Here is a 55,555-nt window from a genome sequence, read left to right as displayed (position 1 = left end):
GTCAGTGTCTCCAAAAATAATCTCCACAACCCTCATGTCGGGGGCATTCAATCATTGGAGACAACATCATGGCAACTGCAGCCGCCCCCAGGCCGATGAGCGCCGAGGAGAAGAAAGTCATCTTCGCTTCGTCACTCGGTACTGTTTTCGAGTGGTATGACTTTTACCTCTACGGTTCACTGGCAGCCATCATTGCCAAGCAGTTCTTCAGCGGACTCGATGAGGGATCGGCCTTCATTTTTGCCCTGCTCGCGTTTGCTGCCGGTTTCATCGTGCGTCCATTCGGCGCGCTGGTGTTCGGGCGTCTCGGCGACATGATTGGTCGCAAATACACCTTTCTGATCACTATCCTGATCATGGGCCTGTCGACCTTCATCGTCGGCCTTCTGCCCAACTACGCAACCATCGGCGTCGCGGCGCCCGTGATCCTGATTGCGTTGCGCATGCTGCAGGGCCTGGCGCTTGGCGGTGAATACGGCGGTGCCGCCGTGTATGTGGCGGAACACTCGCCGCACGGCAAGCGCGGCGCCTATACCTCGTGGATCCAGACCACGGCCACGCTGGGCCTGTTCCTGTCGTTGATGGTGATTCTCGGCACGCGTACATTGCTCGGCGAGGCGACCTTTGCCGACTGGGGCTGGCGCGTTCCTTTCCTGGTGTCCATCCTGCTGCTGGGTGTTTCCGTCTGGATTCGCCTGAGCATGAACGAGTCGCCGGCCTTCACCAAAATGAAGGCCGAGGGCAAGACCTCCAAGGCACCCCTGTCGGAATCTTTCGGCCAGTGGAAAAACCTGAAGATCGTCATCCTGGCGCTGATCGGTCTGACCGCCGGCCAGGCGGTGGTCTGGTATTCGGGCCAGTTCTATGCGCTGTTTTTCCTGACGCAATCGCTCAAGGTGGACGGCGCCACGGCCAACATTTTTGTCGCTGTTTCGCTGCTGATCGGTACGCCTTTCTTCGTCGTTTTCGGCACGCTGTCGGACAAGATCGGCCGCAAGCCCATCATCATGGCCGGCTGCCTGCTGGCTGCGCTGACCTACTTCCCGGTGTTCACCGCGCTGACCAAGGCCGCCAACCCTGAGCTTGCTGCCGCGCAGGCCAAGAACAAGGTCGTGGTGACCGCTGACGCCAGCGAATGTTCGTTCCAGTTCAACCCGACCGGCACGGCGAAGTTCACCAGCTCCTGCGACATCGCCAAGCAGGTCCTCGCCGGGGCATCGGTAAGTTATGAGAACGCACCTGGTACCGCTGGCGTACCCGCCACCATCAAGATTGGCGAAACGGTCATCTCCAGCTATTCCTCCAAAGGCCTGCCGGCGGACGAAGCCAAGAAAAAGGACGCGGCTTTCAAGAAGCTGGTTGCCGACGACCTGAAGGCTGCCGGTTACCCGACCAAGGCCGATCCGGCCAAGGTGGACAAGTTCATGGTGATCGCCATCCTGACTTACCTGGTGTTGCTGGTGACCATGGTTTATGGCCCGATCGCTGCCATGCTGGTGGAACTGTTCCCCACGCGCATCCGCTATACCTCCATGAGTCTGCCGTACCACATTGGCAACGGCTGGTTTGGCGGCTTGCTGCCCACCACGGCCTTCGCCATCGTGGCGCAGACCGGCAACATGTACAACGGCTTGTGGTATCCAATCATCATTGCCGGCATGACCGTCGTGATTGGCACCTTGTTCATCAAGGAAACCAAGGACGTCGATATCTACGCTGACGACTGATCCCCGGTAACAACAGCCTTGAGGTTCTGTCCGGTGACCGGGCAGAACCACTGAACAAGTTTTTTAAAACCCCCCGCATCGCCGGGGGTTTTTTCTGGAGAAATGACATGTGGAAAATCGCACTCGCCTTCGTGGCCTTTGCCGGGCTGGCCATCTTCATCCTGAGCAGGGGCGGAGACATTGACATGGGAGGCGAAAAGCATGGCTCCGAGGCCGCGCAGGAAGCCCCGCCGCCGGCATCGGCGGCTTCAGCCGCCGCATCTGCTGCATCCGCCCCTGCACGGTAGCCCGCCCTCCGCACCGGAGCAGCGCCATGATTTATGCCAAGACCGAGGCCGGGCAGCAGGCCTTCAAAGACCGGTCCTTGCTCACGCCGAGACAGCGCTCGGCCTTCATCCTGTTTGACGGCAAACGGTCCCTCCCGCAGGTGCTGGAGGCGACCGCAGGCCTGGGTGTCACATCGACGGAGCTGGTCCAGCTTGTGGAGCTGGGTTTTCTCGCGCCCAGCCAGCAGTCAGTCGAAGAGGCCGCAGCAGCGACCGCGCATGCGGCCGCCCTCGTGACCCGCCAGGAGGCCAGCGATGCCGGCAATGACCGCTACAAGAAGGCCTACCCACTCGCAGCGCAGTTGACGGGTGCGCTGGGGCTCAGGGGGTTCAGGTTGAACCTGGCCGTCGAAGCTGCGGCAGATGTCGAGGCCCTCGTCGCGTTGCTTCCCAAAATCAGGGAAACCGTCGGGGCCGGCAAGTGCCGTGAGCTGGAACAGGCCCTCAAGGGCTGAGGGCCCAGGGAGCTTCTAGCGCCTGAATTTCCCGTCTGTGCCGATGATGGACAGATCGGCGAAATCGAGTCCGGTGTGGTCCTCGGTGGAGTAGTTCACTTCCAGCCCGCCGATATCGAACTTGCGTATTCCTTCGAGGGCGGTCTGGATTTTTTCGCGCGTGGGCTTGGCGCCGGCGCGTCGCAAGCCTTCGACAAGAACCTTGGCAGCCGCAAAGCCTTCGAGCATGGCCGGACTGATATCGCCCGCCCCCTTGGCCTTGGCCATCTCCTGGGCTTCCTTGACCATGCCGTAGGCGATGGAGCGTTCATAAGGAAAGACCTGGGTCACGATCACGCCGCGCGCATTGTCGCCCAGGCTTTTGATGAAGCCGCTCGATGCATTGTTGGACAGTGTCACGATCTGCGCGGCCGAGCCGGCAGCGCGAAAAGCCTTCATGCCGTCGACCACCGCCTGGCCGGACGCCACCATGATGATGGCCTGCGCATTGGACTGGACAAGCTTGGGCACGATAGGCCCGAAGTCGGGCTTGCCGCGGTTGAATTTTTCCAGCAGCGCCGGCTGCAGTTTGGCGGCAGCGAAGCCTTTTTGCGCCCCCGCCACGCCGTCGGCGCCGAAGCTGTCGTCGGCATAAACCACGCCGATGCGCGTGATGCCCATCGAGTTCAGGTGGCTGACCGCTTTTTCGGCTTCACGCTGGTAGGTAGCGCGCACGTTGAACACATGTTTCTTGACTGGCTGGTGCAGCACCATCGCGCCGGTGGACGGGCCGATCAGCGGTACGCCGTATTTGTCGAGCAGGGGAAGCATGGCTTCCGTGTGCGGCGTGCCACGGGTCAGGAACAGCGCCAGGACATTGTTTTCTTCAATCAGCTTGCGGGCGTTTTCGCCGGCCAGCTTGGGATCGAACTTGTCGTCGAGCGAGATGAGTTCGATCTTCTGTCCGTTGACACCCCCCTTGGCGTTGACGGCATCAATATAAAGTTTGGCACCTTCGGTGGTTTCCTTCACGCCAGCACCCACGGGGCCGGTAAAGCCTGCGGTTTGCCCGATCAGGATTTGTGCCTGGCTGGCGTGGCTCACGGCCGCGAGCAAAAGGGCGGCGCACCAGAAATTCAGCTTTGTCATGTCATATCTCCTTGGGCGACCGAGTTTACGCTGTCGAGGTGATGATTCCGTGTGGAAACTACGGGCGGGATAACCAGAAGACGGGCGGTCGCACTGGGCCGGCGGGCGGCATAACCCTACGCTGCCGATTCGCGCGGGCGCTGCCTAGAATGTTCGACTTACAAGGAAAGCCCCCACCCATGACCCAGGGAACCATCCGCATTCGCGGCGCGCGACAGCACAACCTCAAAAACATTGATCTGGATATCCGCACGGGGGAAATGACGGTGGTCACCGGGCCCAGCGGGTCCGGCAAGTCCTCGCTGGTGTTTGACACGCTGTTTGCCGAAGGCCAGCGCCGTTATGTGGAAACTTTTTCGGCCTATGCACGGCAGTTCCTGGACCGCATGGACAAACCGGCGGTGGACAAGGTGGAAGGGGTGCCACCGGCGATTGCCATCGACCAGACCAACCCGGTGCGCAGTTCGCGCTCCACCGTGGGCACGATGACCGAACTCAACGATCATTTAAAACTTTTGTATGCGCGCGCGGCGCAGCTATTCGACAAAAAGACCGCGCAGGCGGTGCGCCACGACACGCCGGAGTCGATTTATGCGGAACTGATGGGGCGCACGGCAGCAGGTGACCCCAGGGTGGTGATGACTTTCCCGGTGGAACTGCCCGGCAATACCAGCGCCGAGGAAGTGTCGCAGTGGCTGTCGGCCAGCGGTTTCACGCGTGTGCATGCAGAACGCGACGTGGCGACGCCCGCCGGTCCGCACAAACTGCTGGATGTGGTGGCTGACCGGTTCAGGCTGCATGCCGCTGAAAAGTCGCGTGTGGTGGAAGCCATCGAGCTGGCACTCAAACGCGGCGGCCGCCTCAATGTGTATGTTCAAGCGGCAGAGGAAGGCGGCGCCGAGCAGATGTGGCGGTTTTCCACCGGCCTGCATTGCCCCGACAGTGACCTGCGCTACAGCGAGCCGACCCCTTCGCTGTTCTCCTTCAACTCGGCCATGGGCGCCTGCGAGACCTGCCGCGGTTTCGGCCGCGTGATCGGTGTCGACTATGGCCTGGTGATTCCGAACGACAAGCTGACGCTGCGCTCGGGCGCCATCAAGACCCTGCAGACGCCGGCCTGGAAAGAAGCCCAGGACGACCTGATGCGTCACGCGGAGACGGCCGGCATTCCACGTGACACGCCCTGGTACAAACTCACGCCCGAGCAGCAGGCCTGGGTCATCAACGGCTCGCCGAACTGGAACGGGAAGTGGAACCAGCACTGGTTCGGCATCAAGCGCTTTTTTGCCTACCTGGAAAGCAAGGCCTACAAGATGCACATCCGGGTGCTGCTGTCCAAGTACCGAAGCTACACGCCCTGCGAAACCTGCGGCGGCGCACGGCTGAAGCTCGAGGCGCTGCTCTGGCGCCTGGGCTCCAGGGCGGATGCCGATGCGGCGCTGCCGCCGGCCAAACGTTTCATGCCGGTCGGTGTGGACTGGACCCGCGCGCAGCTCGAGGCCCTGCCCGGCCTGAGCCTGCATGACCTGATGCAGTTGCCGATCGACCGGTTGCGGGAATTTTTCAACGGGCTGGCCCCGGCCGCGCTGCAGGACGGCAGCGCACCCGATGCCGAGTTCAAGGCGCTCAAATCGCTGTTCGAGGAAATCCACACCCGGCTCAAATACCTCAGTGATGTGGGCATCGGTTACCTGACGCTGGACCGGCAAAGCCGCACCCTGTCGGGCGGCGAGGTGCAGCGCATCAACCTGACGACGGCGCTGGGCACCTCGCTGGTCAACACCCTGTTTGTGCTGGACGAGCCGTCGATTGGCCTGCACCCGCGCGACATGAACCGCATCACCCAGGCCATGCACCGTCTGCGCGATGCCGGCAACACGCTGGTGGTGGTCGAGCATGACCCGGCCGTGATGATGGCGGCCGACCGCATGATCGACATGGGGCCCGGTCCGGGCGAGAAGGGCGGCCAGATCGTGTTCGACGGCACGCCGGAAGACCTCAAACACGCTGACACCCTGACCGGCGCCTACCTCGGTTCGCGCAAGCAGGTCGGCATGGGTTTCAAGCGGCCGGTGCTAGATGCCACGCCGCGCCTGATTCTGGAGGGTGCACGCGACCACAACCTGAAAAACCTCACGGTGGAATTCCCGCTGCAGCGCCTTGTCTGCGTGACCGGCGTCAGCGGCTCGGGCAAATCGACCTTGATGCAGGACATCCTGGCGCCGGCGCTGCTGCGCCAGTTCGGCAAGGCGACGGAAACGCCCGGCCAACACGACCGGCTGATGGGCGCCGACTACCTGACCGATGTGGTGTTTGTCGACCAGTCGCCCATCGGCAAGACCGCGCGTTCCAACCCCGCCAGTTATGTTGGCGCCTGGGACGCGGTGCGCGAACTGTTTGCGCAGGCGCCGCTGGCGCGGCAGCGCAGCTACACCGCCTCCAAGTTCAGCTTCAACAACGGCGACGGGCGTTGTCCGACCTGCGGCGGCTCGGGGTTTGAACATGTGGAGATGCAGTTCCTGAGCGACGTCTATTTGCGCTGCCCCGATTGCGACGGCAAGCGTTACCGGGCCGAGATCCTGGAAGTGACGATTGAACGCCAGGCGATTGGCGACGTGCGCGCACGCCTGATGAATGTGTCCGATGTGCTGGACCTGACGGTCAGCGAAGCCTGCGCGCTGTTTGCGCAGGATCGCGAGGTGATACGCGCGCTGCAGCCGATTGTCGATGTGGGCCTGGAATACGTGAAACTGGGCCAGCCAGTGCCGACACTGTCGGGCGGCGAGGCGCAGCGCCTCAAGCTGGCCGGTTTCCTGGCTGGCGCGTCGAAAACGGCGAGCGTCAGCCGGCAACCTCTGGCGCTGAAGAACATCAACCGCGGCACACTCTTCCTGTTCGACGAGCCGACCACCGGCCTGCACTTCGACGACATTGCCAAACTCATGCGTGCGCTGCGCAAGCTGCTGGACGTGGGCCATTCGCTGATCATCATCGAGCACAACCTCGACGTGATCCGCTCGGCCGACTGGCTGATCGACCTCGGTCCCGAGGGCGGCGAGGCCGGCGGCCTGCTGGTGGCTCAGGGCACGCCCGAGGAGGTGCGCCAGCACCCGACGTCGCACACCGCGCTGGCGCTGCGTGAGTACGAAGCGGCCATGGGCAAGGTCCATGGCGTCGAAGAAGCCCGCGCCAAGGCCTGGACGACAAAACCGGCGTTTTCCAATCTGATCCAGATCGTCAATGCCAGGGAACACAACCTCAAGAGCCTGTCGGTGGACATTCCGCGCGGCCAGTTCAATGTGGTCACCGGCGTGTCGGGCTCCGGCAAGTCCACGCTGGCGTTCGACATTTTGTTCAACGAGGGCCAGCGGCGTTACCTGGAGTCGCTCAACGCCTACGCGCGCAGCATCGTGCAACCGGCGGGCCGGCCCGAGGTCGATGCGGTCTATGGCATTCCGCCTACCGTGGCGATCGAGCAGCGGCTGTCTCGCGGCGGGCGCAAGTCCACCGTGGGCACGACCACCGAGGTGTGGCACTTCCTGCGCCTGCTCTACGTGAAGCTCGGCATCCAGCACTGCACCAAAGACGGTGCGGCGGTGATGCCGCAAAGCGCCGAAAGTATTGCCGCGCAACTCCTCAAGGCACACCGCGGCCAGCACATCGGGCTGCTGGCGCCGCTGGTGATCAACCGCAAGGGCGTCTACACCGAACTCGCCGACTGGGCGCGGCCGCGCGGCTACACCCATTTGCGCGTGGACGGCGAATTTCTGCCGACCACCGGTTTTCCGCGCATCGACCGCTTCAAGGAACACACGGTGGAGCTGCCGATTGCCGACATCCACGTGACTCCCGCCAACGAGGCCGCCTTGCGTCAGGCGCTGGCCACGGCGCTGGAGCACGGCAAGGGCGTGGTGCATGTGCTGGCGCCGCTGGACGGACTGCGCGGCGCGATGATGGCCGGCACATCGACCCGGCAGATCGGCACGCTGCAGGCTTCGTCCACCAAGCGGGCCTGCCCGGTCTGCGCCACCTCGTATCCGGAGCTGGACCCGCGCCTGTTCAGCTACAACAGCAAACACGGCTGGTGTCCGGACTGCGTCGGCACCGGCGTCAGGTTGACCAGGGAGCAACGCAAGGTCTTTGACGATTCGGTGCGGGACGATGACAACAAGGGCCGCGAGCAGAGTTTTGTCGAAGCGGATGTGGATGAGGTGCTCGACGCCGTCTGCCCGACCTGCGCCGGCTCGCGGCTGAATGCGCAGGCGCGCGCGGTGAAGTTTGCGGGCGTGGGCATTGCCGACATCGCCGCGCTGTCGGTCACGGATGTGCGCGCCTGGGTCGACAAGCTGGCCCTGCTTGGCCGCGAAGCCGGCATTGCCCGCGACCTGATCCCCGAGATCAAGAGCCGGCTCGAATTCCTCGAAGACGTGGGCCTGGGTTATCTGACGCTGGACCGCGGCGCCCCCACGCTGTCAGGTGGCGAGGCCCAGCGTATCCGGCTGGCCGCGCAGCTGGGTTCCAACCTGCAGGGCGTCTGTTATGTGCTGGACGAGCCGACGATTGGCCTGCACCCGCGCGACAACCAGATCTTGCTGCGCGCTTTGGGCAAACTCAGCCAACGCGGCAACACCCTGGTGGTGGTGGAGCATGACGAAGACACGATTCGCCGCGCTGACAACATCATCGACATCGGGCCCGGCGCCGGCAAGCGCGGCGGACAGCTCGTGGGCCAAGGCACGGCGGCGCACCTGGCGACCTTGCCGGATTCGCTGACCGGGCGTTACCTGGCCAATCCGCTGATTCACCCGCTGCAGACACGGCGCGAGACGCGCAGCGGCGCTGCACCCGCCGAGGTGTTGGCCCTGCCCGTCGCTGCCGGCGCCAAACCGGTCAGCAAGCAGAAGGCCGCGACGCTGAAGGCCAAGGCGCTGAAAGCCGCGGCGGCCAGCGCCAGCGCGCTGCACAATGCCGCACCGGCGGCAGCCAGTCCTTTCACTTCCTGGCTCACCGTGGTCGGGGCCGACCTGCACAACCTCAAGAATGTCTCGGTCAAGGTCCCGCTGTACCGGCTGGTGGCGGTGACCGGGGTCTCGGGTTCGGGCAAATCGACCTTGGCGCGTGATGTGTTGCTGGCCAATGTGCAGGCCGGCGTGGCGCTACGTTCGACCCGCGCCGGACGTGAAGCCGACGATGCCGGCAAACACCCCGCCTGGACCGGCTGCGAAGCCATCGAGGGGTATGCCTCGGTGGACCGCGTGCTGGAAGTTGACCAGACGCCGATCGGCAAGACGCCGCGCTCCTGCCCGGCCACCTACATCGGCTTCTGGGACACGGTGCGCAAGCTGTTCGCCGACACGCTGGAAGCCAGGGCGCGCGGTTACGGCGCCGGGCGTTTCAGTTTCAACACCGGCGAAGGCCGCTGCCCGACCTGCGAAGGTGCCGGCGTGCGCACCATCGGCATGAGTTTTCTGCCCGACGTGAAGGTGCTCTGCGAGACCTGCCACGGCGCCCGTTTCAACCCCGAAACCCAGGCCGTGACCTGGCGCGGCAAAAACATCGGCGACGTGCTGACCATGGAGGTCGATGAAGCCGTGACATTTTTTGCCTCCATGCCGGCCATCGCCCACCCCCTGCAACTGCTGAAAGACGTGGGCCTGGGTTACCTGACGCTGGGACAACCGTCGCCAACGCTGTCCGGTGGCGAGGCGCAGCGTATCAAGCTGGTGACCGAGTTGTCCCGGGTGCGCGACGACATCACGCGGCGCGGCCAGAAGGCGCCGCACACGCTGTACGTGCTGGATGAACCGACCGTGGGCCTGCACATGGCCGATGTGGAGAAACTGATCCATGTGTTGCACCGGCTGGTCAATGGTGGGCACAGCGTGGTGGTGATCGAACACGACCTCGACGTGATCGCCGAAGCCGACTGGGTGATCGACCTGGGCCCGGACGGCGGCAACGCGGGTGGCGAGGTGGTCGCGGCCACGACGCCGGAGCAGGTCGTCAGGCTGGGCACGGCAACCGGGAAGGCGCTTGCACCGGTACTGGCTCGTTAGAGGAAAGCCCTGCAGAACCGACGGGATATGGCTTGTTGATGGGAAGAAAGAATGATGAGGTCATAAAATTACTACTCAGTAATATTATTACTTTTTGTTTCAATCGAACGCCAACACACCATGACCATGACCTTGACCTTCCTGGACCGCTGGATGCCCGGTTTTGCGCTCTCTGCCTTGCTGCTCGCCATCGCCATGCCGGTTGCCGCGCAGACCCCTGCATCGGCAACCGACGAGGCTGACGTCGCGTTTCATCCCTGGGAGGTGCCGTCGCCGCGCGGCGCTGAAACTTACTTCACCAATTTGCAGGATGGCGGCACCTATGAAGCGCCATTTGTCGCGCGGTTTGGCCTGTCCATGCGCGGGCTGGTGCCCGCGGGCAAGACCGCCGGGCGCGCCGGCCACCACCATTTGCTGGTGAACCAGGATTTGCCGCTCGACTTCAAGAAACCGCTGCCTTTCACCGACCAGTACATCCACTTCGGCAAGGGGCAGATGGAAATGCCTGTCAACCTGCCGCCCGGCAAGTACCAGTTCCGCCTGCTGCTGGCTGACCAGGGACACATCCCCTATTTTGTGTACAGCAAGCCACTTCATCTGACCGTCACCAAGCAGAACAAGGCTGTGACAGCGGCGGCAGTGCAGGGGCCGCCAAGAGTGGAACTGCTCAGTCCGGCTGACCGTGAAACCGTCAAGGGCCCGTTCCGGGTCCAGTTCCATGCCAGCGGCTACAACGTGTCGCACGCCGCCTCCAAAGTCGCGGACACCGGGCATTTCAGGCTGACCATGGAGCGTGCCGGGCGCAAGCCGGAGGTGCTCAACTTCACCGGCGGACAGACAGAAACCTGGCTCAACCCACCCGCGGGCGACTACACCGTGCGGCTGGAAATGGTCAGCAATGCGGCAGATGGCAAGGTGCTCAGCGCGGCGAAGCCATCGGCGCTGTCGGTCGCTGCGCGATAGTCCCGCTCAGGCCGGGACGTCGCGCGCGGCTAGCAGCGCCGCCGCCACTTCGGCAAAACCGGCTCCCCGTTCGCCCTGGGTGATGTAGCGCGGTTTGTGGCTCAGCTCGGCTTCAAAGCGGCGGATGTTGGCCACGCCCACCGAGTGCGGGAAGGCCTCGAACATCAGCTGGTCATTGGTCGAGTCGCCGACATAAACCCAGTTCGCCATTTCCGCGTCAAGGTCGCGGCCGAACAGCTCGCGGGCTATCCAGCGCGCGCCCTCCAGCTTGTTGTGCGCGCCAAACCAGCCGTTGATGTGGATGGAACTTACCGTCGCGTTCATGCCTTCGCTCTGCATGATCTGCACCGCCTGCGCGATTGCGGCGGGCGGCAAATGCACAAATTCGCTGTGGTCGATCGCGATGTCGGTTTCGCGCCCCGGGCTGTCCTGCGAGACCACCGCGCCTGGCACCTCGCGCGTCACGCGGGCCGCCACCTGCAACATGCGGGCATGGTTGGCGAGCCGTGTTGCTTCGTCCTGCTGGTATCTTTTTGATAGCTGCTCACGCCCTTCAGACAAGGGCTGCAGCCCGATTTGACTTGGAAGCAGAGCCACCGCACCGTTTTCCGCAACGATGGCATCCACCGGCCAGGCGAGTGCAAAAGGTTTGCTCCAGCCCACCGGGCGGCCGGTGATGGGAATCACATGCAGGCCGGCGGCCTTCAGGTCCGCCAGTGCCCGCAGCGCATCGGGCGTGATCGCGCCTTCGGTGGTCAGGGTGTCGTCGATGTCGGTGAAAACCCCGGTGATGGCGCGGCGCTCGGCGGCCGGCCAGTTGCTCAGTTCTTGCATGGTGAAATTTTCGCACGAGTACCGCAGCGCGATGCCGGGACTTTGCCTCCGCCGCCGGGGTTGGCTACAATAGCGGGTTCCTGAGGAGCGTTGCAACCCACGACATGTGGTCTAGGCTCAGGACTTTCATTTGCAACCACGCTCACCCGCATGTGCTCTCAAGCCGGGTGAGATCCAACAACTCCCCCGCCGACTTGCGCCTTGTGGCTGTGGCTATTTTGCCTAACTGGAACTTTGATCTTGGAGATACTCCCATGAACGCCGTATTGAAACCCGCCCAGACCGCTCCTGACTACGTGATTGCCGACATTTCGCTTGCCGCCTGGGGCCGCAAGGAACTGAAAATTGCCGAGACCGAAATGCCCGGCTTGATGGCCATCCGCGAGGAATTTGCCAAAGCCCAGCCGCTCAAGGGCGCACGCATCACCGGCTCGCTGCACATGACCATCCAGACCGGCGTGCTGATCGAGACGCTGCAGGCCCTGGGCGCCGACGTACGCTGGGCTTCGTGCAACATCTTCTCCACGCAGGACCACGCCGCCGCCGCGATTGCCGAAGCCGGCACGCCGGTGTTCGCGATCAAGGGCGAGACCCTGGCCGACTACTGGGACTACACCCACCGCATCTTCGAGTTCAGCGGCGCCAAGGGCACGCCTGAAGAAGGCCCTAACATGATCCTGGACGACGGCGGCGATGCAACGCTGCTGATGCACCTGGGCACCAAGGCCGAGAAAGACGCCAGCTTGATCTCCAAGCCGACCAGCGAAGAAGAAATCTGCCTGTTCAACGCGATCAAGGCCAAGCTCGCGATCGACCCGACCTGGTACAGCCGTCGCCTGCCCAACATCATCGGCGTGACCGAGGAAACCACCACCGGCGTGTTGCGCCTGAACGAGATGTCGGTCAAGGGCACGCTGGCCCTGCGCGCCATCAACGTCAACGACTCGGTGACCAAGTCCAAGTTCGACAACCTCTACGGCTGCCGCGAATCCCTGGTCGACGCGATCAAGCGCGCCACCGACGTGATGATTGCCGGCAAGGTCGCCTGTGTGGCCGGTTACGGCGACGTGGGCAAGGGTTCGGCCCAGGCTCTGCGCGCCCTGTCCGCCCAAGTCTGGGTCACCGAGATCGACCCGATCAACGCCCTGCAGGCCGCGATGGAAGGCTACAAGGTCGTGACCATGGAATACGCTGCCGACAAGGCCGACATCTTCGTGTCCGCCACCGGCAACAAGAACGTGATCACCTACGACCACATGGCGGCCATGAAAGACCAGGCCATCGTCTGCAACATCGGCCACTTCGACAACGAGATCGACGTTGCTGCCCTGGAAAAATGCACCTGGGAAGAGATCAAGCCGCAAGTCGATCACGTGATCTTCCCGGACGGCAAACGCATCATCCTGCTGGCCAAGGGCCGCCTGGTGAACCTCGGCTGCGGCACCGGCCACCCGAGTTTTGTGATGTCGTCCAGCTTTGCCAACCAGACGATTGCGCAGATCGAGCTGTTCACCAAACAGGCCGACTACGAAGTGGGCAAGGTCTATGTGCTGCCGAAACACCTCGACGAAAAAGTCGCCCGTCTGCACCTGAAGAAGGTCGGCGCGATGCTGACCGAACTCAGCGATGAGCAGGCGGCCTACATTGGTGTGTCGAAGGCTGGCCCCTACAAAGCCAATACCTATCGCTATTGAGCTGCGCTACTTCGCGGCCGTGATGCGTCGTTGCGGGTCCCGATCGGGCAATCCTCATGCACCTGAAGTGCACTCCGGTTGCCCGACGCCCGCGCCTAGCCTGACGGTCGCTCGCTACGCGCCGGAAATTCTCAGGAAAAATAACCATGCGCGCTGACCTCTTCCTCGTCGACAACGGCTTTGCCGCCACCCGGTCCCAGGCCCAGCGCCTGATCGCTTCGGGCGTGTTGTGGCGCGCCGAGGAAAGCGCGCCCTGGAAGAAGGTCGCCAAGAACGGCGACGAGATCCCGGACGGCGCCGAGCTGCAGATCCCCGACACCACCGAATCCAAATACATCTCGCGCGGCGGGCTCAAGCTCGAAGGGGCGCTCCTGAGCACCGGCCTCAGCGTGGCTGGTCTGCGTTGCCTGGACATCGGCCAGTCCACCGGCGGCTTCACCGACTGCCTGCTGCAGCACGGTGCCGTGCAGGTGGTGGGCGTGGATGTGGGCCACGGCCAGCTGCACCCCAGCCTGCGCGGCGACCCGCGCGTGGTGTGCATCGAGGGCCTCAACGCGCGGTCCATGACGGCTTCCGACTTGATAGCGGGTCCCGCCCATGCAGAGGGGGTTGAGGCCGACTTTGACGATGAGAATGACTTCGAGGCGGACGACGGTGAGGCGGTCGAAGCCGACTTCGACGTCCTGACCGGCGACCTCTCCTTTATTTCGCTGACCCTGGTGCTGCCTGCCGTGGTGCGCCTGCTCAAAGCCGGCGGCCATCTGCTGATGCTGGTCAAACCCCAGTTCGAGCTGCAGCCCGGCCAGATCGGCAAGGGCGGCATTGTGCGCGATGCCGTGCATTTTGAGTTTGTCGAAAAGCGCCTGCGTGATGCCTGCGCGGCGCTGGGGCTGGACGTGAAAGCCTGGCTGTCCTCGCCGATTGAAGGCGGGGACGGCAACCGTGAGTTCTTCATTCACGCCGTGAAGGGCTTGCACACGACGGGTGAAGACCGGCCGCTGCCGGCGCCGCCGCCGCGCAAGGCCGCCAAACGCACACCGCGCGCCGAACTGCGCGCGCTGCATGAGGCGCATGAGGACTCTGAAGAAGCACACGCCGGCCAGCACGGCCCGGCGCGCGGAAAACGCCGCCCCAAACCCGGCGAAGAATGAACAGACATACAGACATACAGACAGACAGACAGACATACAGAGACAACTGCGATGAACCTGCCCATCAGTTTTGAATTTTTCCCGCCCAAGACACCCGAAGGCGCCGACAAGCTGCGCCTGACGCGCCAGGCGCTGTACGCGCATCAGCCCGAGTTCTGCTCGGTCACCTTTGGCGCGGGCGGTTCCACCCAGGAAGGCACTTTTGGCACGGTGGGGGAAATCCTGAAGGAAGGCGTGGCTGCCGCCTGCCACTTCTCCTGTGTCGGTGCGACCAAGGCCACGGTGCGTCAGCAACTTGCCGCCCTGCAGGCCATGGGCGTCAAGCGCCTGGTGGCCCTGCGCGGCGACCTGCCCAGCGGTTACGGCATCGGCGGCGAGTTCCATTACGCCAGCGACCTGGTGGCCTTCATCCGCGAGGTCACCGGCGATGCCTTTCACATCGAGGTGGCGGCCTACCCCGAGATTCACCCGCAGGCCAAGTCAGCCGATGCCGACCTGCAGGCTTTCGCCGCCAAGGTCCAGGCCGGCGCCAATTCGGCCATCACCCAGTATTTTTTCAACGCGGACGCCTACTTCCGCTTTGTGGAAGACACCCGCCGGCTGGGCGTGGAGGTGCCGGTGGTGCCCGGCATCATGCCCATCACCAGCTCCACCCAGCTGATGCGGTTTTCCGACGCCTGTGGCGCCGAGATTCCGCGCTGGATCCGCCTGCGCCTGCAGGGTTTCGGCGACGACACCGCGTCCATCAAGAGCTTTGGCCTCGATGTGATCACCGGCCTCTGCGACCAGCTGCGCGCCGCGGGTGTGCCGGGCATTCATTTCTACACCATGAATCAAGCCGGCGCGACGACCGAGATCCTGAAGCGGCTGGCGAAGTGAGCGTGGTGTTGATCCCTCTGCGCTGGTCGATCCCCGCAGGCGGCGCCCCTCGCCCCACGCTCCGAGGTCTCACCATGAACCAGGCCGCGGTGACCACAGAGATCATCCGCCGCTTGCAGCCGGTTTGAAGAAGTCCCTGTTTTGGCTGGACTGCTGAAGCTGCGCATCATCCGGCAGGCCATGGCCGTCGGCCTGCTGGCCCTGCTGGCGGCCTGCACGACGACAAGGCCACCGTCACCCGGCCGCTCGGCGCCCGGCCCTGTGCCGATAGCCACGCCGGCGCCCATGCCCGCCAGCCCCGAGGCCGTGGCCACGCCGGCGGAAGAGGCCCCCGGACTGTCCCCAAGTCCGTCCAGCGATCTGTCGCGGCCGGCACTGCTCGACGGTGAGCCCGCGCGCGAGTTCGAGCGTGGCGCCGCGTCGTGGTACGGCCCGGGTTTTCATGGCCGGCTGACGGCCAGTGGCGAACGTTATGACATGAACGCCTTCACCGCCGCTCACCGCACCTTGCCGTTTGGCACCATGGTGCGGGTGCACAGCCTGGTCAATGGCCGTGACGTGGATCTGCGCATCACCGATCGCGGCCCCTTCAGCCGCAACCGCATCATCGACGTGAGCCGCGCTGCCGCGGCCGAACTCGGCATGCTGGGCCTGGGCTTCAAGGAAGTGGTGTTGCTGGTTCCCGATTCCACACCGGCCATGGCGACCGCACCGCCGCCATCGGTCGGAAAATCACGGCGCAGTGCCAGGCGCGTCCCAGTGCCCAGGGTGCGCTAGGCATGGGATGTGAAATCGGGCCGTGGCCCTTATTGCGCGGGCGGCGGCAGCTCCTGAATACATAGCGTTTTCATTGCGGCTCAGCAGGCAGTGCGGTGCGAAAGCTGTGGCCGTGGCGCTCAAAACCCAGCGACTCGTAAAACGCATGTGCCTTCTCGCGTTTCAGGTGGGAGGACAGTGCAAGCTTGTAGCAACCGCTCGCGGCGGCCAGCGCCATCGCGTGGCGCATCATGGCCTTGCCGATGCCCTGGCCCTGCCAGGCCGGGTCCACCGCCACGTCCTCCACCACCGCCGACGGCGCGCCCAGATGACCCAGGTTGTCCATGATGAGCAGGGCAAAGGTGCCGACCACCTGCGTGCCCTGTACCGCAACATACAACTTGTAGTCCGGGTAGCTCGCCATGCGCGCCCAGATACGCTTCGCATCCGCCAGTGCAAGGATGTTTCCGTCGTCGATGTCAGGCTGGGCGTAGAGGCGCAGCACCTCGGGGAGATCTGGCGCGAGGGCCACGCGAAGGGTCAGGGTGTCCACCATGAAGCCACTGTTGCGGGACATCATGTCCAGAAGATGACACTTTTTGAATCAGGGCATCATGTCGCGCGTCGGCCTTGGGCGTTCCCCCTCAAAATGGCGCCTTTGAAACACGCTGACTGGAGCCGCGTATGAAGACGGGCGAGCTGATGTTGTTCATCTTCCTGGCGGGGTTGTCGTTTGCAGGCGTCGCGCAGGAACGAAAGAATCATTTCAACGATCCTTTCCTGCAGGTGACGTCGGCCCTGCCCGGATGTCCGGTGCCCGAAGGCCCGATGTTCACGCCGGAGCAGGTGCGCGCCGAGGCGCATGTGCGCGCCCAGCACGGCGGGAGCTGCTTCCGTTCGGGTCGCTGCCGCCTGCCCAACTCCTATCTCTACGACAGGGAGATCATTCCCCGCGTGGTCAGCTACCTGCAGCAGGATGGGCGCTTCAACCACACCAGCGTCTGGGTGCTCGGCGAGCGGCGGCTGGTGACGCTCATGGGCTGCGTGCAGACGCAGGAGCAGGCCAGGGCCATGGAGCAGGCCGTGCTGCTGGTCGATGACGTGATGGGGGTGGTCAACTACCTGAGCCTGGGCAGCACGGCGAAACCGAAATACAGCACCGCGCCCGGGGAGGCCCAACCGGTCAGGTGAACAGCGGCCCCGGGCATCGGTGTGCGGGGACGGGAGTCAGGGCTGCTTTCGCTATGTTTTTAATAGCTCCTTGCGCCCACTGGCAAAGGACCTGCGGCATATTTTCCTTGATCTTTTGCGCAGTCATGGTGCACCCACAGGCAGGCCGGTCATGCCAATACCCCCGCCGCCAGCAGAAAAATCTTTAAGTTACTAGAATTTCAGTAATTCCTGAAAACTCAGTAAATCCAAACCATGAACCTCGCCCCCCTGACCCAGCGTTTTGTCCTCCACTTCGGTGAAATGGGCAGCCGCTGGGGCATCAACCGCACCGTGGGGCAGATCTATGCCTTGCTGTATGTGTCGCCGCGCGCGCTCAATGCCGACGACATTGGCGAGGCGCTGGCGTTTTCGCGCTCCAACGTCAGCATGGGGCTCAAGGAGCTGCAGTCGTGGAACCTGGTGCGGCTGCAGCACCTGCCCAACGACAGGCGCGAATACTTTCAGGCGCCCGAAGACGTGTGGGCCATTTTCCGCACGCTGGCCGAGGAGCGGCGCAAGCGCGAGATCGACCCGACGCTGTCCATGTTGCGCGACGCGCTGATGGAGCAGCCTTCGGCGCCTGACGACATCCACGCCCAGGAGCGCATGAAGCAGATGCACGACCTGATCGAACTCATGACCGGCTGGCTGGCCGACGTGCAGAAAATGGACTCGGCCACGCTGGTCAGCCTGATGAAGATGGGCGCCAAGGTGCAGAAGCTGCTGGAGGTCAAGGACAAGGTGGCCAGCACGGTGAAGGCCGGCTTGACAGGCCGCGCCGCTGCGCCCAGGCTGGCGGCAGCCACCGCCAATGTTCCCGAAGAAAACAACCGGAGCTGATGATGGACGGATTAGACGCATTCCTGCTGGCCCGCATTCAATTTGCGGCCAATATCACTTTTCACATCCTGTTCCCGACGATCAGCATCTCGCTGGCCTGGGTGCTGCTGTTTTTCAAGCTGCGTTTCGTCAAGACCGGCCAGCAGCACTGGATGGACGCCTACCAGTTCTGGGTGAAGATCTTTGCGCTGACCTTTGCGCTGGGCGTGGTCAGCGGCATCACCATGAGTTTCCAGTTCGGCACCAACTGGCCCGGCTACATGGAAAAGGTCGGCAACATCGCCGGGCCGCTGCTCGCCTATGAGGTGCTGACCGCCTTCTTTCTCGAGGCGACCATGCTGGGCGTGATGCTGTTCGGGCGGGAGCGGGTCAGCGAAACCCTGCACACCGTGGCCACGCTGCTGGTGGCCGGCGGCACCACACTCTCGGCGTTCTGGATCCTGGCGCTCAACTCCTGGATGCAAACACCGGCCGGCTTTGAAATGATCAATGGCCAGGCGCATGTGACCAGCTGGTTCGAGGTGATCTTCAATCCTTCTTTCCCCTACCGCCTGGTGCACATGCTGCTGGCCTCGGGACTGACGGTGTCGTTTCTGGTGGCCGGGATCTCCGCCTACCGCTGGCTGCGCCATGACCGCGGCGCCGAGGTCATGGCCAGCCTGAAGACCGGCATCTACACGGCGGCACTGCTGATTCCGCTGCAGATCATCGCCGGCGACCTGCACGGGTTGAACACGATGGAACACCAGCCGGCCAAGCTGGCGGCCATGGAAGGCATCTGGAAAACCGAAAAGGGCGTACCGGCGGTCCTGTTTGCCTTGCCGGACGAAAAGGCGAAGGAGAACCGCTACGAAATCGCCATCCCGAAACTGGCCTCGCTGTACCTGACGCATTCGCTCGATGGCGAGGTCAAGGGACTGGACCAGTTTGAAGGCAAACACCCGCCGGTGGCGCCGGTGTTCTGGGCCTTCCGCATCATGGTCGGCATGGGTGTGCTGATGCTGCTGGTGAGCTGGGCCAGCACCTGGCAGCTTGCCCCATGGAAGAAAGATCCGCAACGCAATTTGAGGCCCTGGCACGCCAAGCTGCTGGTGGCCATGACCTTTGCCGGCTGGGTGGCGCTGATCGCCGGCTGGTACGTCACCGAGATCGGCCGCCAGCCCTGGCTGGTGACCGGTGTGCTGACGGCGGCCGACGCGGCGTCCACGGTGCCGGCGCCGCGCATAGCCCTCACTTTGTCCCTCTACCTCACGCTGTATGCGGCGCTGATCGTGGCCTACATCTCGGTGGTGTTTTATCTCGCGCGCCACAAAAAACATGCAGACAAGCCGTTTGGTACCGGCCTGGAAGACACGCCGAACCCCGTGACCTACCCACAACAGGAAGGAGCTCCCCGTGCTTGAACTTGCACCCGACCTGACGCAGGCCGCGGGCTGGATGCCCATTGTTTTCCTGGTGGTCATGGGCCTGGCGATGCTGGCCTATGTGATCCTGGACGGTTACGACCTCGGCGTGGGTGTGCTGATGCGCCGCGCCAGCGATGACGACAAGGACACCATGATTGCCAGCATCGGCCCCTTCTGGGACGCCAATGAAACCTGGCTCGTACTGGGTGTTGGTATTTTGCTCACGGTGTTCCCGCTGGCCCATGGCGTGATCCTGGGTGCGTTGTACCTCCCGGTGGCGTTCATGCTGATCGGGCTGACCTTGCGCGGTGTGGCCTTTGACTTTCGCGTGAAGGCGCGCGCCGCGCACAAGCCGCTGTGGAACCGCCTGTTCTACACCGGCTCGTTGCTGGCCAGCTGGGCCCAGGGCTACATGCTCGGCTCGCTGATCACCGGTTTTGCCGACACCTGGTGGACCATGGTGTTCAACGCGGTGATCGGTCTGGCGCTGGTGGCTGCCTACTGCCTGCTGGGCGCCGGCTGGCTCATCATCAAGTCAGAAGGTGCGCTGCAGCTGCAGGCCGTACGTTGGGCGCGTGCCAGCCTGCTGTTCACCCTGGCCGGTGTGGCCGCCATCTCGATCGCCACACCGCTGGTCAGCCAGCGCATTTTCGAGAAATGGTTTTCGTTTCCGAACATTGTTTTGCTGCTGCCGATTCCGGCAGCCACTGCCGTGCTGTTTGCCGTCATCTGGCGCAGCCTGCAGCGCCTGCCGGTGCGCCTGGGCCAGGGCAACGAATACGGCGCCTGGGTACCGTTCGGTGCCACGGTCGGCATCTTTTTGCTGGCGTTTTACGGGCTGGCCTACAGCCTGTTTCCGTGGTTGGTCATCGACCGGATCACGATCTGGCAGGCGGCCACGGCGCCCGAGGCGATGGGGGTCATTCTGGTGGGTGCGCTGGTCGTGTTGCCCATGATCGTCGGCTACACGGTGTTTGCCTACCGCGTCTTCTGGGGGAAAAGCACGGCGCTGAAGTATTGATTGAACAGCGGCCGAAGCAGCGATAAAATCGCCAAATTTCCTTGCGCCGCCACCCATTCCCATGAGATTGCATAGCAAATACAACGCGACCCTGCATTCGGCCGGCGGCCTGACCGATGAGCAGCGCCAGACAGCCGAACAGAAATTTCTGGAAGTGCTGGAGCATGCGCTGGGCGGCGCATCCGCCGTGCGTGGCGCGTACGTGGAATGGACGGCGGTGCGTTCGATGCGGGCCGAAAATCCTGGGGGTTGCCGATCCAGCGAAGAACTCCAGGCGATTGCCCGCTGGGAGCAGGCTACCGAACATGCCACGCGCGCTGTTTTCCGGCAGATGCAGATCGCCGCGCAGAATGCGTTTTTCGAGCTGGAAGTCTGGAACTCACGCACCCACTGAGCTGAACCTCGACCTCGCCCGCTGAAAGCGGCGGGCAGGCGATACCCCGCTTTGACCCGGCCCGGTTCAGCAACGATGACCGTTTCGGCGTCGCCGGCCGCAAACGCGGCTTCCCTCGCGGCCTTTCTCGCTACCTTTCGTCATAGCTGACGGTCAGGTGTTCGCTCAAGGGCCGCGCCTGGCAACTCAGCACAAAACCTTTTTGCACTTCCCAGTCTTCCAGCGTGAAGTTTTTCTCCATGGCGACCTGTCCCTCGAGCACCTTGGCGCGGCAGGTGCAGCAGACGCCGCCCTTGCAGCTGTAGGGCAGGTCCAGGCCGGCGGCCAGTGCCACGTCCAGCACGCGTTCATGCGCAAACATGCGTAGCTCGTGCGCCTTGCCGTCAAGCTGTACCGACAGGCGGATGGTGCCGAGGGCATCCTCGTTTTTCAAGCCTTTCTGGCCTTCAGTCACCGTCTCTTCTGCGCCAACAGCTCCTGATTTCATAGCGTTGGCGGGTTGTGCCGCGCTGGTGAAACGTTCGGCGTGGATGCGTTCCTTGGGCACGCCGGCCGCCAGCAGGGCCTGCAGGCAGCCTTCGATCATGGCTTCAGGCCCACAGACAAAGGTTTCGTCAATGCTGGCCGGCGGAATCAGCGTGGCCAGCAGTTCGCTGACCTTGGCCGCGTCGAGCCGGCCGTTGAACAGCGGCACATCCTGCGACTGGCGCGAGAGCAGGTGAACCAGGCTCAGGCGGGACGGGTAGCGGTCCTTGAGGTCCTGCAGTGCTTCATTGAACAGAATGCTGCTACTGCGCTGGTTGCAGTACACCAGCGTGAAGCTGGACGCCGGCTCGCCCGCCAGCGTGCTGGCGATGATGGACAGCAGCGGCGTGATGCCCGAGCCGGCCGCCCAGCCGACGCGGTGCACCTCACCGCTCAGGCGCGGCGTGAAGCGGCCGTCCGGCGGCATCACGTCCAGCGTGTCGCCGGGTTGCAGCTGCGTGGCCCAGTTGGAAAAGACGCCGCCCTGGACCGGCTTGATGCCGACCTCGATGTCGTGTTCTGCGGCCAGGCGCTGCGTGCTGCTGCAGATGGAGTAGCTGCGGCGCACCGGCTCGCCGTCTATCGTGGCCTTGAGCGTGAGGAACTGGCCCGGCGTAAAGCCAAACAGGCTCCGAAGCTCGGGCGGAATCGCAAAACTGACGGCCACGGCCCCGGCCGCTTCAGGGGTGACACGTGTGACGAGCAGCGGGTGAAAGTGGGGAACAGACATGGGCGGCTCAATCAATAGGGCTTGAAGTAGTCGAAGGGTTCCAGACAATCCAGGCACTTGTACAAGGCCTTGCAGGCGGTGGCGCCGAAGTGCGAGGTCTCGGTGGTGTTGACCGAGCCGCATTGCGGGCAGGCCACGGCCTCAGCCGCCTGGTGCCGGGGCGCAAAGCGGATGACCTTGTCGCTGCCGGGCGCGGTGGTGTGCGGCGGCGCAATGCCGTAGCTGCGCAGTTTGGTTTTGGCGGCCGCGGTCATCCAGTCGGTGGTCCAGGCGGGTGCGAGCTGGGTGGTGATGCGTGCGCTGAGCTGGTGCTGCGCCAGCGCGGCGCGAATGTCGTCCTCGATCTGCCCCATGGCCGGACAGCCGCTGTAAGTCGGCGTGATGATGACTTCCACGCCGCCCTCGACATGGCGCACGTCGCGCAGGATGCCCAGTTCGCGGATGGACACCACCGGGATCTCCGGGTCGGGCACGGCTTCGAGCACGTCCCAGACCTGCTGCAGGGTGTTCATCGCCCCCACCCTCCCGCTTGCGGGAGGTGTTTCATACGGCTCTCCGGAGCTCGTGGTGGGCGCGAAGCGCTCACCATAGAGCGCCGGGGTGAGCGCGCGCCAGGCTTTGCATCTCGGCCAGCAAGGGCGCCAGGTGTTCGCTGTGCTGTCCGTTTTTGCCCTGCGGCAAGCCGGTGCCGGGGGCCGGGCGCTGCAGCCCGGCTTCCTGCAGGGCATCGTTGACGAGGTCGTCCCAGTCGCTCTTCAGTGCGGCAACATCGATGGGCCGGCCTTCCGTATCTGCTACTGTTTCAATAGCTGATGGCGCCCAGTACTCCTGGGTGTAGGGCATCAAATGCGCCAAGGCGGCCTGGGTACGGGCGTGGGACTCGGCGGTGCCGTCGCCCAGCCGTACCAGCCAGTCACGCGAGTGCCGAAAGTGGTAACGCACTTCCTTGAACGACTTGCCGGCAATGGCGGCGAGCTGCGTGTCCTGCGACTTCCGCAAGACCTCCCACAGCAACAACATCAGCGCGCTGTAGAGAAAATTGCGGACGATGGTGGTGGCGTAGTCGCGCTCCGAGGTGCTGGACGCGTGCGGCAGCTCCAGCAGGGTGTAGTTGCGGAAGTCGGTGGCATCGCGGAAATAGGCCAGCGAATCTTCCGTCGCGCTGTCGCCCGAAACCACAGCGGCGTGCTGGTACAACATCCGTGCCTGCCCGATCAGGTCCAGGCTCATGTTGGCCAGCGCAATGTCTTCCTCCAGCACCGGGCCGTTGCCGCACCACTCGGCGTTGCGCTGGCCGAGCACCAGCGCGTTGTCGGCCAGGTGCAGCAGGTAATCCAGGGGGGCTGTTCGGACGGGGGCTTCAACGGTAGTCACATGTGGCCCACTTCGTCAGGAATTTCGTAAAAGGTCGGGTGCCGGTAGATCTTGTCGGCCATGGGTTCAAAAAACGCGGCCTTGTCGTCAGGCTCGCTGGCGGTGATGGTGTTGGACGGCACGACCCAGATGCTCACGCCCTCCTGGCGCCGCGTGTAAACGTCACGCGCCATCTGCAGCGCCTGCTGCGCATCGGCGGCATGCAGGCTGCCGCAGTGTTTGTGCTCCAGACCCTGTTTGGACCTGACAAACACTTCCCATAAAGGCCACTCATTTTGCGAGGTCGTCATGCCGCCTCCTTCAATTGGCGGGCGCGCTGTTTGGCGGCATGCGCCTGTGCCGCATCGCGCACCCACTGGCCGTCTTCATGCGCCTTCACGCGGTTGGCCAGACGTTCCTTGTTGCAGGGGCCGTTGCCATTGACCACGGCCCAGAACTCGTCCCAGTCGATGGCGCCGTAGTCATGCTGCTGGCGTTCCTCGTTCCACTTCAAATCTGGGTCCGGCAGGGTCACGCCCAGCACCGCGGCCTGCGGCACCGTGGCGTCGACAAATTTCTGGCGCAGGTCATCGTTGGAAATGCGCTTGATGCCCCAGCGCATGCCTTGCGCGGTGTTGGCGCTGGCCGCATCGGGCGGGCCGAACATGGCCAGCACCGGCCACCACCAGCGGTTCACCGCGTCCTGCACCATGGCGCGCTGTTCGGGTGTGCCCTGCATCTGCACCATCAGGCTTTCAAAGCCCTGGCGCTGGTGAAAACTTTCTTCCTTACAGATGCGGATCATGGCGCGTGCATACGGGCCGTAGGAGCAGCGGCAGATCGGCACCTGGTTCATGATGGCCGCGCCGTCGACCAGCCAGCCGATCACGCCGACGTCGGCCCACTCTAGCGTCGGGTAGTTGAAGATGGAGCTGTACTTGGCCTTGCCGGTGTGCAGGGCATCGAGCAATGCGTCGCGGCCCACGCCCAGGGTTTCGGCGGCCGAATACAGGTAGAGGCCGTGGCCGCCTTCGTCCTGCACCTTGGCCAGCAGGATGGCCTTGCGCTTGAGCGAGGGTGCGCGCGAAATCCAGTTGCCTTCGGGCTGCATGCCGATGATCTCGCTGTGCGCGTGCTGGCTGATCTGGCGCACCAGGGTGCGGCGGTAGGCCTCGGGCATCCAGTCCTGCGGCTCGATCTTCTGGTCGGCGTCGATCTTTTCGTCGAAGCGGGTCTGCAAGGCGTCGGGGGCAGCCGGCACCGATGCCAGGGCCGGGGCCGACGTGTCGGGCACGTCGAGTGATTGTGTGTACATGTCTTGTCTCCTGTCACCCGGACTGCGGGGCGGGTCAACCGGAGTATAGCCAATTAACCGACCGAGCGGTCGGTTAATTGTTGACTCCGCCGCAGGGGACTTTCAGCTCACCCGGGCGAGGTCCGCGAGCAGGGCGTCGGCCGAGGCATAACGGTCGTCGGGGCTTTTCGCCATCAGTTTGTTGACGATGGGCTGCAGGGCCGCATGCGCTGCGGGCAGCACCGGCGTGTCCGCATGCAGGTGCCTGGCCAGCAGCAGTTCCAGCGACTCCGCGATAAACGGGCGTCGGCCGGCCAGCATCTCGAACAGCATGACGCCCAGGCTGTAGAGGTCAGAGCGGGCCGTCACGGTTTTTCCGCTGACCTGCTCGGGGCTCATGTAATAGGGTGTGCCGACCACATCGCCATGCAGGGTCTGTGTCAGGCCCGGGCTTTCGGCCTGCAGCATGGATTTGGCGATGCCGAAATCGGCCAGCGCCACCGAGCCGTCGCTGCGCAGCATGACGTTTTCCGGCTTGATGTCACGGTGCACGATGCCGTGGCTGTGGATCGCCGACAGCGCCTGCGCGATCTGCCGCACCACCGTCAGTGCCCGCTCGCGGGTCATGTCGGGGCCGAACAGGCCGCGCAGATCGCCGCGCTCGAAATACTCCATCGCGATGTAGGCGTGTTCGTCGCTGAAGCCCTGGTCGTGGATGCGGATCACATGCGGATGCTTGATCTGGCTGAGCAGCGCGTACTCCTGGATAAACCGGACCAGATGCTCCGAGGCCTCCTTGCCGCGTGAATCCAGCACCTTGAGCACGATGGGCAGGCCGTCGGCCTCGCGTTCGGCCAGGTACACCTCGGTCATGCCGCCGGCGCCGATTTTCCGGGTGACGCGGTAGCCCTTCAGGCGCACGGGCTCGGTGTCGGGCTCAAAACGCTGCTCTTTCAGTGCGGCCAGCTTGGCCTGCAGGGCATCCTTGACGGCCCGCGCGGTGATCTCGGAGTTGGTTCTGACCGCCGCGCTGATCTCCTCGGCACGCTCGGTCAGGCTGGCCATGCCGTGGATCTTGTCGTCCATCCCGGTCACCAGCCCGGTGATCTCCACCACCTCCAGCGTCAGGTGTTTGCCGGTCAGGGTCAGGGTGTCCTGCGCGCCGGTCTGGATGCCGGGGCCGGCGCCGGCGAGCACGGCGCCGCTGGCCAGCACGGTCCAGCCGCGCTCGCGGGTGACTGCCTCCAGGTGCGCGGCGAGGCTGACGCTGTCGCCCACCGGCATCAGATCGTGGCTGCCTGGCGGCCCCATGCGGCACAAAGTGGTCTCGCCGCTGTGCAGCCCGATGCCGATGGCAAATGGGGGCAGACCCCGGCCCGGGAAACGCTGCGCAAGCCAGTCGCGGAACTCGTGGGCCGCCAGCGCCATGGCCAGGGCCGCAGAAACGGCGCGGCGCGGCCCTGACAGCGGCGAGTCGCCCCGCGTGTTGGCAAACACCGCCATCAGGCCATCGCCGACAAACTTGAGATGTCGCCCGCCGTTCTTGAGCACCGGCTGGCAACTGCGCTCGAAGTAGCCGGTCAGCAATTGCGAGACCTCACTGGCGTCGAGTTTTTCGGCCAGCGAGGTGAAATGGCGGATCGTCGACACCAGCACCGTGGCGTCGAGCACCTGCCCACTCTCGCTGCCCGCCGGGATCTCCACCGGGAAGGCTTCGGGCCGGGCGCCGCCAATGTCGCTGCCGAAGGCCGTGCGCAGGCGCGCCTCGAGCGCCGCCAGGCTGGACGCGATGCGCGTGTCGACCAGGGTCTTTTTGCGCAGTTGCGCGCTGACGGCTTCGAGCAGCTCCGTGCGTGTGAAAGGCTTGGACAGGTAGTCGTCCGCGCCGCCGGTCATGCCGCGGCGCATGCTGCCGCGGTCGTCCAGCGCGGTCAGCAGCATGAACGGGGTGGTCGCCAGCGCCGGGTCGGCCCGCACCGCGGCCAGCATCTCAAAGCCGTCCATGCCGGGCATGTTGATGTCCGAGATGATCAGGTCCGGCGCACGGGCCCTGGCGTGTGCCAGGCCGGCCCGGCCATCGGCGGCTGCCACCGCCTCAAAACCTTCCAGCGTCAGCAGGCGGACGATGTTGCTGCGTATCGCGTCGTCGTCCTCTACAACCAGGATCACATGCATGCGCAGCCCCTCCCCTGGCGGCAGTTTCCGCTCAGCCGCCGTGGTCCAGCGTGAAGCCGGCGTTGCGGTCCTGCCCCAGACGCGCCACCAGCTGTGGCAGGGCCGCCTGCAGGTCGGCCTTGAGCGTGTGCGGCGGGTTGATCACAAACATGCCGCTGGCCGGCAGGCCGGGGCGTTTGACGTCGCCGGCCTCGTCGGTGGTCAGCTTGCTGGACTTGACCGTGAGCGTGGCGTTGAGCCAGCTGCGACCGGCCTTGGTCGCCAGCGTCTTGAGTTTGCGCGGCAGGTCATGGGCTTCGGGACGCGGAATGATGGGATACCAGACCACGTAAGTGCCGGTGGCAAAACGTTTGACCGCATCACCCATGCAGGCTGCGACGCGGGCGTAGTCGCTCTTGATCTCGTAGCTCGGGTCGCACAGCACCATGGCGCGGCGCGCCGGCGGCGGCAAAAAGGTTTTCAGCACCTCAAAGCCGTCCTCGCAGGCCACCGTGACCTGACGGCCCACGCCAAGCTGCGCAATGTTGCCTGTGAGCGACTTGAAATCGGTCGGATGCAGTTCAAACAGCTTGAGTTTGTCGCGGCCGCTGAGGAACTGCTGCTCAATGAAGGGCGAACCGGGGTAAATCTTCAGGTGCGCCGGATCGCCGCTGGTGGCGAACTGCGGGTTCAGGCCGCGCAGCAGGTCCACATAGTCCTGCAGCGCAGGGGCCAGGGCCTCTTCGGCCGGCGCTTTCGCGGCACCGGGGGCTTTCGGGTTTGCTATCTTTTTTGTAGCCGCTGGCGCCGATGCGGTAGGGGCTGCGGGTGCTTTTGATGCATTGATCAGGCGGAAGATGCCTTCCTGGGCCTCGCCGCTGGTTTCGGTGTAGTCGCCATCGAGCCGGTACAGGCCGGCACCGGCGTGCGTGTCGATCACAGTCAGCGCCGTGTCTTTCTGGGTCAAATACTTCATCAACGCAATCAGCGTGGTGTGCTTGAGCACATCGGCATGGTTGCCGGCATGGAAGGCGTGGCGATAACTGAACATGTCGCTATGTTAACGGGCGCCGCCCGACGGGCCTTTTTTTGGGGTGCGCCCGGCCGCCGGGCCGGATGCTTGCAATCTGCAACACATTACCGGCGAACGCCGCGTTGTGGCCGCCCGGTCGCCTTGACGGCTGCAGGGCCTCCATGCCTAATGACAGCCCCACCTTGCCACAGCCCGCTCCCGTTCATGACCGCCCCGTCCAGTCCGACCCCCGTTTCACTGATCACCCATCTGGATGCCTTGCCGGTGGGCACGCGCCTGGCCGAGTTTGAAGTGCGGGGGCTGCTGGGTGCCGGCGGGTTTGGCATGGTCTACCAGGCGTTTGACCACTCGCTGCGGCGGCCGGTGGCCGTCAAGGAGTTCCTGCCGGGCACGCTGGCCTGCCGCGGCGCGGACGGCGCGGTGGTGGTTCGTGACCCGGCCGACCAGGCGGCCTTCCAGGCCGGCCTTCGGTCGTTTGTGGCCGAGGCACGGCTGCTGGCGCAGTTCGACCATCCCTCGCTGGTCAAGGTTTTCCGGTACTGGGAAGCCAACCAGACGGCCTACATGGTGATGCCGCTTTACCGCGGCATCACGCTGCAGGCGGCGCGCAGCCAGATGCACAGCCCGCCAACCGAGGCCTGGCTGCGCAAGGTCCTGTGGGCCGTGCTGGGGGCACTCAAGACCCTGCACCAGGGCCGCACGGTGCACCGCGACGTCTCCCCCGACAACATCTTCCTGCAGGACATCGGTCCACCCGTGCTGCTGGACCTGGGCGCCGCGCGCCATGCCATGGGCGGCAAGACGCAGGACCTGACCGACGCCTTCAAGCTCAGTTACGCGCCGCTGGAGCAGCAGGCCGGCGCGCCCGACATGCGCCAGGGGCCGTGGACCGACCTGTATGCGCTCGCTGCTGTGGTGCACGGCCTGCTTTGCAACAAGCCGCCGCTGCCGGCCACCTTCCGGGTCGTGCGCGACCGCCTGCCGCCTTTTGCCCGCGTGGCACGCACGGTGCAGGAGCAGTTTGGCCTCGGTTATTCGCAGCCGTTTGTGCAGGCGATCGGTCAGGCACTGGCGATCGACGCCAAGGACAGGCCGCAAAGCGTGGCGGCCCTGGTGCAACTCATGGGGCTGGAAACGCCCAATGGCATGTCCCGTTTCGACTGGCGTGCCGAACTGGGCCCGATCTGGGCGGCGCCGGGCTTGTCCGGCCCCCGGCCAGCAGCGTGGGTGCAGCCGTTGCCGCCGCAGCCTTCGGGCGCGGCGCCTGCCACCGATCCGACACAGCCATTGGCGGTGCTGCCCCGGCGGCGGGATGTGACCGCCCCGCAGTCGCCTGTTGCAGCCGCGGCGCCAGCTGCCGCCGTGACTGCAACAGTCCGGTCCGGCCGCTCGTGGCGTGTGGGGGCGGGCGTGGTGGCAGTGGCCGTTGTTGCCCTGTTGCTGGGACTGATGCTGGGACGGGGCGTGCGCGCACCCGAGACCGAGACCCGGCTTGCGCAGGCCCCGGCCGACGCCGTGCCCGTGCAGCCGGTGGCGAACCGGCTTCCGGCGCTTGCTGCGCCGGTTGTGGTGGCCATAGCACCGGAGCTGCCGGTTGCGGCCGCTGCCAGCGTACCTTTGCCTGCGGAGCAGCGTCCAAGGCCCGCCGCCCGGCGTGCCGCGCCGAAAACAACAGTGACACGGTCCGAGGCTGCGAGCCCCCCGCCGGCGCAGCCTCCGCCTGTGCTTGCCACGGCAAGCGATCGGGGGGAGGTGCCGCAGCTGGTGAAGCCCGCCGACCCGCTCGCCTTGTGTGCCGACAGCAACTTCGTGGCGCGACCGATGTGTATTTTTCGCCAGTGCCAGAAACCGGAGATGGCCGCGCTCCCGCTGTGTATTGAAAACAACGCCCGGCTGCAGAACAGCCGGCGGGCCGACGGGTTTTAGCCAAAAAAGGCCCGGGAATGGCCACAAACGGCCATTAAAAGGGGGCTCGGGCGGTCACGCGCCGGGATATCCCCCATGAGGGCCCCGATTTTGTATAATGGAAGGCTTCGCAGCGATCGGCTGGCCCCGCGGCGAGGCTTGAACCCCACCTAAGAGGTTTCCATCAGAGAAACACCGACCGTGGAAAAGGGCTGCTCAAACCAACTTTTTGAAAAGTAAACCCATGACAACTTTCAGCGCAAAACCCGCTGACGTGGTGCATGAGTGGTTTGTGATTGACGCGACCGACAAGGTCCTCGGACGAGTAGCCAGCGAAGTTGCTCTCCGTTTACGCGGCAAACACAAGGCCATTTATACGCCTCACGTCGACACCGGTGACTTCATCATCATCATCAACGCAGCCCAGCTGCGCGTGACCGGTGCCAAATCGACCGACAAGATTTACTACCGTCATTCCGGTTATCCAGGCGGCATCACTGCCACCAATTTCCGCGACATGCAAACCAAGTTTCCTGGCCGCGCCCTGGAAAAAGCCGTCAAGGGCATGCTGCCCAAGGGGCCGCTCGGTTATGCCATGATCAAAAAACTCAAGGTGTACGGTGGTGCAGAGCATCCGCATACCGCCCAACAGCCTAAAGTGCTGGAAATTTAAGGAGCCTTGAGATGATTGGTGAATGGAACAATGGCACCGGCCGTCGCAAATCAAGCGTCGCCCGTGTGTTCATCAAAAAAGGCACTGGCAAGATCACGGTCAACGACCGTGACATCCAGAGCTTCTTCGGTCGTGAAACATCGATCATGATCTGCAAACAGCCGCTGCACCTGACCAACCATGTCGAAACCTTCGACATCATGGTCAACGTGCATGGCGGCGGCGAGTCCGGCCAGGCCGGTGCGATCCGCCACGGCATCACCCGCGCACTGATCGACTACGACACCACCCTCAAGCCGGCGCTGAGCCAGGCCGGGTTTGTCACCCGTGACGCACGTGAAGTCGAGCGTAAGAAAGTCGGCTTCCGTTCGGCACGCCGTCGCAAGCAGTTCAGCAAGCGTTAATCTGCTTTTGTTGCTTCCGAAAAGCCGCCTGGTTTGCGCCTGGCGGCTTTTTTCATGGCCTTGCAGCAAGAAGCCTCCGGGGCTGCCGATACACATCCTTGCCGCTGTCGGCCGGGCAGCACTCAGCGCAGGCTGCATCTGAGTGCACAATGCATTCCCTGGAAGACAACCCAAGGTCGCTTTTGAAATTCCGCCTGTTTCGCCGCCGCCTGACCATCAGCTCCCCGCGCATGGCCATTCGCACTTCCTTGCCCTGGCCGCTGCGCTGGGCGCTGGGCGCGATGATGCTGGGGTTTTCTGCAGCCATCGCGCTGTGGACCTTCGAGCTCGGCGTCAGCATCGCGGGGCTGGACAAGGATGCCAAGCTCGAGCTGTCCCGGCTGCGGGAAGAGGTCGCAGCATTGCGTGCGGAGCGCGACAAATCGCAGTCGGTCGCCAACATTTCCGGCAGCCTGTTGACCGCTGAAAAGGCCGCGCAGGAAAAGATGGTGACCCAGATTCGCCAACTCGAAGCGGACAACCGGCTGCTGCGCGATGACCTCGGCTTTTTTGAAAAACTCCTGCCTGCCGGCGGCGCCGAAAGCGCCGCCATTCGCGGCCTGCAAGCCGAAGCCCTGACGGACATGCAGCTCAAGTGGCAGGTGCTGGTGATCCAGCCGGTCAAGGACGCGCCGGTGTTCAACGGCAAGCTGGAACTGACTTTTACCGGCACCCTGGCTGGCAAGCCGTGGACAACAGGCTTGCCGGGTGGCGCGCAGCTCCTGCAGTTCAAGCAGTACCGCCGCATCGAAGGGGTGCTCGACCTGCCCCCCCTGGCCGTGGTAAAAACGGTGACGGCCAAGGTCGTCGAAGGCACGGCTGTCCGCTCCGTCCAGACGATCAAGCTCTGACCCCGGTTCATCACTCAGGATTTCACAGGATTTGTCCATGTTTGGTAAAAAATCGCAGCCCCCGATCAAAAGCCTGATCGCCCAGGGCAGTTGCATAGAGGGCAACCTGAAGTTCACCGACGGCCTGCGCATCGATGGCGAGGTGTTCGGTGACATCCGCGCCAACGAGGGCAGCCCCAGCATTCTGGTGATCAGCGAGTCCGCCTGTGTCACCGGGGCCATCCATGCCGACCACGTCATCATCAACGGCCGCGTCATGGGGCCGGTGCATGCGGCGGAACTCCTCGAATTGCAGCCCAAGGCCAAGATCCAGGGCGATGTCGCCTACAAAGCGCTTGAAATGCACCAGGGCGCCGTCATCTTTGGTCAGTTGCGGCCCACCAACCACGAAGTCAGTGACAAGCCCCTCCTGAAGCTGGCCGCCAACAACGTCGAGAAGGCCCGGGAAGACGCCCCGGTCAGCGGCTACGGTCGACCCTAAGCCAGTGCAGGCCTTATGGTTGATTGAATTGCTGTACTATGAAAAGCGTAAGTTCTGAAAACGGAGTCCCCCATGAGCGCAGTAGCTGAAAACATCCAGTCCGAAATGCCCGCCCCCTTTGTCTTTACCGACAGCGCGGCGGCCAAAGTTGCTGACCTGATTGCCGAAGAAGGCAATCCGGACCTGAAGCTGCGCGTGTTTGTTCAAGGTGGCGGCTGCTCAGGCTTCCAGTACGGCTTCACCTTCGACGAAATCACCAACGAAGACGACACCACCATGACCAAAAATGGTGTGTCCCTCCTGATCGACGCGATGAGTTACCAGTATCTCGTGGGCGCTGAAATTGACTACAAGGATGATCTTGAAGGCGCCCAGTTCGTCATCAAGAACCCCAATGCCACCAGCACCTGCGGTTGCGGCTCCAGCTTCTCGGCCTGAACTTTTCAACCCCAACAAAAAAAGGACCTGCGGGTCCTTTTTTCATGCCCGTTGCTTGACGTCAGCGGTCGAAGCCCTTGGGGTTTTTCATTTCAAGCCAGGGCCGCGGATCCGGCCTGGCCGGTCTGCAGGCGCTGCGGCCCCCGGGGGCCGGGAGCTACATACTGTGAGCGGCCGTGGGGGCCAAATACCGGGCCCCCAGCACGCGCGGGCCGCGCGCGCCCGTGACGGCCGGCAGACTACTGGGCTCCCGATGGTGCCAGGCCCGCGCCAGCCATGCAAAGGCCGCGGCTTCCACTTGCAGCGGCGGCAGTCCGCACGCGGTGGTCGGCTGGACACTGACCCCGGGCAGGGCCTGGGCCAGTTGTCGCATCAGTTCGTCATTGAAGGCGCCGCCGCCACAGACCAGCAGTTCGGTGGTGTGGGGTGCGTGACGCATCAGGTCGCGTGCGCAGGCCTGCGCCGTCAGTGCGGTGAGGGTGGCCTGGACATCCTGCGGTGCGCTGACCTCCGCGCCGCTGAGCTGCCCGGTCAGCCATGCGGCATTGAACAGGTCGCGCCCCGTGCTTTTTGGCGGTACCTTGGTGAAGTAGGGCGCCGCCAGCAGGCGCGCCAGCAAGCCGTGCATCACGGTTCCTGATGCGGCCCAGGCGCCCGATGCGTCGTAGGGCCGGCCGGTGTGCTGCAGGCACCAGAAGTCCATCAGGGCGTTGCCGGGGCCGCAGTCAAACCCCTTGACCGCGCCGCCGTGCGCCGGCAGCAGGGTCAGGTTGCTGATGCCGCCGATGTTGAGTACCGCGACGTCCCGTTGCGCTTGCGCGAAGACGGCATGGTGAAACGCAGGCACCAGTGGCGCGCCCTGGCCCCCCGCCGCGAGGTCGGCGATGCGGAAATCGGCGATTACGTCCAGGCCGGTGAGTTCAGCCAGCAGGGCAGGGTTGTTCAGTTGCAGCGTGTAGCCGGCATCGGATCCGCCGCTGAGCGGGTCGTCCCCGAATTCCTGCGGCCGGTGGCGTACGGTCTGCCCGTGGGCCCCGATGGCACGCACCTGGCCGGCCTGGATGCCCTGGCGGCCCGCTTGCGCCAGCAGGGCATGGACCACCTGTGTGTACACCATGGCCAGCTGGTTGGCGGCCAGCGCAGCGCGGTGCAGTTCATTGTGGCCGGCGGTGTTGAGGGCCAGCAGTTCGGCTCGGAAGTCAGCCGGAAAGGGGAGGGACGCCGAGGCCATGACACGTGGCACCGGCAGGTCGAAATCCACCAGAACGCCGTCTGCGCCATCGAGCGAGGTGCCCGACATCAACCCCATGTAGTAATCAGCCATGCCTTATTTTGCCGCATGGTCGTGCCACGCCTTGGGGTACCGGAACCCCTTGGAGGGGCACGGGCGGAAAAGCTTGCGGACGGGTGAGACCTGCCCGCCGCGTCCGCCCTATTCGGTCCGGGTCTGGACCATGGTTGCAGCGGCCTGCAGGTCCAACTTCACGCTGGTGGCCAGCTCGCGGAACAGCGGCATCGCGGCCGCGGGAACCGGAATGGTCTCGCTTTGCTTGGCAATCGTCATCGGATCCTGCTGCACGCCGTTGACTCGGAACTCGAAATGCAGATGTGGACCGGTGGCCCAGCCCGTAGCGCCTACCAGTCCGATGGTCTGGCCCTGGGTGACGCTCTGGCCACGCTGGACCAGAAGCTTGCTCAGGTGGGCGTAAACCGTTTCATGGCCGCTGCGATGTTTGATGAAGACCACGTTGCCGTAGCCGTTCTGCACACCCGAGAATTCCACCACCCCGTCACCCACCGTACGTGCAGGGGTGCCGGTGCTGGCGGCGAAATCGGTCCCGAGATGGGCGCGCCATTTTTGCAGGATGGGATGGAAACGCATCGAAAACCCGCTGCTGATCCGCGAGAACTCGACGGGAGAGCTGAGGTAGGCGCGGCGCAGGCTCTGGCCGTCAAGGGCGTAGTAGCCACCGCGGTAGGGCGTACCGGTGTTGTCCTTGCCCGGCGGCTGGAACCACATGGCCTGGTAGGCCTTGCCGGCATTCACGAACTCCGCCGAGAGCACGCGACCAGTGCGCAGGGCCTCGCCGTCGGCTTCCAGCGTCTCGTACACCACGTTGAAGCGGTCTCCTTTGCGCAGGGCCCGGCGGAAATCAATGTCCGCTGAAAAGATCTCGGCGACCTGCACGGCCACGGCATCGGCGATGCCGGCCTCGTCGGTGGCAGCAAACAGCGACGACTGGATGGCTCCACTGGCCAGGCGGGTCGTGGCAACATACGGGGCGGTCTCTATCCGGGAGGTCCAGCCTGTGGCGGTACGCTCAACAACCAGACGTTTGAACAGCGTTTCATCGTCGCTGGGCCAGCGCATGCTCAGCTTGAGAAGCTGCTGGCTGTCGTTGGCCTCTGCCGTGACATTCTTGCCGGGCCGTCCGGCCAGCACCAGCCGTGCGTTGGCATCGCTGCGAAGGAAGACCGCCGCTGCCGTGTCATCAATGTTCAGGCGTTTGAGCAGGGCGTCGAAGGTGTCGCTGCTGCGCGTGCTTTCGGTGCGGAACAGCTTGAACTGAAAAGAGTCCAGCGTCTCGGTTTGTGTTTCAGTCGGCAGGCTCTGGACGGCTTCCAGAACCTGGCGGACTGGCAGGTCGGCGGCATCGGGTGCCAGCGGCGCGACGCCGAAGGCGGTGACCCCGGTTCCCAGCAGCAAGGCGGCCAAGGTGCCTGTGATTCTTTTCGGATGGCGGCGAAGCATGTTTGCGACTGCTTGCAGGCCTTGTGCGAGATCGTTCTTGATCAAAACTGGGGTTCCCAACCTTTGTAGGCCTCAGGCTGCGGTAGCAACCGGATGGCGACTGATGATGGTGTTGTTCGCTCTCCTGCCAAAGGCGGAAGGTGCAACAACTTAGAATCGGTTTGCAATTTGCGGGCCAGCCTGCTTGGGGGCTCCGCAACGGCAGAAACGCGATTATATCTGTCAGACAACTGCCCGACTTGTGAAAAACCCTTATGAATCAAGAACTTGTTACAAAATTCCCCGTGACAGACCGTGCCAGGGAGGCTCTGGCCGTGTCCCTGCGGGGTTGTGAGGAACTGATTCCCCAGGATGAATGGCTGAAAAAACTCGCGCGTTCGGAGGCCACCGGTGTTCCGCTGCGCATCAAATTGGGGCTGGACCCGACCGCGCCTGACATTCATGTCGGACATACCGTGGTATTGAACAAAATGCGTCAGCTCCAGGATCTGGGTCATACCGTCATCTTTCTCATCGGCGATTTCACGAGCCTGATCGGTGATCCGTCGGGGCGCAACAACACGCGTCCTCCGCTGACGGCGGAGCAGATCAAGGCGAATGCCGACACCTACTACCGCCAGGCTTCCCTGGTGCTGGACCCTGCCCGGACCGAGATTCGCTACAACAGCGAGTGGAGCGACCCGCTGGGCGCACGCGGCATGATCGAACTGGCCGCCAGATACACGGTGGCACGCATGATGGAGCGCAACGATTTCCATGACCGCTTCAAGGCCGGCACGCCGATCAGCGTGCATGAGTTTCTTTACCCGCTGATGCAGGGTTATGACTCGGTGGCGCTCAAGTCCGACCTGGAGCTCGGCGGCACCGACCAGAAGTTCAACCTGCTGATGGGCCGCCACCTGCAGGTCGAATACGGCCAGGAGCCGCAGTGCATTTTGACCATGCCGCTGCTCGAGGGGCTGGACGGCGTGGAGAAGATGTCCAAGAGCAAGAACAACTACATCGGCATTTCCGAAGACGCCAACACCATGTTTGCCAAGGTGCTGTCGATCTCCGACGTGCTGATGTGGAAGTGGTTCACCCTGCTGAGCTTCAAGACCGAGGCTGAGATCGCCGCGCTGAAGAAGGAGGTCGAAGGCGGGCGCAACCCGAAAGACGCCAAAGTGGCGCTGGCCAAGGAGATCACGGCCCGTTTCCATTCCGCCGGCGCGGCAGACGCCGCGGAGCAGGACTTCATCAACCGCAGCAAGGGCGGGGTGCCCGACGAGATCCCCGAAATCGCCCTGAGCGGCGCACCGCTGGGCATGGCCGCGCTGCTGAAAATGGCCGGGCTGGCCGCCTCCACCGGCGAGGGCAACCGGCTGATCGAGGGTGGCGGTGTGCGCGTGGACTCCAGCGTGGTCAGCGACAAGGCGCTCAAGCTGGGCGCCGGGATCTACGTGGTGCAGGTTGGCAAGCGCAAGTTCGCCCGCGTGACGCTTTCCTGAATCGTGGGCAAACCATGAAGCTGCCGACACTGCAATCCCTGACGCCGCAGCGCCTGCTGATGGCTTCGGTGGTGGTGGCGCTCGTCACCATCGTGCTGAAAACCGGGGCCTGGTACATCACCGACTCGGTGGGCTTGCTGGCCGACGCCATGGAGTCCTTCGTCAATCTGGCCAGCGCGATCTTCGGGTTGACCATGGTCACGATTGCGCAGCGGCCTGCCGACGACGAGCATCCCTACGGGCACCACAAGGCCGAGTATTTCTCCTCCGGGTTTGAGGGGGTGCTGATCATCGCCGCGGCATTGGCCATCATCTGGGCGGCGGGCCACCGGATTTTTGACCCGCAGCCCCTGCAACAGGTGGGCTGGGGTCTGGCACTGTCCGTGCTCAGCTCGGGGCTCAACGGCTTGCTGGCCTGGATCATGTTCCGTTCTGCGAGGGAGCACCGCTCGATCGCCCTGGAGGCCGATGCCAGGCACCTGGTCACCGACGTCTGGACCTCGGCAGGCGTCGTGGTCGGCCTGGGTGCCGTTGCGCTGACGGGCTGGCTGTGGCTCGATGCGCTGGTGGCGATCGGGGTGGCCCTGAACATTCTCTGGGAAGGCGGCCATCTGATGTGGCGCTCGTCGCAGGGTTTGATGGACGAGGCGGTGGAGCCCGAGGTGCTGGCCGACATTCACAAGACGCTGGAAGGGTTCCAGCACCACACCATCCGCTTCGATCACATCAGCACGCGCCGCTCGGGGCAGCGCCGTTTTGTGGACATGCACATGCACATGCCGGGCAGCTGGACGCTCGGGCGCGCAGCTGCGGTTCGCGCCAGCGTCGAGCAGGCGCTCATGAGTGCCGTGCCTGGCCTGCGTGCCACCATCCAGTTGTTGCCTTCCGATGTGGAAGCGCATTTCGACGATGAAAAGGACCTGATTTGATCAGCGTGATCCAGCGCGTGAGCCAGGCGCAGGTGAGGGTGGGCGGCGAGGTGATCGGCGAGATCGGCGCCGGCCTGCTGGTGCTGCTGTGTGCCGAACGCGGTGATGCCCAAGCCCAGGCGGACAAGCTGCTCGCCAAAATCCTCAAGTTGCGGATTTTTTCAGACGACGCTGGGAAGATGAATCGCAGCGTGCAGGACACCGGCGGCGGCCTGCTTCTCGTCAGCCAGTTCACGCTGGCCGCCGATGTGTCGGGCGGCAACCGGCCCAGCTTCACCGGTGCGGCATTGCCCGAAGACGGCCGGCACTTGTACGATTACTTCGTGGCGCAGGCGCGGTCGGTCCATCCGAAGGTAGAGACCGGCCAGTTTGCGGCGGACATGCAGGTGCACCTGGTCAATGACGGGCCGGTGACCATTCCCCTGCACATTCCGCCCTACGCCTGAAACAGCGGCGCTAGCCCTTGCACAGGAAGGGCCAGATCAGCTTGGCGCCAGCCGGCACAATCTCGCCGCTCTTGCGCTTGTAGGCCGCGGGGATCACCTTTTGCGCAGCGGGCAGGTCCCGCATCAGTGCCGTGTCCATGGGCAACTGGCCGCGAAACAGGGCGATCGGGTCGATGAAGCGGCCGCCTTCCGGCACCACCGTATCGTTTGCCACCGCATAGCGGGGTGACTCGCTGATGAAGGCAGACAGGTGCAGATGGGGCTCCCGGCTGGCTCCCGGAACGCCGCTTCTGCCGTTCGGCCCGAGGTACTCGCCCATGCGCACGCGTTGCCCGATTTCCAGTTCGGGTGCCTTGCTGAAATGCGAATACAGGGTGTACGACCACACCGGCAGGCCGCTGTCCTGCGGGGAATGCTGCAGGACGACCAACACGCCGCGGTTCTTGCGCGGACCTTCACCGCCGCCGTCGGCCCGGGCCACCACCACGCCGTCGGCCATGGCATGAATCGGTTCGCCGTAAGGAGCTGGAATGTCGGCCCCCGAGTGCAGTTTGTTCTTGTCCGTACCCCCTTGCCAGACTTCTCCGAAAACGTGGTCTATCGGGTGGCAGCCGCCGCCTTGCGGGAAGACCGCCGTCAGACCGCTCTCCTGCATGCCGATCGCGTGCATCTGCTCTTTCGGCGTCCTCCCGTTCAGAAAGGCCTGGCTGTTGACGTTCTTGAGCTGGAACAGCGGCACTTTGTGGGGTTCTGGCGAATTGGCCTTCGCGCCACCTTCCCGGGCTTCGCCATTCGGGCCGGCTCCGGCGGCGACATTGTCGAAAGCCGTCGCCAGTTCCTCAGGCGTGACAAAGCCGTCCCCATTGGCATCGATTTTCTGGAACCGGCGCTTGTTGCCCAGCCACTCGTCGGCAGAGATCTTGCCGTCCCCATTGGTGTCGAAGCTTTTCATCAGCGCGTCGGCCCGGGGATTGGCGAGGGCAGCTCCGCAGAGCAGGCATGAGAGGGACAGCGATGCCAGCATCGCTTTGCGGATGTTTTTCATGAGACTCCCTTTTATCGTTGTTGTCGATACACCGGAAACCGGGGCAGACCGCCAGTTTCAGGCGCCATCATAGGCCGCCGCCGGTCAGTAGGGGTTGGGAAACCCCAGCGCGTCCAGCAGCATGATTTCCAGCGTTTCCATCTCCAGCGCATCCCCTTCGTTCGTCTCGTGGTCGTAGCCCTGGGCGTGCAGCGCGCCGTGCACCAGCAGGTGGGCGTAGTGCGCCTGCAGGGTTTTGCCCTGCTCGCGGGCCTCGCGTTCCACCACGGGCGCACACAGCACCAGGTCGGCCGTGACCACGGGTTCCCGGGTGTAGTCGAAGGTCAGCACGTTGGTGGCGTAGTCCTTCTGCCGGTAGCTGCGGTTCAGCGCCTGGCCTTCTTCGGCGTCCACGATACGCACCGTGATCTCGGCATCGCTGTCCAGCGCGTGGCGAATCCAGCGCGCCACACTGTGGCGCGGCAGGGCGGCACGGTGACGCTTCGCGTCCTGGAGGTCGCCGAACTGCAGCGACAGGCTCAGCTGGTTAAGAGCCATTTCGGCTTTTTGTCCTTGTGGGACGGGCGAGAGGCACTATCGAATCAATAGCGTCGGCTATGTCCGGGGTGTTGCCCTTGTAGCCGTCGTAGGCGTCCACGATGCGCGCCACCAGCGGGTGCCGCACCACGTCGGCGCTGGTCAGGCGGGTGATCGCAATGCCCTTGACGCGCTTGAGCACACGTTCGGCATCAATCAGCCCGCTGAGCTGCGTGCGCGGCAAATCGACCTGGCTGACGTCGCCGGTGATCACCGCCTTGGCGCCGAAGCCGATGCGGGTCAGAAACATCTTCATCTGCTCGGGCGTGGTGTTCTGCGCCTCGTCGAGGATCACAAAGGCATGGTTCAGCGTTCGCCCGCGCATGAAGGCCAGCGGCGCGATCTCGATCTGCTGGCGCTCGAAAGCCTTCTGCACACGTTCGAAGCCCATCAACTCGTACAAGGCGTCGTAGAGCGGGCGCAGGTAAGGGTCCACCTTCTGGTTCAGGTCGCCGGGCAGAAAGCCCAGGCGCTCGCCGGCTTCCACCGCCGGGCGCGTCAGCACGATGCGCTGCACCGCGCTGCGCTCCAGCGCATCGACCGCGCAGGCCACGGCCAGGTAGGTCTTGCCGGTGCCGGCCGGGCCGATGCCGAAGGTGATGTCGTGCGTGGCGATGTTTTCCAGGTAGGCGCCCTGATTCGTGGTGCGCGCGCGCAGGTCGGCGCGGCGGGTGGACAGGGCCATGGCGCCGTCGGGGGCGATGCTCAGCGCGGTGTCACCGGCCAGCATCAGCTGCACGGTTTCCTCAGGGATAGGCCGTTGCGCCATTTCATACAGTGCCTGCAGCACTTCCAGCGCCTGCTGCGCCTTGACTTTGGGCCCGTCGATCTTGAACTGCTCGAAGCGGTGCGCAATCGTGACCTGCAGCGCCGCTTCGACGGTACGGATGTGCGAATCCATGGGCCCGCACAGGTGGCCCATGCGGGTGTTGTTCGGCGGGGTGAAAGTGTGGCGGAGGATCAAATGCAGGCTTTCCGGGCGGTTGGACCGGTCAGAACCGGCGGGACACAGGCAGATGGGTGATTGTCCCCCGATATTCAAGTCAGCGGGTACGTGGGCACGACTGCTAAGATTTGCCCATGATAGGAAGAATAAGTGGCCTGCTGGCCGAAAAGAATCCCCCGGAACTGCTGGTGGATTGCAATGGCGTGGGTTACGAGGTGCAGGTGCCCATGAGCACCTTTTACAACCTCCCCGGCCTGGGCGAAAAAGTCTCGCTGCTGACGCATTTTGTGGTGCGCGAGGACGCGCAAATCCTCTACGGCTTCGGCAGCGCTGGCGAACGTGCCGCCTTCCGCCAGCTGATCAAGATTTCCGGCGTCGGCCCGCGCACCGCGCTCAGCGTGCTCAGCGGCATGAGTGTGGACGAGCTGGCCCAGGCCGTGACGCAGCAGGAAGCCGGCCGCATCATCAAGGTGCCCGGCATCGGCAAAAAAACCGCCGAACGCCTGCTGCTCGAACTCAAGGGCAAACTCGGCGCCGACATGGGCATCACGGTCAGCGTGACCGACGACGCGCAGTCGGACATCCTGCAGGCGCTGGTGGCGCTGGGCTACAGCGACCGCGATGCAGCGCTGGCGCTCAAGGCCCTGCCCAAAGACATTGGCGTCAGTGACGGCATCAAGCTGGCGCTGAAGGCCCTGGCGAAATGACATGACCATCCAGACCGACGACTTCGACATGTCGGGCGTGCCGCCCGTGAAGCGTGTCATGTCCGCGGCGCCGGCCTCGCCCAACGAGGAAGCCATCGAACGCGCGCTGCGGCCCAAGCTGTTCGACGAGTATGTCGGCCAGTCCAAGGTGCGCGAGCAGCTTGAGATCTTCATCGGTGCGGCCCGCAAACGCAGCGAAGCCATGGACCATGTGCTGCTGTTCGGCCCGCCCGGTTTGGGCAAGACGACCCTGAGTCACATCATTGCGCACGAACTCGGGGTGAACCTGCGCCAGACCTCGGGCCCGGTGCTGGAGAAGCCGAAAGACCTGGCGGCGCTGCTGACCAATCTCGAAAAAAACGATGTGTTGTTCATCGACGAAATCCACCGCCTGAGTCCGGTCGTCGAGGAAATCCTGTACCCCGCACTGGAGGACTACCAGATCGACATCATGATCGGCGAAGGCCCGGCGGCGCGTTCCATCAAGCTCGACCTGCAGCCCTTCACGCTGGTGGGTGCCACGACGCGCGCCGGCATGCTGACCAACCCGCTGCGCGACCGCTTCGGCATCGTCGCGCGGCTGGAGTTCTACAGCGCCGACGAGCTGGCCCGCATCGTCAGGCGCAGTGCTGGCTTGCTCAACGTGCCCATGGACGAAGACGGCGGTTTTGAAATTGCACGCCGTTCGCGCGGCACGCCGCGCATCGCCAACCGCCTGCTGCGCCGCGTGCGCGACTATGCCGAGGTCAAGGGCGCAGGCCACATTACCCTGGACATCGCGAACAAGGCGCTGGCCATGCTCGATGTGGACCCCCAGGGCTTCGACGTGATGGACCGCAAGCTGCTTGAGGCTGTCATTCACCGCTTTGACGGCGGCCCGGTGGGCCTGGATAACATCGCCGCCAGCATCGGCGAGGAGCGCGACACGATTGAAGACGTGATCGAGCCTTATTTGATCCAGCAGGGTTATCTGCAGCGCACGCCGCGCGGCCGCATTGCCACGCTGGCAGCCTACCGGCATCTGGGCGTGACACCGCCCGGAACCGGCGCCGGCCTGTTTGAACCCGGAACCTGAAAGCTCCATGAACCTGGCACACACCCTCTCCCTGAAACGCGGCTGGATCTGGATGGGGGTCGTGGCCATCGTCGTGGTGGCAGCCGGCGCGGCCTGGTTTGTCCAGAAAAGCCCCCGGGTCGATGTGCTGGAGCTGCGTTACGCGCCGCTGCTGCGGACCCTGCAGTTTTCTGCCCGCGTGGCAACCCTGTCGCGTGTGGATGTGGGCAGCACCGTGACCGGGCGCGTGGCGCAGGTGCGGGTGGCCGAAGGCGCGCAGGTGCGCCAGGGCGAGGTGCTGGTCCAGCTGGAAACCGAGGAGCTGCGCGCCGCGGTGACGCAGGCGCTGGCGTCGGAGCGCCAGGCGCAGGCGCGCATGGCAGGCCTGCGCAGCACCGGCCGGACGGCCGCCCAGGCCGGCCTCGCGCAGGCCGACTCGACGCTGAAGGCGGCCGAGGCAGAGCTGGCACGCACCCAGCAGCTGGTGGCCCAGGGTTTTCTCAGCGAAGCACGGCTCGATGAAGTCCGGCGCGCGGTCGAAGTGGCGCGGGCGCAGCAGACGGGTGCCCGTGCCCAGACCCAGGCCAACGCCGATGCCGGCACCGATGTGGCCCAGGCCCAGGCCCAGCTGGCCCTGGCCAGCGCCGCCACGGCGGCCGCGCGCGCCCGCCTGGCACAGGCGGCCGTGCTGGCACCGACCGACGCGCGGGTTCTGACCCGTAACGTCGAGCCGGGGCAGATCGTGCAGCCCGGCAAGGCTCTGATGAGCCTGGCGCTGGCCGGCCCCACGCAGCTCACGGCGCAGGTGGACGAGCGTTTTCTTGACCAGTTGCAGCCGGGCCAGAAGGCGGCCGTGGTGGCCGACGCTTTTGCCGACCAGCGTTTTGCCGCCCGCGTGTTGTCGATTGCCCCCGCGGTCGATGCCCAGCGCGGCGCGATCGAAGTCAAGTTTGCGCTCGAGCAGCAGGCACCGGCCTTTTTGCGCGAAGACATGACGCTGTCGGTCGAGGTCGAGACCGGGCGGCGCGAACGCGCCCTGGTGCTGCCGCTGAGCGCCCTGCGCGGCCAGGCCACGTCCACCACGGCGACGGTGCTGGTCGCCGAGACAGGGCGTGCGCAGGAGCGCAAGCTGCGCCTGGGCCTGCGCACGCTGGACGCGGCCGAGGTGCTCGAGGGCCTGGCCGAAGGGGATGCCGTGCTGCTGGGGAGCAGCGTGCCGGCCGGCGCCCGGATCCGCGCGCGTCCCGTGGCCTGGACACCGGGGCAGCCGATCGCCAAAGCGGCGGCCACGTCCGACGCGGGCGCGGCCGTGAGCAACGCCATGGGGCGCTGACGCGGCATGATCCCCGGGCTTGGTTTTGAATGGCGCGTGGCGCTGCGTTTCCTGCGCGAAGGCCGCATGCAGACCGTGCTCATCATCGTCGGTGTGGCCGCCGGTGTGGCGGTCATCGCCTACATCTCGGCGCTGATCAGCGGCCTGCAGGGCAGCACCCTGACCAAGACCCTGGGCGCGCAGGCGCACATCAGCGTGCGCGCGCCGGATGACGTGGTCACGCCGGCCTGGCCGGACGTGCCGGGCACCACCGCCCTGACCGACACCCAGCCGCGCGCGCAGCGCCTGCGCTCGGTCGCCAACTGGCAGGCGCTGGTGCCGCTGCTCGAAGCCCTGCCCGGTGTTGCCGGTGTGTCCCCCATGGTGTCGGGCGCCGGTCTGGCGCTGCGCGGCGAGGCCACCCAGGCGATCGCGCTGCTGGGCGTGGACCTGGACCGCTACGACCGCGTCGTCGGGCTGCGCGGCAAGGTGATCAGCGGCACTGCGCGGCTGGCGCCGGGCGAGGCCATCGTGGGCAAGGAGCTGGCGGCTGACCTGGGCGTGCGCGCCGGTGACCGCCTGACGGTGCAGACCGGCCTGGTCAGCGAATCGGTGCGTGTCACCGCGCTGGTGGACCTGGGCATCAAGGACTTGAACCGGCGCACCGTCATCGTGCCGCTGCGCGCGGCGCAAAACCTGCTGGGCCTGCCCGGCGGCGCCACCAGCCTGGACCTGACCGTGAAAGACGTCTGGTCGGCGCAAGTGCTGGCCGGCGACCTGCGCCGGCAGTTTCCCTACAAGATCGAAAGCTGGCAGGAAAGCAATGCGCAACTGGTATCGGCCCTCAACGCCCAGTCGGTCAGCACGGCGCTGATACGCGGGGTGGTGCTGGTGGTGGTGGTGTTGGGCATCGCCAGCGTGCTGGTGGTGTCGGTGGTGCAGAAGCGCCGCGAGATCGGCATTCTGCGTGCCATGGGCGCCACGCGTGGGCAGATCCTGCGGCTGTTCCTGGTGCAGGGCGCGGTGGTGGGTGCGCTTGGCTCGGCCCTCGGCATTGCGCTGGCCGTGCTGATGATCTGGCTGTTCACCAAATTTGTGCGCGGCTCTGACGGGCTGCCGCTGTTTGTCATCACACTGCCGCTGGCCACGGCCGTTCAGGTGGCGCTGATTGCCACCGTGTGCGGGGTGCTGGCCGCGGTGGCGCCGGCACGCCGCGCCGCGGCACTGGACCCGGCGCAGGCGATTCGGATGTAACCCCATGACGGCAGCCACCGATAATCCCCGCGCGCTGATCGACATGGGCGAGGTCCGCAAGAGCTACAACATCGGCCTGCCCAGCGAAGCCGAGGTGCTGCACGGCGTGTCGCTGCAGGTGCAACGCGGCGAATTCATCGCGCTGATCGGCCCCTCCGGCTCCGGCAAAAGCACGCTGCTCAACATCGTCGGCCTGCTGGAAGGGATGACGTCCGGCAGCTACCGGCTGCAGGGCGAAGAGGTGCATGGTCTGGACGACGCGGCCCTGACCCTGCTGCGGCGCAGCACCCTGGGCTTTGTGTTCCAGTTCCATCACCTGCTGCCCGCCTTCACCGCGCTGGAAAACGTCACCTTGCCTGCACTGATGCGCGGTGGCCACGTCAGTGCCAAACAAAAAGAACATGCCCGCGCGCTGCTGGCCTCGGTGGGCCTGGCCAAGGCCATGGACAAGCGGCCGGCCGAACTCTCGGGCGGCATGCAGCAGCGTGTGGCGATTGCCCGTGCCCTGGTGATGGAGCCGGCGCTGGTGCTGGCCGATGAGCCCACCGGCAACCTCGACACCGCCTCGTCCGACGAGGTGTTTGTGCAGCTGCGGCGCATGCACGTCGAACTCGGCACCACCTTTGTGGTGGTCACCCACGACCCGCGTCTGGCCGCGCGTTGCGACCGGCTGGTCGAGCTGATCGACGGGCGTATTGCGCGCGACGAGGCTGTGACTCACGCGCCGGGTGGTTGATCCCGGAGAATCACCGGCGAACAGCGGAATTGTGGCTATTCCGGATCGTCCTCAGAGGGCAGTTACCAGCGTATGGGCTCAGCAAACTTGTTTAGGAAAAGTGTGAGAAGGTCCACCGACAAAAACGAACATTTAACGTTGGAGTTAGACCTCACTCGCCGGTCCCTCACTTGGGCGCCTTGCATTCAACCAGCAGAGTGTTCGGTGTCACTAGTGGGATGGAGGAGGACGAGCCTGAGAGGCTGCCTCCGCTTCGGTTCCACGAACCTCCGACGTACCCCGTACTCGATTGGCCCAAGTACTGCGATCCTTGCGAGTTCAAAACGGTGTATCCATTCGGACATAGCTCCCCGGCCTTTTCCATACAGGCGTCCGCAACAGCAGCACCGCAGCGGATCGCGTGCGCAGGCGTTCCATTGGGTCCGACGATTTGCCGAGAGGTGGCGCACCCGCCGAGAATCGCTGCAAGCGCGAGTAGAAGAAGGGACTTCATGAGATGGCTCCTCTCGTTGTCTATGTATGTGAGGTCTAACTTTGATATATCCCGCAAAACTGCGGAATAAGACGGCGCCTTGCCAGATAACATGACGCAGAAAAATCGCAAAAGATGTTGGTAGTCATACAGTTGGCTTGATCGATTGCATGTTTATGCAGGCAGATTGAATTTGACAAAGTCGCCGTCGCGATTTCAGCTCAAGGTATGCCATTCTCAGCTAACTGCCGTGTTTAGGCCAGTGCTGCGGGCACGCCTTTGTCAAGCGGCTTGCGCCGCCTGACTACACTGGCGCAGATGAGCGCCGTTTCACCACCACCCCGCGTACAAGACCGCCTGGCTGCCTATTTCCGCAGTGGCGATGCCATGCGCAGTCGCAGCGTGAGTGATGTCGTGCTGTCGGGCACGGTCGATGTGCCTGTGCCTCCTGCCAGGCTGGTGGCGGACTGGGAAAGGGAGATCTCGCTGCGCCTGGAACTGGAACCCGGAGACGTCGAGGCCTTGCCTTTGGTGCGGGCGCGTGCGCGCTGGCCGGACTACCGGCGCTGCGTGCAGGCGGTGTCGGACTGGACACACGCGCTGGGCCTGCAGGTGGAGCTGGCTGCCTGTGACGTCGCCCTGATGGCCTGTCGCGGCGCACGCTACCACCACGACGGCGCGCGGTATGGCGGCGCGGCCTTCTGCAATCTTTTCCTGAGCGAGGACAAGGGCCTGGACCTGCATTTCCCGGCGGCGGACCTTCGCATTCCCCTGCGCCGGGGCACGATGGTGGTCTTCGATACCGGTCAGCCGCATGCGGTGATCAAGCGCCACGGCGCTGGTTTTGATGCGGCCGATTTCCCACCCGGCCAGGACTGCAGCCTGGTGTTCCTGAGCTGGGAGCTGCCCATTGAAGATGCCGCTGTCGGGCACGCACTGGGGATCAGCTTCGACATCGACCCGCCGACCGCCTTGCTGCTGGACGAAGAGCAGGTCTGGCTGAACGGTGCGCCGGCCAGTGTGTGCCCGGCGTCGGGCCGGTGGTGCCAGGCAGACTGACTGCTCCGGCACGTTCGGCCGGAGCGCGTCGGGGGCCTACTTGCCCATTTTTCCCTGAAGCACGGCGACCAGATGTCCCTTGGCCTCGGCGAGCTGGGCCTTGTCGCTGTCGTGAACTTTGCGGAAAAACGCGGTGCATTCGGCAGAGCCGGCCTGCTCGGCATCCTTGATGTACTGGTCGTAGGCCATCAGCGCCTGTGCCTTGTTCTGGATCAGCGTGATCCAGTCATATTCAAGGTTGCTGATGGGGTGGCGGTCGGTGGATGGCTCTTGCATGAAAACTCCTGTTGAAATGCAAAAGCATAGAAACCCGGGGGGGCGCCTTCTGTAGGCCTGCACCGACGGATCAACTTCCTCATCGCCGCAAGATGCATTTTGCGGCTTGGTGTGTTCAGCCCGTCCGCTGCCCTGAAGCGGCAGGCCGCGCGTGGTGCACGATCAGGATCTGCGCGATGTAGTAGGTGCCCAGCACCCACAGCTGCGCCAGGGGCAGGGGCTGGGCGAACTTGTTGGTGGCCAGCAGTGCGTCGCTGAGCATGAAAAAGCCGGCACCAAAGGCTACGCCCAGTGAGGCTCTATCTCGCAGCACCGTGGCCCGGCCGATGGCCTGCGCGGCCATCAGGGCAATGACCACCACATAGGCGGCCACCGCAAAACGCAGCACCGGGTTGAGGCCGTTGAACAGGACGGCATACATCAGTACACCCACGCCCAAGGTGGCGGCCAGCGCCCGCCGGCTGGGAAACCAGGCCTGGCCCTGCTTGAACAGGGCGATGTAAAACAGGTGGGCGACCAGAAAAGACAGCAGGCCCGGGATGAAGAAGCCCTGAAACATCAGAAAGCAGTCGCCGGCCAGTGAAAAGGCCAGTCCCGCCAGGAGATATATGTCAAATCGGCCTGCAGCCCTTATGGAATAAGCGCGGCCAGCTACAAAAACAAGAGCAATTAGAAGCGCCAGCGGCTTGAATATGCGGTGTAGTTCCACCAGCCCCAGCGCGCTGGTCGCTGTCGCCAGCGCGGCGGCCTCGATCAGCAGCACCTCGGTCATCGTCAGGCGGCCCTGCAGCGCGCCGCCCACCGCCCAGAGCCCGCTGGCCAGCACCCCCAGCCAGACGGCCGACTGCAGCGCCGGCAGGCTGTCGGCGTACCAGAGGAACAGGGCGACGCCCTGCAGCAGCACCACAAACTGCACGGCGCCGAACCCCATCAGGGCGCGGCTCATGGGCGGGTGGTAACGCTCCAGCCGCGTGATGTCAAAAGCCGGCCGGGGAAACCGCGCGGCCACATCGGCCGGGCGCCATCCCGGCGGCTTGAACCAGATGCGCAGCTTGTCGCCCCAGTGGCTGGCGTGCCAGGAGTCTTTGGCCAGGGCCCAGTAGACCTCGGCGTTGGACCACAGCGGGTCCCAGCTGTTGAGCGGGCTGCGTGTGCCGTACACACATTTCTCGTCCTCCTCGCGGAAGCTGCCGAACAGCCGGTCCCAGATGATCAGGATGCCGCCGTAGTTCTTGTCGAGGTAGTGGTCGTTGACCGCGTGGTGCACGCGGTGGTTGGACGGCGAGCAGAACCAGCGGTCGAACCAGCCGAGCTTGGGCACATGTTCGGTGTGCACCCAGAACTGGTAAAGCAGATCGATCAGCACCACCACGCCGAAGACCAGCGGCGGCACGCCGGCAATCGCCATGGGCACATAAAAAATCCAGCCGAGCAGGGCGCCGCTGCTGGTCTGGCGCAGCGCGGTCGAGAGGTTGTAGTCCTGGCTCTGATGGTGCACCACATGCGCGGCCCAGAAGACCGCGCTTTCATGGCCGGCGCGGTGCAGCCAGTAATAGCAGAAGTCGTAGAAGACCAGGGCTATCAGCCAGCCGTACCAGGTGGTCCAGAAGGCTTCGTCAGGAAACAGCGCCACCGACGAATAGATGGCGGTGTAGATGCCGACGCGAAACAGCCACGTGAACACCGCGCTGATCTGGCTGAGCATGCCCAGGCTGATGCTGTTGATCGCGTCGTTGAGGCGGTAGGTGTTGCGGCCCTTCGCGTAGCCCCAGGCGAACTCGATCGCGATCAGCAGGAAAAAAATCGGGGTGGCGAGGACGATGATTTGACTAGGGCTCATCCCGCCATTCTGGCGGGAATCAGGTCAAAGCGCCTCTGGCATCAACCCTGATGATCTGCTCGACCGTGCCATGTTCCAGACCGCCGCGCACGCCCAGCAGGTGCTCGTGCAGGTTGACGGTCGGGTCGCAGTGGCCGGGGATCAGCCACACCGTGTCGCCCAGCGCCGGCAGCACCGCGCCGCGCAGGATGCCGTGTTCGTCGCCGCCATTGGCATAGTCCAGCGCCAGGCCGTGCACCGCCGGCAGGCCTGAATCAATCGCATGGCTTTTGTGCCCGGCGTCCACCACGGCATGGCTGGCGCAGACGCTCATGACCTGGCTTTTGACAAACAGCGCGTGCTCAAAAACCGGCTGCGCCGGGTCACGCTCGTTGTCGGCGTAGTCGCGGTCCATGAAGAGGTAGGAGCCGGCCTGCAACTCACCGTACACGCCGCTGGCGGTTTCCAGCGCAAAGGTACCGGTGCCTGCGCCGGTGACCAGCGGCACCGCGTGGCCGGCCGCCTGCAGCGCGGCCCGGGTGGTCTGCACATGGGTGATCACCTGCGCAATTGCCGCCTGCCGTTCAGCCACCGTGCGCAAGTGCTGGGCGCGGCCGTGGTAGGCCTGCAGGCCGCCAAACTGCAGCGCCGGGTGTAGCGCCATTTCATCGGCCAGTGCGACGGCGGGCGCGCCCGGCGCCAGGCCGCAGCGGCCATGGCCGACGTCGATTTCGATGAACACGCGAACCAGCGCATGCTGGTCTTGCGCGGCCTGGGCCAGCCGGTGCAGGCCTTCGAGGCTGTCCACCGCGATGGCCAGCTGGCCGCCCAGCGCCTGCAGCTCTCGGGCGACAGCCACCACGCGCTTGAGCTTGAAGGGCGAGACCACCTCGTTGCTGATGTAGATGTTGTTCACACCCAGCGCCGCCAGGGCTTCGGCTTCGGAGGTTTTCTGGACGCAGACGCCGACCGCGCCGCGCGCCATCTGCAGCTTCGCCAGGGTGGCACTTTTGTGCATCTTGGCATGTGGCCGCAGCAAAACGCCGTGCTGCGCAGCGAACGCCGCCATGCGCTCCAGGTTGCGCTCCATGGCGTCGAGGTCGATCACCAGCGCTGGGGTGTCGATGGCCGCGACGGGGCGGCCCAGCAGGTCAGACAGCAGGTGCATCAGGTGCTCGTTTCATCCAGGGTGCCGGTGTCCAGGTGCTGGGTGTCGGCCCAGCCCACCAGCGTGAAACCCTCCGGCGTCCAGAGCAGGCGGTTGATGGCCGCATTGCCCAGCGCCCAGGTGCGCGGCGCCTGGATGTCCAGCCGCGTTGCGGCCCGGTACAACACGTCCATCACGCCGCCGTGGCCGACCAGCACGATCAGTTCGCCGGCATGGCGCGCCGCGAGCTTTTCGGCGGTGGCGACCACCCGTTCGCGCAGCTGCAGCAGCGACTCGCCGCCACTCGGGGCAAACGCCGGGTCGCGGGTGCGCCAGAGCCTGGCCTGCTCCGGCAGAACGGCTTCGATCTCGGCAAAGGTCTTGCCCTGGAACTCGCCGAAATGACGTTCGCGCAGGCCCTGTTCGGCGGTCACCGCCACACCGGTGACACGGCTGATCGCCATGGCCGTTTCATGGGCGCGCCCGAGGTCGCTGGCGTAGATCGCGTGTATGGGTTCCTCCGCCAGCGCGCGGGCCAGGCGTTCGGCCTGCCAGCGGCCGGTGGCGTTGAGCCCGACGTCGAGCTGGCCCTGGATGCGGGTGTCCACGTTCCAGGTGGTTTCGCCATGGCGGATGGCCAGCACGCGCGCCCCGTGGGTCAAGGCTTGACCTCGACGCTAACCCGGCGCGGCCCGGCCGGTGGCACCGGAAAGCCACGCAGCGCGGCGTCCAGCATGGCCGACAGCACCGGGTCGGTGTCCAGCCAGGGTTCCTCGCTGACCGCTCGGGTTTCATACACGGCCACGTTGCTGCGCAGCTCGCGCATCACGATGCTGACTTCACGCCGGTACATCGGCGTGTCCATGCCGCCCAGCGGAAAACCGAAGCCGAAACCCACACCGACGCTGCTCACGCCCATGCCGCTGCCGCCGCCGATGAAGATGTTCGGACTGCCATACGGGTAGCCGCCGTCCCAGCGCGAGCGCAGCATGGGCTGGGAGCTGGCGCTGACCTGCACACTGAAACCGGCTGCCTGCGGGTTGTGCTGCAGGCCCACCCTGGCCAGCGCGGCCTGGGCCAGGCTTTCGAGCCGGGCCTGGGACGGGTCCGCCTGCTGCTGCGAGGGCAAACGCTCGAAGCGGTAGCTGCTGCCCGGCGCGGGCGGGCCCGGCGCCCAGCGGGCAAAGCTGTTGACCTCGCTCTCGACCATGCGGGTGCTCGCGCAACCGCCCAGCAGTCCCACCAGGGTTGCTGCAAAAATGATAGCTGTCAGCGCTCGTTTCATAAGGCCTCCATGCACAAAAGTAGTCGCGGTCAGCTCAGGGACACCACCGCCAGCCCGGGTCGCGCCGGTTCGACAAATTCTTCTTCGTCAAAGGCCTTGTCGCCGTCCGGGTCCGGCATGCCGGTGCTGCGTATGCCCTTGAAGTCGTGCTGCTTGCCGTCCATCAGGTGCGAAGGCACCACGTTTTGCAGCGAGGTGAACATGTTCTCCAGGCGCCCCGGAAACTTCTTGTCCCATTCGCGGAGCATGTTGCCGACCTGCACCCGCTGCAGATTCTGCTGGCTGCCGCACAAGGTGCACGGGATGATGGGAAAGTCGCGCACCTGGGCCCACTTGATGAGGTCCTTCTCGGGCACATAGGCCATGGGCCGGATCACCACGTGTTTGCCGGTGTCGCTGACCAGCTTGGGCGGCATGCCCTTGAGGCGCGAGGCAAAGAACATGTTCAGGAAAAAAGTCTGCAGCATGTCGTCGCGGTGGTGGCCCAGCGCAATCTTGGTCGCGCCCAGCTCTTCGGCCACGCGGTACAGAATGCCGCGGCGCAGGCGCGAGCACAGCGAACACATGGTCTTGCCTTCGGGAATGACGCGCTTGACGATGCTGTAGGTGTCCTGCGTCTCGATGTGGAAAGGCACTCCGAGTTTTTCCAGGTACTGCGGCAGGATGTGGTCGGGAAAACCGGGCTGCTTCTGGTCCAGGTTGACCGCAATCAGCTCGAAGTTGATGGGCGCGCGCTTTTGCAGCTTGAGCAGGATGTCCAGCATGGCGTAGCTGTCCTTGCCGCCCGAGACGCAGACCATGACCTTGTCGCCTTCCTCGATCATGTTGAAGTCGACAATCGCGCGGCCGACCTCGCGGCACAGGCGTTTTTCGAGCTTGTGCTCCTCGCGTTCTATCTTCAGGCCCGCCTTCGCCGTTGCTGCAGCTTCCGCGGCTTCTTCACCGGCTGCGTCATTCGTCATGTCATTCAATACGGCACTCATGGATTTACCTCAGGTTGTCGGCGTGGTGCTTCACCACTGTCCGGTCTCGACGCGAATGGCTACTTCGCAGTCGTCAAAAATTTCAAGTTTGGCGATCTTCACGCGCACGCCCAGCACGCCGGGCAGCAGCATCAACCGGTGCGCCAGTTTGCCGATCAGGCTTTCCAGCAGGTTCACATGTTCGGCCGTGCATTCGTTGATGATGATCTGGCGCACCTTGCGGTAGTCCAGCACGTGGTGAATGTCGTCGTCGCTGGGCAGCATGGGCTGCGTGCCGAGGTTGAGTTCGGCGTCCACCTGGATAGGTTGCGGCGCGTTTTTTTCCTGCTCCAGGATGCCCAGGTTGGCGTCGAAGCGCAGGCCGGTCAGCGTCAGGATCTGGGTGCCACGGGTGTTGAACATGGTGAGGTCAGTCTGCATGGAGGGCAAGGTGGCGGTGTAGGAGGGTGCGCTCACATCAGTGAGAAATCGCGCTCGAATTTCATCAGGTGCTGGCCGCCGTCCACCAGCAAGGTGGTGCCGGTGATGGAGGCGTTTTCCAGCGCAAACCTGACGGTGGCCGCCACGTCAGCCGGGCTGGACGAGCGGCCCAGCGGCGAGAGCTTGTGCAGGGCCTGGAACTTCTCGTCGCTCAGCAGATGGCTGGTCAGTGTCAGGCCGGGCGCCACGCCCACCACCCGCACCTGCGGCGCCAGCGCGATCGCCAGCATGGTGTTGGCGGCTTCAAGCGCCGCCTTGGACAGGGTGTAGCTGAAAAAATCGGGGTTGGGGTTCCATAGTTTCTGGTCCAGCAGGTTGACGACCGCAAACCGGCCGGTTTGCTCGGGGACCGCGCCAAGGGTCTGCCGAGCCAGCACGTGGGCATGCAGGGCCTGCGCCAGCACAATCGCTGCGCCGGTATTGCTGCGCATGTGTTTTTCAAGGGACGCAAAACTGAAACTGGCGGCGCTGTCGTGTTCGAAGGTGGAGGCGCTGTTGACCACGGCATCCACCTGACCGAAGTGCTGGACCACCTGCGGCAACAGCCCGCGGACTGCCGCCTCGTCGTCAAGATCTGCACAAAAAGAGGCTGAATCCCCCGCCAATTCTGCGCAGTCAGCTACTGTTTTGATAGCGTCTTCCTTCGAGCTCCGGTAGTGCACGGCCACGCGCCAGCCGCTGGCTGCCAGCGCAAGCGCGATCTCGCGGCCCAGCCGCCTGGCGGCGCCGGTAACGAGAACAACAGGGGCGGGAGACGCTGGGTTCATGAGGTGAAGGGTGGGGAAGCTGGAGGCAGGGCAATCGCCGACAATCCGGGGGGTGAGCACCTCCCCCATGACGACACCCCCTAGTTTAACGAGCCCCCTGGCCGGCCACATCCGCGGGGCCATCAGCGCGGCCGGTGGCTGGATCGGTTTTGACCGCTTCATGGCGCTGGCCCTGTACACCCCGGGTCTGGGCTACTACGCCAACGATTCCCGTAAATTCGGCCTGATGCCCGCTGGCGTGAAGGGCGGCGGCAGCGATTTTGTCACCGCACCCGAGCTGTCGCCGCGTTTTGGCCAGGCGCTGGCGCGGCAGCTGGCGCAGGCGCTGCAGGCCACGGGCACGACCGACGTCTGGGAGTTCGGCGCGGGCTCGGGCGCCCTTGCGCAGCAATTGCTGGGCGCCCTCGGCCCGCAGGTCAAGCGCTACACCATCGTCGATCTGTCCGGCAGCCTGCAGGCCCGCCAGCGCGAGCGCCTGGCGGCCTGGGGCGACACGGTGCGCTGGGTCAGCGAACTGCCGGCGCAGATGCAGGGCGTGGTGGTCGGCAACGAGGTCCTGGACGCCATGCCGGTGCAACTGCTGGCCCGTGTGGACGGCGTCTGGCAGGAGCGCGGCGTCGCCGTTCACAACGGCGCTTTTGTGCCGGCGGATCAGCCGACCGCGCTTCGGCCGCCGCTCGAGGTGGCCGGCGGCCACGACTACCTGACCGAGATCCACCCGCAGGCCGAGGCCTTTGTGCGCACCCTGGCCGACCGGTTGCAGGCCGGTGCGGTGTTTTTGCTGGACTACGGCTTCCCCGAACACGAGTATTACCACCCGCAGCGCAGCATGGGCACGGTGATGTGCCACCGCGCTCACTTGCTGGACGCCGATGCTCTCCAGGACGTGGGCGAAAAAGACATCACCGCGCACGTCAACTTCAGCGGCATCGCGCTGGCCGGGCAGGAGGCCGGTTTCCAGGTGCTCGGTTACACCAGCCAGGCGCGCTTTCTGCTCAATTGCGGTGTGCTCGACGGCATGGAAGACGCACCGCTGGCCGAGCGCGTCATGGTGCAGAAACTGATCAATGAACATGAGATGGGTGAGCTGTTCAAGGTCATCGGTTTTGCCGTTGACTCGAAGGACTGTCCGTGGAATGGCTGGCAGGCGCTGGGGTTTGCGCAAGGCGACAGAAGCCATACCTTGTAGCGGGTTGTGCAGAGCTTGTTGAAGGTGTCTTTCCCTCCTGCGTTGGCGATGTGCCAACAAGCCGGGGGTTGCCCGGCGGCAACTTACTTTCTTTTTGCGTCGCCAAAAAGAA

The 55,555-nt window shown here is 64.6% G+C and carries 53 protein-coding genes and 1 riboswitch; of the genes, 29 read left to right on the top strand and 24 right to left on the bottom strand.

Going from position 1 to position 55,555, the window contains the following annotated elements:
- Positions 1–68: 68 nt before the first annotated feature.
- The gene (locus PSV26_RS11190) at positions 69–1,727 is read left to right on the top strand and encodes an MFS transporter (RefSeq protein WP_300512285.1); all 1,659 of its coding nucleotides are present in this window, start codon (positions 69–71) and stop codon (positions 1,725–1,727) included.
- On the opposite strand, the gene PSV26_RS11185 is transcribed toward PSV26_RS11190, so the two are convergent.
- Positions 1,712–1,930, bottom strand: a complete 219-nt coding sequence (locus tag PSV26_RS11185; RefSeq protein WP_300512451.1) for a hypothetical protein — start codon at positions 1,928–1,930, stop codon at positions 1,712–1,714. The genes PSV26_RS11190 and PSV26_RS11185 overlap by 16 nt on opposite strands.
- A 110-nt stretch (positions 1,931–2,040) precedes the next feature.
- Here PSV26_RS11185 and PSV26_RS11180 point away from each other — a divergent pair, with 110 nt between their 5' ends.
- Positions 2,041–2,508, top strand: a complete 468-nt coding sequence (locus tag PSV26_RS11180; protein WP_300512283.1) for a hypothetical protein — start codon at positions 2,041–2,043, stop codon at positions 2,506–2,508.
- 15 nt (positions 2,509–2,523) lie between these two features.
- On the opposite strand, the gene PSV26_RS11175 is transcribed toward PSV26_RS11180, so the two are convergent.
- A complete protein-coding gene (locus tag PSV26_RS11175) occupies positions 2,524–3,636 on the bottom strand; it encodes an ABC transporter substrate-binding protein (protein WP_300570635.1) in 1,113 nt (370 codons plus the stop codon).
- A 179-nt stretch (positions 3,637–3,815) separates the two neighbouring features.
- Between PSV26_RS11175 and uvrA the strand changes: the two genes are divergently transcribed.
- Both uvrA and PSV26_RS11165 read left to right on the top strand, forming a co-directional pair.
- Positions 3,816–9,692: an excinuclease ABC subunit UvrA gene (uvrA, locus tag PSV26_RS11170; protein ID WP_300570632.1), complete on the top strand. Its 5,877-nt coding sequence runs from the start codon at positions 3,816–3,818 to the stop codon at positions 9,690–9,692.
- 120 nt (positions 9,693–9,812) lie between these two features.
- Positions 9,813–10,655 carry a DUF4399 domain-containing protein gene (locus PSV26_RS11165; RefSeq protein ID WP_300512280.1) on the top strand — a complete coding sequence of 281 codons (843 nt, stop codon included), beginning with the start codon at positions 9,813–9,815 and terminating at the stop codon, positions 10,653–10,655.
- A 6-nt stretch (positions 10,656–10,661) separates the two neighbouring features.
- Here PSV26_RS11165 and PSV26_RS11160 read toward each other — a convergent pair whose 3' ends face one another.
- Positions 10,662–11,489 (bottom strand): HAD family hydrolase, encoded by an 828-nt coding sequence (locus tag PSV26_RS11160; RefSeq protein WP_300570629.1) that lies wholly within the window; start codon positions 11,487–11,489, stop codon positions 10,662–10,664.
- Positions 11,490–11,565: 76 nt separating this feature from the next.
- Positions 11,566–11,640, top strand: a riboswitch (S-adenosyl-L-homocysteine riboswitch).
- A gap of 103 nt (positions 11,641–11,743) precedes the next feature.
- On the opposite strand from PSV26_RS11160, the gene ahcY reads away from it, so the two are divergent.
- From ahcY to PSV26_RS11140, 4 genes are all read left to right on the top strand, one after another.
- Positions 11,744–13,183 (top strand): adenosylhomocysteinase, encoded by a 1,440-nt coding sequence (ahcY, locus tag PSV26_RS11155; RefSeq protein ID WP_300570626.1) that lies wholly within the window; start codon positions 11,744–11,746, stop codon positions 13,181–13,183.
- A gap of 146 nt (positions 13,184–13,329) precedes the next feature.
- Positions 13,330–14,334 (top strand): TlyA family RNA methyltransferase, encoded by a 1,005-nt coding sequence (locus tag PSV26_RS11150; RefSeq protein ID WP_300570622.1) that lies wholly within the window; start codon positions 13,330–13,332, stop codon positions 14,332–14,334.
- Positions 14,335–14,385: 51 nt separating this feature from the next.
- Positions 14,386–15,213: a methylenetetrahydrofolate reductase [NAD(P)H] gene (metF, locus tag PSV26_RS11145; protein ID WP_300512275.1), complete on the top strand. Its 828-nt coding sequence runs from the start codon at positions 14,386–14,388 to the stop codon at positions 15,211–15,213.
- Between the two features lie 141 nt (positions 15,214–15,354).
- The gene (locus PSV26_RS11140) at positions 15,355–15,990 is read left to right on the top strand and encodes a septal ring lytic transglycosylase RlpA family protein (RefSeq protein WP_300570619.1); all 636 of its coding nucleotides are present in this window, start codon (positions 15,355–15,357) and stop codon (positions 15,988–15,990) included.
- A 70-nt stretch (positions 15,991–16,060) separates the two neighbouring features.
- On the opposite strand, the gene PSV26_RS11135 is transcribed toward PSV26_RS11140, so the two are convergent.
- On the bottom strand, positions 16,061–16,546 hold the full coding sequence (locus PSV26_RS11135) for a GNAT family N-acetyltransferase (protein WP_300570616.1): 486 nt from the start codon (positions 16,544–16,546) through the stop codon (positions 16,061–16,063).
- A 107-nt stretch (positions 16,547–16,653) separates the two neighbouring features.
- Between PSV26_RS11135 and PSV26_RS11130 the strand changes: the two genes are divergently transcribed.
- The 5 genes from PSV26_RS11130 (at position 16,654) to PSV26_RS11110 (ending at position 20,842) form a co-directional block, all read left to right on the top strand.
- On the top strand, positions 16,654–17,160 hold the full coding sequence (locus PSV26_RS11130; RefSeq protein WP_300570613.1) for a BON domain-containing protein: 507 nt from the start codon (positions 16,654–16,656) through the stop codon (positions 17,158–17,160).
- A 234-nt stretch (positions 17,161–17,394) separates the two neighbouring features.
- On the top strand, positions 17,395–18,021 hold the full coding sequence (locus PSV26_RS11125) for a GbsR/MarR family transcriptional regulator (RefSeq protein ID WP_300570611.1): 627 nt from the start codon (positions 17,395–17,397) through the stop codon (positions 18,019–18,021).
- The gene (locus PSV26_RS11120; RefSeq protein ID WP_300570608.1) at positions 18,021–19,424 is read left to right on the top strand and encodes a cytochrome ubiquinol oxidase subunit I; all 1,404 of its coding nucleotides are present in this window, start codon (positions 18,021–18,023) and stop codon (positions 19,422–19,424) included. The genes PSV26_RS11125 and PSV26_RS11120 overlap by 1 nt, the downstream gene beginning before the upstream one ends.
- On the top strand, positions 19,417–20,448 hold the full coding sequence (locus tag PSV26_RS11115; RefSeq protein WP_300512268.1) for a cytochrome d ubiquinol oxidase subunit II: 1,032 nt from the start codon (positions 19,417–19,419) through the stop codon (positions 20,446–20,448). The genes PSV26_RS11120 and PSV26_RS11115 overlap by 8 nt, the downstream gene beginning before the upstream one ends.
- A 61-nt stretch (positions 20,449–20,509) precedes the next feature.
- On the top strand, positions 20,510–20,842 hold the full coding sequence (locus tag PSV26_RS11110) for a hypothetical protein (RefSeq protein ID WP_300512267.1): 333 nt from the start codon (positions 20,510–20,512) through the stop codon (positions 20,840–20,842).
- Between the two features lie 130 nt (positions 20,843–20,972).
- Here PSV26_RS11110 and PSV26_RS11105 read toward each other — a convergent pair whose 3' ends face one another.
- The 7 genes from PSV26_RS11105 to rlmJ form a co-directional block, all read right to left on the bottom strand.
- Positions 20,973–22,097: a 2Fe-2S iron-sulfur cluster-binding protein gene (locus tag PSV26_RS11105; RefSeq protein ID WP_300570605.1), complete on the bottom strand. Its 1,125-nt coding sequence runs from the start codon at positions 22,095–22,097 to the stop codon at positions 20,973–20,975.
- A gap of 11 nt (positions 22,098–22,108) precedes the next feature.
- Positions 22,109–22,609 (bottom strand): 1,2-phenylacetyl-CoA epoxidase subunit PaaD, encoded by a 501-nt coding sequence (gene paaD, locus PSV26_RS11100; RefSeq protein WP_300512265.1) that lies wholly within the window; start codon positions 22,607–22,609, stop codon positions 22,109–22,111.
- Between the two features lie 70 nt (positions 22,610–22,679).
- Positions 22,680–23,471 carry a 1,2-phenylacetyl-CoA epoxidase subunit PaaC gene (gene paaC, locus PSV26_RS11095; protein ID WP_300570601.1) on the bottom strand — a complete coding sequence of 264 codons (792 nt, stop codon included), beginning with the start codon at positions 23,469–23,471 and terminating at the stop codon, positions 22,680–22,682.
- Entirely contained in the window at positions 23,468–23,761 is a 294-nt protein-coding gene (gene paaB / locus PSV26_RS11090) for a 1,2-phenylacetyl-CoA epoxidase subunit PaaB (protein WP_300570598.1), read from the bottom strand. Before paaB ends, paaC begins: the two co-directional genes overlap by 4 nt.
- Complete coding sequence (paaA, locus tag PSV26_RS11085; RefSeq protein ID WP_300512263.1) at positions 23,758–24,765, bottom strand: 1,2-phenylacetyl-CoA epoxidase subunit PaaA; 1,008 nt, start codon at positions 24,763–24,765, stop codon at positions 23,758–23,760. Before paaA ends, paaB begins: the two co-directional genes overlap by 4 nt.
- 102 nt (positions 24,766–24,867) lie before the next feature.
- Entirely contained in the window at positions 24,868–26,919 is a 2,052-nt protein-coding gene (locus PSV26_RS11080; protein ID WP_300570595.1) for a protein kinase, read from the bottom strand.
- A gap of 31 nt (positions 26,920–26,950) precedes the next feature.
- Positions 26,951–27,949: a 23S rRNA (adenine(2030)-N(6))-methyltransferase RlmJ gene (gene rlmJ / locus PSV26_RS11075; protein WP_300512261.1), complete on the bottom strand. Its 999-nt coding sequence runs from the start codon at positions 27,947–27,949 to the stop codon at positions 26,951–26,953.
- Positions 27,950–28,135: 186 nt separating this feature from the next.
- Here rlmJ and PSV26_RS11070 point away from each other — a divergent pair, with 186 nt between their 5' ends.
- The 6 genes from PSV26_RS11070 (at position 28,136) to erpA (ending at position 32,722) form a co-directional block, all read left to right on the top strand.
- The gene (locus tag PSV26_RS11070; protein WP_300570592.1) at positions 28,136–29,857 is read left to right on the top strand and encodes a serine/threonine-protein kinase; all 1,722 of its coding nucleotides are present in this window, start codon (positions 28,136–28,138) and stop codon (positions 29,855–29,857) included.
- A 223-nt stretch (positions 29,858–30,080) separates the two neighbouring features.
- Entirely contained in the window at positions 30,081–30,509 is a 429-nt protein-coding gene (gene rplM, locus PSV26_RS11065) for a 50S ribosomal protein L13 (protein ID WP_300570589.1), read from the top strand.
- Positions 30,510–30,520: 11 nt separating this feature from the next.
- On the top strand, positions 30,521–30,913 hold the full coding sequence (rpsI, locus tag PSV26_RS11060) for a 30S ribosomal protein S9 (protein ID WP_300512258.1): 393 nt from the start codon (positions 30,521–30,523) through the stop codon (positions 30,911–30,913).
- Positions 30,914–31,095: 182 nt separating this feature from the next.
- Positions 31,096–31,803 (top strand): DUF6776 family protein, encoded by a 708-nt coding sequence (locus PSV26_RS11055; RefSeq protein ID WP_300512441.1) that lies wholly within the window; start codon positions 31,096–31,098, stop codon positions 31,801–31,803.
- A 37-nt stretch (positions 31,804–31,840) separates the two neighbouring features.
- Entirely contained in the window at positions 31,841–32,284 is a 444-nt protein-coding gene (locus PSV26_RS11050) for a polymer-forming cytoskeletal protein (RefSeq protein WP_300512257.1), read from the top strand.
- Between the two features lie 72 nt (positions 32,285–32,356).
- Entirely contained in the window at positions 32,357–32,722 is a 366-nt protein-coding gene (erpA, locus tag PSV26_RS11045) for an iron-sulfur cluster insertion protein ErpA (protein WP_300512256.1), read from the top strand.
- A gap of 157 nt (positions 32,723–32,879) precedes the next feature.
- Here erpA and PSV26_RS11040 read toward each other — a convergent pair whose 3' ends face one another.
- Together PSV26_RS11040 and PSV26_RS11035 are read right to left on the bottom strand one after the other, a co-directional pair.
- Positions 32,880–34,046: an anhydro-N-acetylmuramic acid kinase gene (locus PSV26_RS11040; protein WP_300570586.1), complete on the bottom strand. Its 1,167-nt coding sequence runs from the start codon at positions 34,044–34,046 to the stop codon at positions 32,880–32,882.
- A 108-nt stretch (positions 34,047–34,154) separates the two neighbouring features.
- Positions 34,155–35,474: a M23 family metallopeptidase gene (locus tag PSV26_RS11035; protein ID WP_300570583.1), complete on the bottom strand. Its 1,320-nt coding sequence runs from the start codon at positions 35,472–35,474 to the stop codon at positions 34,155–34,157.
- A gap of 254 nt (positions 35,475–35,728) precedes the next feature.
- Here PSV26_RS11035 and tyrS point away from each other — a divergent pair, with 254 nt between their 5' ends.
- Genes tyrS through dtd form a run of 3 tightly spaced genes read left to right on the top strand, consistent with a single transcriptional unit; the run spans position 35,729 to position 38,336 of the window.
- On the top strand, positions 35,729–36,961 hold the full coding sequence (tyrS, locus tag PSV26_RS11030; protein WP_300570581.1) for a tyrosine--tRNA ligase: 1,233 nt from the start codon (positions 35,729–35,731) through the stop codon (positions 36,959–36,961).
- 14 nt (positions 36,962–36,975) lie between these two features.
- Positions 36,976–37,890, top strand: a complete 915-nt coding sequence (locus tag PSV26_RS11025; RefSeq protein ID WP_300570578.1) for a cation diffusion facilitator family transporter — start codon at positions 36,976–36,978, stop codon at positions 37,888–37,890.
- Positions 37,887–38,336, top strand: coding sequence for a D-aminoacyl-tRNA deacylase (gene dtd, locus PSV26_RS11020; RefSeq protein WP_300570576.1), 450 nt, complete (start codon positions 37,887–37,889; stop codon positions 38,334–38,336). Before PSV26_RS11025 ends, dtd begins: the two co-directional genes overlap by 4 nt.
- 10 nt (positions 38,337–38,346) lie before the next feature.
- Here the strand turns inward: dtd and PSV26_RS11015 are convergent, their stop codons facing one another.
- The 3 genes from PSV26_RS11015 to PSV26_RS11005 all read right to left on the bottom strand — a co-directional run bounded on the left by PSV26_RS11015 (position 38,347) and on the right by PSV26_RS11005 (position 40,921).
- The gene (locus PSV26_RS11015; RefSeq protein WP_300570573.1) at positions 38,347–39,381 is read right to left on the bottom strand and encodes a peptidoglycan DD-metalloendopeptidase family protein; all 1,035 of its coding nucleotides are present in this window, start codon (positions 39,379–39,381) and stop codon (positions 38,347–38,349) included.
- 84 nt (positions 39,382–39,465) lie between these two features.
- Complete coding sequence (gene ybeY, locus PSV26_RS11010; protein WP_300570570.1) at positions 39,466–39,918, bottom strand: rRNA maturation RNase YbeY; 453 nt, start codon at positions 39,916–39,918, stop codon at positions 39,466–39,468.
- Positions 39,908–40,921 carry a PhoH family protein gene (locus PSV26_RS11005; protein ID WP_300570567.1) on the bottom strand — a complete coding sequence of 338 codons (1,014 nt, stop codon included), beginning with the start codon at positions 40,919–40,921 and terminating at the stop codon, positions 39,908–39,910. Before PSV26_RS11005 ends, ybeY begins: the two co-directional genes overlap by 11 nt.
- A gap of 116 nt (positions 40,922–41,037) precedes the next feature.
- Here PSV26_RS11005 and ruvA point away from each other — a divergent pair, with 116 nt between their 5' ends.
- The 6 genes from ruvA (at position 41,038) to PSV26_RS10975 (ending at position 47,497) form a co-directional block, all read left to right on the top strand.
- Entirely contained in the window at positions 41,038–41,610 is a 573-nt protein-coding gene (gene ruvA, locus PSV26_RS11000; protein WP_300570564.1) for a Holliday junction branch migration protein RuvA, read from the top strand.
- A gap of 1 nt (position 41,611) precedes the next feature.
- Positions 41,612–42,685, top strand: a complete 1,074-nt coding sequence (gene ruvB, locus PSV26_RS10995; RefSeq protein WP_300570561.1) for a Holliday junction branch migration DNA helicase RuvB — start codon at positions 41,612–41,614, stop codon at positions 42,683–42,685.
- A 7-nt stretch (positions 42,686–42,692) separates the two neighbouring features.
- A complete protein-coding gene (locus tag PSV26_RS10990) occupies positions 42,693–43,997 on the top strand; it encodes an efflux RND transporter periplasmic adaptor subunit (protein ID WP_300570558.1) in 1,305 nt (434 codons plus the stop codon).
- Positions 43,998–44,003: 6 nt separating this feature from the next.
- On the top strand, positions 44,004–45,230 hold the full coding sequence (locus tag PSV26_RS10985) for an FtsX-like permease family protein (RefSeq protein ID WP_300570555.1): 1,227 nt from the start codon (positions 44,004–44,006) through the stop codon (positions 45,228–45,230).
- 4 nt (positions 45,231–45,234) lie between these two features.
- Positions 45,235–45,966 (top strand): ABC transporter ATP-binding protein, encoded by a 732-nt coding sequence (locus tag PSV26_RS10980; RefSeq protein ID WP_300512242.1) that lies wholly within the window; start codon positions 45,235–45,237, stop codon positions 45,964–45,966.
- 790 nt (positions 45,967–46,756) lie between these two features.
- Complete coding sequence (locus PSV26_RS10975; RefSeq protein WP_300570552.1) at positions 46,757–47,497, top strand: hypothetical protein; 741 nt, start codon at positions 46,757–46,759, stop codon at positions 47,495–47,497.
- A gap of 36 nt (positions 47,498–47,533) precedes the next feature.
- On the opposite strand, the gene PSV26_RS10970 is transcribed toward PSV26_RS10975, so the two are convergent.
- The 8 genes from PSV26_RS10970 to PSV26_RS10935 form a co-directional block, all read right to left on the bottom strand.
- Positions 47,534–47,773: a hypothetical protein gene (locus PSV26_RS10970; RefSeq protein ID WP_300512238.1), complete on the bottom strand. Its 240-nt coding sequence runs from the start codon at positions 47,771–47,773 to the stop codon at positions 47,534–47,536.
- A gap of 115 nt (positions 47,774–47,888) precedes the next feature.
- Positions 47,889–49,613 carry a lysoplasmalogenase family protein gene (locus tag PSV26_RS10965; RefSeq protein WP_300570550.1) on the bottom strand — a complete coding sequence of 575 codons (1,725 nt, stop codon included), beginning with the start codon at positions 49,611–49,613 and terminating at the stop codon, positions 47,889–47,891.
- 19 nt (positions 49,614–49,632) lie between these two features.
- Complete coding sequence (locus tag PSV26_RS10960; protein ID WP_300570548.1) at positions 49,633–50,760, bottom strand: DSD1 family PLP-dependent enzyme; 1,128 nt, start codon at positions 50,758–50,760, stop codon at positions 49,633–49,635.
- The gene (locus tag PSV26_RS10955) at positions 50,760–51,401 is read right to left on the bottom strand and encodes a histidine phosphatase family protein (RefSeq protein WP_300570545.1); all 642 of its coding nucleotides are present in this window, start codon (positions 51,399–51,401) and stop codon (positions 50,760–50,762) included. The genes PSV26_RS10960 and PSV26_RS10955 overlap by 1 nt, the downstream gene beginning before the upstream one ends.
- Positions 51,398–52,024: a DUF4136 domain-containing protein gene (locus PSV26_RS10950; protein WP_300570543.1), complete on the bottom strand. Its 627-nt coding sequence runs from the start codon at positions 52,022–52,024 to the stop codon at positions 51,398–51,400. Before PSV26_RS10950 ends, PSV26_RS10955 begins: the two co-directional genes overlap by 4 nt.
- A gap of 29 nt (positions 52,025–52,053) precedes the next feature.
- A complete protein-coding gene (ttcA, locus tag PSV26_RS10945; protein ID WP_300512438.1) occupies positions 52,054–52,986 on the bottom strand; it encodes a tRNA 2-thiocytidine(32) synthetase TtcA in 933 nt (310 codons plus the stop codon).
- 51 nt (positions 52,987–53,037) lie between these two features.
- Positions 53,038–53,409: a dihydroneopterin aldolase gene (locus PSV26_RS10940; protein WP_077593271.1), complete on the bottom strand. Its 372-nt coding sequence runs from the start codon at positions 53,407–53,409 to the stop codon at positions 53,038–53,040.
- Between the two features lie 50 nt (positions 53,410–53,459).
- Positions 53,460–54,254, bottom strand: a complete 795-nt coding sequence (locus PSV26_RS10935) for an SDR family oxidoreductase (protein ID WP_300570540.1) — start codon at positions 54,252–54,254, stop codon at positions 53,460–53,462.
- 67 nt (positions 54,255–54,321) lie between these two features.
- Between PSV26_RS10935 and PSV26_RS10930 the strand changes: the two genes are divergently transcribed.
- Positions 54,322–55,443, top strand: a complete 1,122-nt coding sequence (locus PSV26_RS10930; RefSeq protein WP_300570537.1) for an SAM-dependent methyltransferase — start codon at positions 54,322–54,324, stop codon at positions 55,441–55,443.
- Positions 55,444–55,555 lie beyond the last annotated feature (112 nt).

The organism is Polaromonas sp. (genome assembly GCF_029945685.1).
Classification (GTDB): domain Bacteria; phylum Pseudomonadota; class Gammaproteobacteria; order Burkholderiales; family Burkholderiaceae_C; genus Polaromonas.
The sequence above is the reverse complement of the archived record's forward strand: the minus strand, read 5'-3'. Positions and strand labels throughout refer to the sequence as shown.

What these genes read in the sequence shown, in the direction of transcription:
- rplM (WP_300570589.1), top strand. Translation starts at nt 30,081, where the DNA reads ATGACAACTTTCAGCGCAAAACCCGCTGACGTGGTGCATGAGTGGTTT.
- uvrA (WP_300570632.1), top strand. Translation starts at nt 3,816, where the DNA reads ATGACCCAGGGAACCATCCGCATTCGCGGCGCGCGACAGCACAACCTC.
- metF (WP_300512275.1), top strand. Translation starts at nt 14,386, where the DNA reads ATGAACCTGCCCATCAGTTTTGAATTTTTCCCGCCCAAGACACCCGAA.
- PSV26_RS11120 (WP_300570608.1), top strand. Translation starts at nt 18,021, where the DNA reads ATGATGGACGGATTAGACGCATTCCTGCTGGCCCGCATTCAATTTGCG.
- erpA (WP_300512256.1), top strand. Translation starts at nt 32,357, where the DNA reads ATGAGCGCAGTAGCTGAAAACATCCAGTCCGAAATGCCCGCCCCCTTT.
- PSV26_RS10950 (WP_300570543.1), bottom strand. Translation starts at nt 52,024, where the DNA reads ATGAAACGAGCGCTGACAGCTATCATTTTTGCAGCAACCCTGGTGGGA.
- PSV26_RS11035 (WP_300570583.1), bottom strand. Translation starts at nt 35,474, where the DNA reads ATGCTTCGCCGCCATCCGAAAAGAATCACAGGCACCTTGGCCGCCTTG.
- PSV26_RS11165 (WP_300512280.1), top strand. Translation starts at nt 9,813, where the DNA reads ATGACCATGACCTTGACCTTCCTGGACCGCTGGATGCCCGGTTTTGCG.
- PSV26_RS10990 (WP_300570558.1), top strand. Translation starts at nt 42,693, where the DNA reads ATGAACCTGGCACACACCCTCTCCCTGAAACGCGGCTGGATCTGGATG.
- PSV26_RS11015 (WP_300570573.1), bottom strand. Translation starts at nt 39,381, where the DNA reads ATGAAAAACATCCGCAAAGCGATGCTGGCATCGCTGTCCCTCTCATGC.
- PSV26_RS11110 (WP_300512267.1), top strand. Translation starts at nt 20,510, where the DNA reads ATGAGATTGCATAGCAAATACAACGCGACCCTGCATTCGGCCGGCGGC.
- PSV26_RS11150 (WP_300570622.1), top strand. Translation starts at nt 13,330, where the DNA reads ATGCGCGCTGACCTCTTCCTCGTCGACAACGGCTTTGCCGCCACCCGG.
- PSV26_RS11135 (WP_300570616.1), bottom strand. Translation starts at nt 16,546, where the DNA reads ATGTCCCGCAACAGTGGCTTCATGGTGGACACCCTGACCCTTCGCGTG.
- rpsI (WP_300512258.1), top strand. Translation starts at nt 30,521, where the DNA reads ATGATTGGTGAATGGAACAATGGCACCGGCCGTCGCAAATCAAGCGTC.
- PSV26_RS11180 (WP_300512283.1), top strand. Translation starts at nt 2,041, where the DNA reads ATGATTTATGCCAAGACCGAGGCCGGGCAGCAGGCCTTCAAAGACCGG.
- PSV26_RS10930 (WP_300570537.1), top strand. Translation starts at nt 54,322, where the DNA reads ATGACGACACCCCCTAGTTTAACGAGCCCCCTGGCCGGCCACATCCGC.
- PSV26_RS11190 (WP_300512285.1), top strand. Translation starts at nt 69, where the DNA reads ATGGCAACTGCAGCCGCCCCCAGGCCGATGAGCGCCGAGGAGAAGAAA.
- PSV26_RS11130 (WP_300570613.1), top strand. Translation starts at nt 16,654, where the DNA reads ATGAAGACGGGCGAGCTGATGTTGTTCATCTTCCTGGCGGGGTTGTCG.
- PSV26_RS11175 (WP_300570635.1), bottom strand. Translation starts at nt 3,636, where the DNA reads ATGACAAAGCTGAATTTCTGGTGCGCCGCCCTTTTGCTCGCGGCCGTG.
- PSV26_RS10970 (WP_300512238.1), bottom strand. Translation starts at nt 47,773, where the DNA reads ATGCAAGAGCCATCCACCGACCGCCACCCCATCAGCAACCTTGAATAT.
- ahcY (WP_300570626.1), top strand. Translation starts at nt 11,744, where the DNA reads ATGAACGCCGTATTGAAACCCGCCCAGACCGCTCCTGACTACGTGATT.
- PSV26_RS11185 (WP_300512451.1), bottom strand. Translation starts at nt 1,930, where the DNA reads ATGCTTTTCGCCTCCCATGTCAATGTCTCCGCCCCTGCTCAGGATGAA.
- ttcA (WP_300512438.1), bottom strand. Translation starts at nt 52,986, where the DNA reads ATGACGAATGACGCAGCCGGTGAAGAAGCCGCGGAAGCTGCAGCAACG.
- PSV26_RS10960 (WP_300570548.1), bottom strand. Translation starts at nt 50,760, where the DNA reads ATGCACCTGCTGTCTGACCTGCTGGGCCGCCCCGTCGCGGCCATCGAC.
- tyrS (WP_300570581.1), top strand. Translation starts at nt 35,729, where the DNA reads ATGAATCAAGAACTTGTTACAAAATTCCCCGTGACAGACCGTGCCAGG.
- PSV26_RS11105 (WP_300570605.1), bottom strand. Translation starts at nt 22,097, where the DNA reads ATGTCTGTTCCCCACTTTCACCCGCTGCTCGTCACACGTGTCACCCCT.
- paaB (WP_300570598.1), bottom strand. Translation starts at nt 23,761, where the DNA reads ATGACGACCTCGCAAAATGAGTGGCCTTTATGGGAAGTGTTTGTCAGG.
- ruvB (WP_300570561.1), top strand. Translation starts at nt 41,612, where the DNA reads ATGACCATCCAGACCGACGACTTCGACATGTCGGGCGTGCCGCCCGTG.
- PSV26_RS10985 (WP_300570555.1), top strand. Translation starts at nt 44,004, where the DNA reads ATGATCCCCGGGCTTGGTTTTGAATGGCGCGTGGCGCTGCGTTTCCTG.
- PSV26_RS11080 (WP_300570595.1), bottom strand. Translation starts at nt 26,919, where the DNA reads ATGCATGTGATCCTGGTTGTAGAGGACGACGACGCGATACGCAGCAAC.
- ybeY (WP_300570570.1), bottom strand. Translation starts at nt 39,918, where the DNA reads ATGGCTCTTAACCAGCTGAGCCTGTCGCTGCAGTTCGGCGACCTCCAG.
- ruvA (WP_300570564.1), top strand. Translation starts at nt 41,038, where the DNA reads ATGATAGGAAGAATAAGTGGCCTGCTGGCCGAAAAGAATCCCCCGGAA.
- PSV26_RS10940 (WP_077593271.1), bottom strand. Translation starts at nt 53,409, where the DNA reads ATGTTCAACACCCGTGGCACCCAGATCCTGACGCTGACCGGCCTGCGC.
- PSV26_RS11050 (WP_300512257.1), top strand. Translation starts at nt 31,841, where the DNA reads ATGTTTGGTAAAAAATCGCAGCCCCCGATCAAAAGCCTGATCGCCCAG.
- PSV26_RS11125 (WP_300570611.1), top strand. Translation starts at nt 17,395, where the DNA reads ATGAACCTCGCCCCCCTGACCCAGCGTTTTGTCCTCCACTTCGGTGAA.
- PSV26_RS10935 (WP_300570540.1), bottom strand. Translation starts at nt 54,254, where the DNA reads ATGAACCCAGCGTCTCCCGCCCCTGTTGTTCTCGTTACCGGCGCCGCC.
- paaD (WP_300512265.1), bottom strand. Translation starts at nt 22,609, where the DNA reads ATGAACACCCTGCAGCAGGTCTGGGACGTGCTCGAAGCCGTGCCCGAC.
- PSV26_RS11040 (WP_300570586.1), bottom strand. Translation starts at nt 34,046, where the DNA reads ATGGCTGATTACTACATGGGGTTGATGTCGGGCACCTCGCTCGATGGC.
- PSV26_RS11070 (WP_300570592.1), top strand. Translation starts at nt 28,136, where the DNA reads ATGACCGCCCCGTCCAGTCCGACCCCCGTTTCACTGATCACCCATCTG.
- paaA (WP_300512263.1), bottom strand. Translation starts at nt 24,765, where the DNA reads ATGTACACACAATCACTCGACGTGCCCGACACGTCGGCCCCGGCCCTG.
- PSV26_RS10980 (WP_300512242.1), top strand. Translation starts at nt 45,235, where the DNA reads ATGACGGCAGCCACCGATAATCCCCGCGCGCTGATCGACATGGGCGAG.
- PSV26_RS10975 (WP_300570552.1), top strand. Translation starts at nt 46,757, where the DNA reads ATGAGCGCCGTTTCACCACCACCCCGCGTACAAGACCGCCTGGCTGCC.
- PSV26_RS11025 (WP_300570578.1), top strand. Translation starts at nt 36,976, where the DNA reads ATGAAGCTGCCGACACTGCAATCCCTGACGCCGCAGCGCCTGCTGATG.
- rlmJ (WP_300512261.1), bottom strand. Translation starts at nt 27,949, where the DNA reads ATGTTCAGTTATCGCCACGCCTTCCATGCCGGCAACCATGCCGATGTG.
- PSV26_RS10965 (WP_300570550.1), bottom strand. Translation starts at nt 49,613, where the DNA reads ATGAGCCCTAGTCAAATCATCGTCCTCGCCACCCCGATTTTTTTCCTG.
- PSV26_RS11160 (WP_300570629.1), bottom strand. Translation starts at nt 11,489, where the DNA reads ATGCAAGAACTGAGCAACTGGCCGGCCGCCGAGCGCCGCGCCATCACC.